Origin of the sequence: Campylobacter concisus (assembly GCF_001891085.1) — a bacterium.
Taxonomy (GTDB): Bacteria; Campylobacterota; Campylobacteria; order Campylobacterales; family Campylobacteraceae; genus Campylobacter_A; species Campylobacter_A concisus_O.
In genome coordinates, this window is the sequence record NZ_JXUP01000005.1 from 1 (window position 1) to 56,753 (window position 56,753).

Sequence of the window (56,753 nt, forward strand, 5' to 3'; positions counted from 1 at the left end):
ACTAGACGAAAGGGTCATAAACCCAAAAATGGTGTCCTGCGTTGGATTCGAACCAACGGCCCCCTCATTAAAAGTGAGATGCTCTACCGACTGAGCTAGCAAGACATTTATTTAAAAAAGAATTGAGATTATACAAAAAACATTATTACATGTCAAGAAAAGGATGTTTAAAATTTGTTTTTAGCTAACATGGTTGCATGGTTAGGTTGGTTTGGCATCAATAAGTTTTCAAAATAAAATATCTCATCAAGCCCACTTGCAAGATATGCGGACACCAAATGGATGAATATTGGATTTACTAAGATATGTTTTTATTATAAAGTTTTTCTATATTAAGTATCTTACTTTTTAGCCTCATGCGAACAGTTATTGCTATACGATAGATGATGCGTAATTCGTTGTAAAAATTGTGAATAATATGGATCAACGATATTGATTGTACATATGGCTAAATAAATTATTTTGAACTAATAAATTGATGCTATAGAGTTATTTAAAGACAGCATATATTTGAGATATTCACCTGAATAAATTCTAATTGTCTCGTGTAAGTTAAACCAAAATTATAGATAGTACTTGAAAAATATTTTAAACTGCAGTCAATAAATAAAAATCTATAAGAACATAAATCTAGGATATTTAAGATTAGGATTAAACCCCATTAATAGGGGTTTAATAAATTAAATAATTATAGTCCATCAAAAGGATTTGAAACTACATCTTTGCGATCTACTATGTAAGGTATAATAGCTGCATGACGAGCTCTTTTGATCGCTTTTTCTACCATTTCTTGATGTCTTTTTGATGTGCCAGTTAAACGCCTTGGCATTATTTTAAATCTCTCTGATAAGCAATACTTCAAAAGAGAAGTATCCTTATAATCTATAAAATCAATTTTAGCTTCTGTAAATTTACAATATTTGCGTGAATATTTTCTTTTTTCTGCCATTTTCTATCCTTTAAATTAAAACGGTATTTCGTTGTCGCCATCAAAATTATCGGCGTCAATGTTTATATCAGGGATTTTCTCCTCATAGTACTCTTCTTGTGCTTTTTTATTTTGTGGTTGCATTTGCTGTCTTTGTGGTGCTGAATTTTGATATCCACCATTGCCATAGCTATTAGTTGAACCATTATTTCGTTGTTGTGAGTACGAACTATTTTGATTAAATCCACCTTGACTTTGTCCATTAGCTCCGCTATTTCCGCCAAGCATCTCCATATTTTCAACTACGATTGAGTGTTTTGAACGGTTTTGTCCGTTGTTGTCGGTCCATTGATCAAATTTCAATCTTCCTTCAACCAGAAGTTTGGAGCCTTTGCTTAAATATTGATTTGCTATCTCAGCTGATTTGCCAAAGAACGATATGTCAATAAAGCATGTCTCTTCACGTTTTTCGCCGTTAGTATTAAATTTTCTAGTAACAGCAATACCGGAATTTCCTATAGCAGATCCACTAGTAGTGTATCTTAGCTCGATATCTCTTGTTAAATTCCCAACTAGTACTACTTTATTGAACATTTTTTATCCTTGATTATTCTTCTGTAAAAGTTTGCTCGTCTACTTTTTCAACTCTTGGCTCACGCGGTGCTCTTGGCTCGCGAGGCTCTTTTTTTATAGTTTGCTTGATACCTTTGCAAAGTCTTTCCCAAGCTGCGATTTCGCGTTTATTTTCATATTTAACGCTTAAAAATCTTATGATATCTTCAGTGATCCTTACATTTCTTGTAAGTTCTGCAAGAAGCGCTGGTGGTGCTTTGTAATAGATAACAAAGTATGTTCCACGCTCGTATTTTTTGATGGCATAGGCTAACTTTCTAGTACCCATCTCAACGACAGTAGCGATCTCGCCGCCGTTTTTTGTTATAACTTCTTTTACGAAGTCAACTTTAGCTTTAACTTCCTCTTCCGTTAGTGTCGGCTTAAGAATAAATAAAAGCTCGTAATGTTTCATTTCTTCTCCTTATGGATATTTAGCTCACTTTGTGAGCAAGGATTTTGCTTTAAGCAAGGGTGGATTTTAGCTTAAAGTTACTTAATATTTGCTGTTGATAAGAGATGTTGCAAATTTAAAATAGTTGATAATACAAAAATTTCTTTATCCATTTTTGTATTTGTTTTTAGCTCTAGCTCGGCTAAATTTAGCGTTTTAAATATCTCTAGATATGTATTTAAATTTAGTTTTAAGCTATTTGCTTTTAATAAATTTGCGACATTTACAGGCGGTTGATAACCAATTGCCTCATCTAAATTTAAGCGACCATTTACCTTTATATAAGAGTAAATTTTAAATAGCCTAAAAAATGCTTTGTAAAGCGAGTTTAGAAGAAAAATTTCATTAAAATTCGGATCTTCTAGATAGTTAAAAAAGTCGTTTTTTATATCTTTTAGAGCCATAAATTTGTTAAAAAAATCGTCAAAATTTATCCCACCAAGTCCAAAAACTAGCCTTTTTATATCATCTTGTTCGATGTGAGTATTTAGGCTCTTTAACTTTGTTAGCTCGCTTGCTGCAAGGTATAAATTTTCATTATGTGTAAAGTAAAGCTCATAAAGTGCGTTTTTGGTTATGTTTAGACCAATTTTAGCTGCGCTTTTAGCTAGCAAATTTATCGCTTCATCTGGAGTTGATGGCTTAAAAAATCTCGCAAAATTTGTCCCAAAAGCCTTTTGCGTATCAAAAACTAGTTTCATATCGGACTCATAAAGTTCAAATAAAAAGTAATTATCTTGGCTTTTTGAGCAAAGCGAGATGAGCTCTTTTAGCTCTTTTGCTGGGATCTTTTTGTCGCTTTTTACATAAAGGATATTTTTGCCGCCAAAAAGCGACTGCTCGCTTAGGTGAGAGCTTGCTTGCGCGTAGTTGTACTCGTCAAAATAAAGGCTTAATAGATTTGCATCTTCGCTTGCGTAAAAGCTCAAAATTTCCTTGCCAAAAAGCTCGATCTGAAACTCATCTGCCCCAAAAAGCAAGAAGTAGTTGCTTAAATTTGCATTTGCTAAATTTAGCTCCAAATCTTTTCTATACATCGATCTTTCTTGCCACTTTTGCAAAAATTTTAGCACTTGCGATGTCGGCCTCTGTGATCTTGACGACAAGTTTTTGGAGTAAATTTGCACTGTATCCAGTTATAAAAATTCTAGCTCCAACAAAATGATCATCAAGCTTTGCGATCAAAACATTTTGGTTTTCGCTCACGTAGCAACGTACCTCTTTGCCGATGTTTGCGGCTGCCCAGCGTGCAAATTTCCTATCCATAAAGTCGTAGGCTACCTTGTCGGCTTCTCTTTCAAGCTCACTTAAATTTGCGCAGGTATTTTGGATGTTTAAAAGCAAGAAGTTGTAAAGCTTCTCATCTTTTGAAATTTTAGCCTTTAAAAGCCTGTGTAAAATGAGATCAGAATACCTTCTAATGGGGCTTGTAAAGTGTGTATATCTGTCAAATCCAAGCCCAAAGTGACCCAAATTTTCGCTTGAATATTCAGCTTTTTTTTGAGACTTGATGATGAGCTTATCTATCTCTTCTCGGTTGCCAAGTCCATCGGCTTTTAGCTGTATCTTTCTTATCAAATTTGCAAGATCGTTTTCGTAGGTAAAGTCAAGCCCCAGAAGTTGCAGGTCCTCAAGCAAGGTATCTATCTTTTTAAAATCAGGCGAAGCATGGTTTCTAAAAACGCCCTTTGTGATGAGCTTTGCGGCAGCTTTGTTCGCTAAAAGCATGCAGTCCTCGACAAGTCTATGTGAGTCAGAGTCGCTTTCAAATCTAGTTTGTAAAATTTGACCCTCTTCATCAAGACTCATTCTCAGCTCTTTTGTCCTAAAGTCAAATGCATGCAAAAGCCTTTTTTTGCGAAGCTTTGTGGTAAGTTTAAAAAGTAGCTTGACCCATGAAATTTCACACTCTCTTTTGCCTTCTAAAATTTCATCGATCTCGTCGTAATTAAAGCGCCTTTTTGAAAGGATGATCGCTTCAAAAAGCTCCTCTTTTTTTACCTCATTATTCGCATCAAGTGAAATTTTAAAGCAAAATGCAAGGCGCGGCACATCTGGCTTTAGCGAGCAGATATTTTCACTTAGCGCGCGTGGCAACATCGGCACTGAAATGTGCGGAAAGTAGATAGAAAAGCCTCTTTTTTTAGCCTCGCTGTCAATAGCGCTATATGCGGTCACATACTCGCTTACATCAGCGATTGCGACATAAATTTCTCGCTTTTTCTCATCAAAATATATGGCATCGTCAAAGTCTTTGGCATCGACTGGATCGATCGTACAAAACTCTAAATTTCTTAGATCAACTCTATTTGGATACATGCTAGCATCGACTTCGTCGCCAAAAGCCTTTGCCTCAAGCTCGCAGGCCTCGCTAAATTTATCGTTTTTATTATAAATAGCAAGCGAAATTTTCTCATCGCTTAATGGGTCTTCTAAATTTCCTAAAACCTCAACTATCTCGTTGTTTAGGTTATTTATCTTTAGTAGCGTCCCAAGTGGGAGCATCTTTAGGCTTTTTTGCGTCGCTTTTAAGGTCGTGCTTAGTCCAGTTTTTAAATTTACTCCTAAAATGGCCGCTCCAAAGCGTTTTGTATAGACCACACTTGTCTCATTTGCAAGCTTTAGACTCATCACTATCTTAGCGCTTTGGCGTTTTTTCTTAAGCGGTAAAAGCTTTGCTAACACGATATCGCCAAGGTGAGAGTTGTTTAAATTTTTATTTTCTACGATGATATCTTGCTTGAAGCGTTTATCAAACGGCATGATAAAGCCAGTTGCGTTTTGACTGATGTCTAGCTTGCCGCAGACGTAGCCATTGTTTAGGTAAAATTTATCTTTATGTGAGCTTACGGCACCAAGATTTAAGAGATTGCGTAAGACTTCTTTGTCTTCGTTTGATATCTCTTTTTCTTTGATGCCGACAAGTAATGAAGTTAAAAATTCTTTCACAAATTATCTTTGACTTTAGCGACAGCCATTAAGAACGTATCATGTCTAAAGCCATATTCGTCAAGAAGCGGTAGTGTGTTTTGTATGCTTATATCATCAAGTTGATTAAAGATATTCACAGCTGTTTTTATGACTTTTAGGGCTTTTGCATAATCTTTTATATGATCTGGTGCCTCTTCTGGATTAGTTGAATATAATATTGAGCTACTAAGCTCTGTCTCAAGATTCCATTGTTCAAAAATTTTAGCTGTAACTTCTTCGTTTGACATATCTAAAATTTCTGTTTCAAATAATGAGAGATCAGTTGGGCTAGAAATATTTTTGATCTTTTCTCTAAAATCAACATCTTGTTTGCTTTCGACTAGCTCATGAGCAAGAACTATCTTGCCAATTTCAAGCATAAATGAAGCTGGAGAGAGAATTTCTAGACTCTTAGGATTAATCTTAGAGTGCCAGTTGTACATCAATGCATTCTGAATGATCGAGATATTTAAAAAATCTTGTGTAGTAATACCATAAGGCTCTAAATTTATAGAAAAACTCTTTTTGATAGTGCTTGAAAGCGCAAAACCACGAATGGTAGCCATACCAAAAAGAGAAATAGCTCTTGCGATGGTTGTGATCTCTTGAGAAAATCCATAAAGTGGAGAGTTTGCGGAACGTAGGATATTTGCTGTTAGCATCGGATCCTTTTCAACTACTTTTGTAAGATCGCTTATTGAGCTGTTTTCATCCGCGTGTAGGCGTTGAATTTGTATAACTGTATCATCTAGCGGTGGAAGTGCTTTGATCTTTTTAAAAACTGATTCATTCATTGAGTTATCTCTTTTTATTGAATTTTCAGCGTATTTTAGCAAAATAAATTATCATAAAACTTAAAATTAGTTTCCGTGTGTTTCAGCCGATTTTTTGCTGGCTAAAGTTATAATTTTGCCAAATTTTAATAATAGGAGTAACAATGGCTATAAATGTTTATTACGATAAAGACTGTGATTTAAGTCTTATTCAAAGTAAAAAAGTAGCAATCATCGGCTTTGGCTCACAAGGTCACGCACACGCTGAAAATTTAAGAGACAATGGCGTAAGTGTCGTAATCGGTCTTGCAAAAGGTGGCAAAAGTTGGGCAAAAGCTGAAGCAAAGGGCTTTGAAGTAAAAACTGTAAGCGAAGCTACAAAAGGCGCTGATGTAGTTATGATCCTAACACCAGATGAGCTTCAAGCTGAAATTTATAAAAATGAGATCGAGCCAAATTTAAAAGATCACGCTGCTATCGCATTTGGACATGGTTTTAATGTTCATTTTGGACAGATCAAAGCTCCAGCAAACATAGACGTCATCATGATCGCTCCAAAAGCCCCAGGACACACAGTTAGAAGCGAATTTTTAAGAGGTGGCGGCATACCTGATCTTATCGCTGTTGAGCAAAATGCAAGTGGAAAGGCTAAAGAGATCGCTCTAAGCTATGCTTGCGGCATAGGTGGCGGTAGAACTGGCATCATTGAGACAACATTTAAAGATGAAACTGAAACAGATTTATTTGGTGAGCAAGCTGTGCTTTGCGGTGGTCTTTGCGCACTTGTAAATGCTGGCTTTGATACGCTTGTAGAGGCTGGCTATGAGCCTGAGATGGCATATTTTGAGTGCTTGCATGAGTTAAAATTAATCGTTGATTTGATGTATCAAGGCGGCATGGCTGATATGCGCTACTCTATCTCAAATACCGCTGAATACGGTGATTACGTAAGTGGTGTAAGAGTAGTTGGCGAAGAGAGCAGAAAGGCTATGAAAGAAGTTTTAAAAGAGATTCAAAATGGCAAATTTGCAAAAGACTTTATCCTTGAGAGAAAAGCGGGTTACGTTAGAATGAACGCTGAGCGTGGTATAGCCGAGAGAAGCTTGCTAAATCAAACTGGCAAAAAACTTCGTTCAATGATGCCTTGGATCACAAGCGGCAAACTTATAGATCAAAACAAAAACTAAACTTTGAGCGAAAAAAAAACTACAAAGAAGCGACCTGTAAAGAAAAAAACAGGTCGTTCTCATAATAAAACTTTCATCGGTATAGGTGTCATAGCGGCTATTTTGATAATCGCGCTTGTTGCAGCTCTTAGCATTAAAAATAATGGGACACAGATAGCAAATAAAGTAGATGAAACAAAGATAGAAAAGCAAATTTCTAAAAAAACTGAGCCAAAGGTTGCCAATAAAGAGAAAAAACAAGAATTTGAGAAGAGAAAATACCCTTTAAAATTTGATGAAGATGAAAATTTAAGTAAAATTTTTACCGATCCTAAACATAAAAGCGAACTTACTTTAAAGCCGAAAATAGAGTCAAAAGAGCAAAAAAAGATAGTTGAAGTAAAAACTGAAATCAAAAAAGAAGAACCAAAAAAAGAGCAAAACGATACTAAAAATTTACTTGCAAGTTATAAAAACACAGAGCCTAGCGTAATAGAAAATGAACAAAAGATAGAGCCATTTTATAGCTCAAAAATCGAACAAAAAACCGAGTTAAAATCTCAAAATTTTGAAGTAAAAATCGATCAAAATAAAAGCGCTGAAATAGAAAAAAAAGAAAAATTCAAAAGCGAGAACACAAAAGTCGAGCCAGCTAAAAAAGCTGAAAATTTAACCACTAAAAAGATAGAAAAAACAAAATATGAAGAAAAGAATATAAAAAAAGATAGCTTTGAAGCGGTACCTTTTATGCCAAACGCCAGCATAAAAGGGCGCGCAAAGCTCGTCATTATAATAGACGATGTGGCGACATTTGAACATGCAAGTATGATAAAATCGCTTGGCTTAAAAATTACGCCGTCTATTTTTCCAGCGACAAAGACTCATCCAGATACGCCAAATATCGCAAGAACATTTGAGTTTTACATGATACATCTTCCGATGCAAGCAAAACACTTTGATAGCCCAGAGATAGGAACTCTTACGATCAACGAGAGTTTTGAGAGCATGCACGAAAAGATAAAAAAGATACGCAAAGACTTCCCGCGTGCAAAATATACAAACAACCACACAGGATCACGCTTTACAAGCGATTTTGATGCTATGGATAAGGCTTATAGGGCGCTGATAGAGCAGGGCTTTGTCTTTATTGATAGCAAAACTATCGCTCAAACCGCAGTAGCAAGAGCTGCAAAAAAACATAATCAACCATACATCTCAAGAGATATATTTTTAGATGACGATCCATCGGCTAGCGCTGTTAGGCGTGAACTTGCGGCTGCTGTAAATTTGGCTAAAAAAAGAGGCTACGCGATTACCATTGGGCATCCAAAGAAAAATACGATTGCAGTGATAAAAGAGAGCAAAAATAATCTTTTAAAAGATGTTGATGTTGTTTATTTAAAAGATATTTTATGAGACTTGACTTTATCCCAGAGCCGTTAAATAGACTAAAAAATCCACCAAAACAGCTAAATTTTATCGGAGATACTTCGCTTTTATCTTTGCCAAAGATCGCAGTTGTTGGCTCAAGAAAGGCAAGTGTTTATACAAAAGAGTGCGTCACAGCACTTTGTACAGCACTAAAAAGTGCAAACGTCTGTGTGGTAAGTGGCGGAGCTATCGGCGTTGATATCGCGGCTCATAAAGCTGCTATTCCAAGAACGATTGGTATTTTTGCGAGCGGACTTGACACCATCTATCCAAGCCAAAATAAAGTGGCGATAAATGAAATTTACACCAAAGCCTTGGCTCTTAGTGAGTATGATGAAGGTGAGCCGCCACTTGCTTATAGATTTTTGGAGCGAAACCGCATAGTTGTGGGGCTTTGTGAAGCTCTAGTTGTCGCGCAAGCTGATCTTAAAAGTGGCTCAATGCAAAGTGCAAGGCTTGCAAACGAGCTTAAAATCCCAGTTTATGTACTGCCACAGCGCATGGGCGAAAGCGATGGGACAAATTTTTTGCTTGCAAATAAAAAAGCCGAGCTTATCGATAACTATCATAAATTTGCTTCACTTTTTGGCGAGATTAAAGAGCAAGAAAAGACTAGTGACGAGATTTTAGAATTTTGTAAAAATGGCGTAAGTCTTGATGAAGTTTTAGCAAGATTTGGCGATATCATCTATGAGTACGAGCTTGAAGGGTTAGTTGAAATTTCAAATCTAAGAGTAAAGAGCGTGCTATGAGAGAGAAATTTATGGCTATTGATGTTGGGTTAAAGCGAATAGGGCTTGCTTTTGGTTTTGGCGAGATCGTGACTCCGCTTGAGCCAGTGCTTAGAAAAAATAGAAATCAAGCCGCAAGAGATGTGAGCCAAAAGGTAAATGAATATACCCCAGATACGCTGGTGGTGGGCGTGCCAATCGGTGGTAGTAGCGAAGATGAGATGAGAAGACGCATCGAGCATTTTGTCTCACTTCTTGATGTAAAGGCAAATATTGTCTATCAAGATGAGGCCTTTAGCAGTAGTGAAGCTAGTGAAATTTACACAAATACAAAGCGAGATGGTAGGCTAGATAGCATTTCAGCCACTATTATTTTAAAAAGATATCTTGGGATAAATTAAAAAGTAAAAATCGGTCTATTTTTCGAGCGAATTTTTAAAAGCTAGCTGAAAGCTATCTGTGCTAAAAGGCTGCTTTAATACCGTGACATGATTTGGCAGATCGTTAGCCGACTCATCGTTTTTGCAAATGGCTACAATACGAAAATTCTTAATATTTTTAAACTCAAGTATATCTTCTAGCATTGCTTCATTTTTTAAAATTTTACTATCAATAAAAATAACAAATGGGGTAAAAATAGAATCTTTTATATGTCTCATTAGATTGCTAAGGTCGTTTTTGCCGATAACCTTTAGACCTAAAAAATTTATCTGAGCACTAATGGTGTCAAATAAAGCATCGTCATCGCAAGCGACTAAGATATTTGTATTTGTTTGATTTTTGATATTTATTTGTCTTTGGATGGCTCTATCGCCCGTTAGTGCCGCGCTAAAAGATATTAAAAATTCTCCATCATTATGAGAGATCATAGATTCATTTGCTTTTTTTAGATAGTCATTTATCTTGCTAAGATAGTAATGACTTGGTCTCATTACGCTATGGCTAGATTTTATTTTAATGTCAAAATGTACAGATTTGGGACTATAGTTTTTGAGTTGAAAGAGAATGTAAATGTCTGCATATTCGGTAGAGTAAAGGAAAAATTTGCAAATATTTTCAAGTATTTTTATGAGATTTGTAGCATCAAATTTCAAAAACCTTGGATAACTTGGATCGTAGCTAAAAATGATAGAATTTTTAGTATCTTGTGCGTCTTGGTATATGGCACTAAGAAAAATTTCCATTCTGTTTATGATATCGATAGGTTTATCTTTCATATTATCAACATCCCATCGCCGTATGAGTAAAATCTATACTTTTCATCAACTGCCGTTTTATAAATTCTTATCGTCTCTTCAAGCCCTATGAAGCTAGTAACTAGCATTATTAGAGTTGATTTTGGTAGATGAAAATTTGTAAGAAGGTAGTTTTGCCTGATAGGCTTATTATTTAGGTTTAAAAATAACTTGCAAAAGCCGCTTACTTGCTTACTTCTTGCAAATTCTTCAACACATCTAGTAACCGTCGTACCAACGCCAAGGATTGGTTTACTAGAATTTATAATCTCTTGAGCTTGCTCGCTTAGCTCGTAAAATTCTGAGTGCATTTTGTGGTCATTTATATTTTGGCACTCCACGCCTTTAAATGTCCCAGCGCCAACGTGAAGCGTAATGTAGGCGACTTCATGCTTTGCTTTTATCTGCTCTAGCATTTGTTCGCTTATGTGAAGGCTAGCTGTCGGAGCTGCCACTGCACCACTATTTTTGGCAAATATGCTTTGATACCAGCTCTCATCATCCTTTGTATCAGCCCTTTTAATGTATGGCGGAAGCGGTACGTGACCGATCTTTTCAAGCTCACTAAAAAGGTGAACATTATCAAGCAAAACGCCATTTCGCGTAAAATTTACCACCCTTGTGCCATCGTCATTTAGCTCAAGCACATTTACTTTTAGATTATCAGGAAAATTTAAAACGCTACCAGAGCTTACTTTGCCTCTTATATAGACGCTAAATTTATTCTCGCCTATGGGCTGATTTAGCATCACTTCGCAAGCCCCGCCGCTTTCTTTTTGTCCTAAAATGCGAGCTTTGATAACTTTTGTGTTATTAAAAATAACTGCAGCATCATCTGGAATAAGGCTGGAGAGATCTTTAAATTTGTAGTGTTTTATCTCTTTTGTATTTTTAAAATAGACAAGCAATCTTGCCTCTTCTTTTGGCAAAATTGGCTCTTTCGCGATGAGCTCTTCTGGTAAAAAATAATCATAACTTGAGACGTCGTTTATATTACTCATCGCTTGCTACGTCGCTGTCTTGTTCTTCTTTTTCGTCTTCATTGTCGCTCTTGTTAGCTCTTTTAGCGACGATTATTGAAATTCCATAAAGTCCGATGAGTGGTAGTGCCATTAAGACTTGACTTATTACATCAGGTGGTGTAACGATGGCTGCAAAGATAAAGATGATAACAACAGCGTATCTGAAGTAATCTTTTAGCATCTTGTCATCGACAAGTCCGATCTTTGCTAAGAAAAATGTAATGACTGGTAGCTCAAATGAAATTCCAAAGCCAATCAGTAGTTTTGCAAAAAAGCCAACATACTCGCCAATGCTTGGTAAAGCCGTAAAGAGCTGGCCACCAAAATTTACCAAAAATGCAAAGCCAAGTGGGATGACCACGTAGTAACAAAACGCCGCCCCGCACGCAAACATAAATGAAGCTGAGATGACAAATGGGATCACATATTTTTTTTCATTGTCATAAAGTCCAGGGGCGACAAATAGCCAAAACTGCCAAAAAATGATAGGTAGCGCGATCACGACACCAGCAAAAAATGCAACCTTCATCGCTGTAAAAAATGGCTCTTGAATTTGAGTAAATATGATATTTGAGCCAGCTGGCAATACCTGTTTTAGCGGTTCGCTCATCCATGCAAGCAATGGATTCCAAAACGTAAAGCAGATGCCAAAACAGACAAAAACGCTTACTATACTTATAAAAAGTCTCTTTCTAAGTTCGATTAAATGGGGTCTTAGCTCTTCAAACATTACGCCTCTTTTTTATCGTTTAAGATCGCATCTTTAACTAAATTTGTTGGATTTTGTATATTTTCTACCGTTTTTTTCGTATCGCTTACGACGTTTTGTATGCTTTCAGTGATGTCACTTGCGCTTTTCTTGATCTCGTCAAGCTCTTCAAAAGTAAGCTTTTTGCGCACACTTTGCGTACTTTTAGTTATGCTTTCTTTATATTTTTGGGCATCTTCTTTTAGCTCAGCTATCTTCATTTCTTGATCAAATGTTGATTTTGCGTCGTTTATGCCTTTTTTAAACATTTTTAGAAATTTTGCAATCTGAACCATCGCACTTGGCAGCTTGTCAGGACCTAAAACTAACACTGCAATAATGGCGATAACTAAGATTTCAGAAAAACTCATTCCAAACATTTTTGCCTCTATTAAATTTTATTTAAGCTTTGTATTTTATCTTGACTTTGCTCAAAATTTTATAAATTTAGCCTTCGATAAAGAGTGCGATCTCGTCGCTTAGTAAGAAATTTGGATTGTAAAATTTGCCATTTTTAAAGAGCAGTTTTTCATTTTCTACAAGCAGATTTGCTCTTTTTTTATGAGCCTCACTTAATCGTCCAGCCTCCACGCCAACTATGCTTCTAAGCCCTAAAAATATATGCTCTCTTACTAGCTCACTCTCGTTTAAAATTTCTTTTTCTCTGTAAGTTGGCTGCAAGATGTAGGCATTGATGCTATTTTTGGCGTAGTATCTCGTGCCATCCACGAAGCCCACGCTAAAAGCGCCCACGCCAAGGTAGTTTTTGCCCTGCCAGTAGCCAAGATTGTGCTTGCAAATTTGCCCAAAATTTGAAATTTCATACTGCACAAAGCCAGCTCTCCCAACCTGCTCTATCATAAATTTAGCCAAAGTGTCGCTATCTTTTTTATAACTTTTTTTACCAGCAAATGGGGTGTTTTCTTCAAGAGTGAGCGAGTAGGCGCTTAGATGCGTGATAGCAAGACTTTTTAAATTTTCAACCTCAGCCAAAAGGCGCTTTTTGGTATCAAATTTAGTGTCATAGATGAGATCTAAATTTATGCTCTTAAAGCCAGCTTTTCCAGCATTTTCTACAGCTTTAAAAATTTGCTCCTTGCTGTGAATGCGACCAAGAAATTTAAGCTTATCTTCAAAAAAACTTTGAGCGCCAAAGCTTATACGATTTGCACCTAAATTTTTTACATGCTTTAGCCAAGCAAAGCTTGCTGAGTTTGGATTTGCCTCGAGAGTGATCTCAGTTGTTGGAGTGCAAAGAGGAGCTAAAATGCTAAAAATTTCATCATAAAGCTTAGCATTTACCGCACTTGGTGTGCCGCCACCAAAAAAGATAGTAGAAATTTCTTTTACATTTTGGCTTTTTAGCTGAAAATTTAGATCAAGAACTAGTGCTTGAAAATAAGCGCTGGCCTTGTTAAATTCGTCATCACTTGAGCCAAAAGCACAATAAGGACACTTGCTTTCGCAAAATGGCATATGGATATAAACTTGCAAATTTCTCTCTTTTAAATTTTGAGGATTATAAGAAATTTGGCATTTATAGTAGTTTAAAAGTAGCTTTTGGTCTTTAAGAGTTTGCTTGGCAAAAAGCCAAAATTTATCTTAAAAATTTTTGCAAAATGTGCAGTATTTGCGTAACCTATGATATTTGCAGCTTCTTTTATGCTGATATCATTTTGCTCCAAAAGAGTAAAAGCGAGCTTTAGACGCTCTTTTGCTAAGAGCTGGTAGATCGTATCTTTGAAAAATAGCTTAAAATTTTTCTTTAGCCAAAAGTCATTTGTGCCACAAAGATGAGCTAGCTCTTTGATGCTTGGAGGATTTTGCATACGACTTAACAAGATCATTTTAGCTTTTAAAAGAGTCTTTTCTTCATCTCTGCTAAGTGAAAATTCGCTCTCTTTTTGTATTTTACTTTTATAAATAAGCTCTAAAATTTTCGACTCGGTAAAAATTTCCCTCATCGCGCCTTCATATAAATTTGTCGTATCAAGTTCATTCAAAACGCAAATTTGAGCTAAATCTTTTTTGTATTTTAAAAGCTCAAATTTATCATCAAATCTAAGCCCAGCAAATATCTCAAGCTTATTTGCATAGCTTTCGTCAAAAAGTAGTGTTTTAGTCTTATAAAATTTATTTTGATACTCAAAGACACCTTTAAAATCGTCATTAACAAGCCCAATGCCAAATTCATCTTTGTTTAAGATATACTCTTTTTTATCAAGCTTAAAGCAAAGATCGTTTTTATCCTCATTAAACATTAAAAATAGATATTTTTTAGACTTGTGACGATCTATTTTTATCCTGCCGTTACATAAAATTTCACTTTTTAGATAGCTAATACCACTGCTTTGCTTGAAAAACTCTACGCTTATTTGTTTTTCCTTTTGAGATATCTTTCTCGTTCCATATTTTTTGTCTAAATTTATCATTTTATCCCTCAAGCGTTAAATTTAATCCCTTTAGCGTTACGTATGATATTGATAACGATTATTTAATTTTAGTAAAATGTGCATTAAATTTTTATAAGGAGTTTTTGTGAAAAGTGCATTAAAAATTTCTATTTGTGCGGCAATTTTTATAAATTTACCGCTTTTTGCAAATGAAGATAAGGTTCTACCAGAAGTTAAAGTAGTGAGTGCAACAGGGTTTGAGCAAAATATCAAAGACGCACCAGCAACGCTTAGCGTTATAACCAAAGAGGCATTAGAAAAGAAAAATCACAAAGATATCGAGAGCATGACCAAAGATATCCCAAGTCTTTTTGGAGCAACTCTTGGGGCAGCAAATAGACGAGGAATTTCTATTCGAGGTCTTTCTCAAAGACATACAAAAATTTTAGTAAATGGTATGCCAGTACCAGGCGATAACGCCTATAAAGGGCTTAGAAGCGTTGGAGGCTCATATAGTTTTATTCCGCCAGCAAGTGCGATAAGCCGTATCGAAGTGATACGTGGACCTATGAGCTCACTTTATGGAAGTGACGCGTTAGGCGGAGTTATAAATATCATTACAGATGAGTTTAGCAATGAATTTGGTGCAAATCTTGGCTCAAGCTATAAATTTGCTAGAAATAAAAATATAAGCGGTGAGTTTTACAATAGCCTTTATTTGCACTCTGGACTAATTGACGATGTTTTAAGTGTTTCTGTTTATGGTAAAAATTTAAATAAATCAGAAGATAAAATTTCTTATGCAAATAGAGAGCAAAAGGATAGAAATTTTGGTGCGAAGCTATTTTTAAAGCCAAATGAAAATAATGATCTTACGCTTGAGCTTGCAAGAAGCGATGTGAAATATAAAAGAACTAAAGGCAAAACACTATCAACTGGTACCAACTCAGTTGCTAGTGAGAGGATAAAGGGCGATGTGATAAATTTAAGCCACGAAGCAAGGCTTGATAATATCTTGCTTCAAAGCTATTTATCTTATGGCAAGATAAAAGAGATAGCACAACAAAATTTGACACTAAAGACTCTAAATTTTGATACAAAAGGCTCATATTTTACTGATAATAACGCCTTTACTTTAGGCCTAAATGCTAAAAAAGAAAAGCTAGATGAAAAGGCGACCACGGCGGACGCTGCGAATGTAAAGAGGTATGATTATTCGGTCTATACTGAAGATGATTATCGCCTTATAAAAGACTTCATTTTAAGCACAGGTATTCGCTATAACTACGATGAGAACTATGGCTCGCACGTTTCACCAAGAATTTATGGTATCTATAACTTAAATGATTTTTTTGCCCTAAAAGGCGGAGTTAGCACAGGTTATGCGACACCTGATATCAAGCAGCGCACGCAAGATCTTGCTTTGCCATTTGCTGGAGGACGTGGAGCACAGCTTGGAAGAAGTGCTCTTAAGCCAGAGACAAGCGTAAGTTATGAATTTGGTGGCGTTTATAATAACAATGAAGGTTTTGAAACATCTTTAACTGGCTTTTACACAAGTTTTAAAGATATGCTAAGTTATAGGCCTATCTGCTCAAGAGGTAGTGTTTGCAGACATAAAGGCAAAATTTATCCAAATGGTATTTGGGAGAGTATAAATATCGGTAAAGCTGAAATTTATGGAGTTGAGCTAACAAATGAGTGGCAGGTGACAAATGCTCTTAGACTAAATCAAAGCTATGTTTATACAAAATCAAAACAAAAAGATGGCTCAGAAGTTGGCAAAAGCTTAAACAACTATCCGCTTCATACATTTAAATTTGGAGCGAACTACGAGCTAAATAGATGGCTAAATTTCTGGTCACAGATAAATTATTATGGTAGAACTAAAAACTCATTTAGCTATGCTGATGATATGAGAGCTTACGTTATCGCAGATCTTGGCATAAACTACAATGTAACTAAAAATTTCAGCCTAAACTTAAGCGTTTATAATCTATTTAACGAGTTTTTTACGACAAGATCAGGCAGATATGATGTTTTGATAGTTGATGGACAAAAGATCGAACTTGGCTTTAATTTGAAGTTTTAAAATGTTTAAAATTTGGCGGAAATTTCACTTAATTTTAGCTCTTATCTTTGCTTTGCCGCTTTTGATAATTTCAATTAGTGGAGCGATTATTTCGTATCACGATGAGATAATTGAAGCTTTTAGCAAAGATGAGATAGACATAGCAACCAATAAAAGTGCTTTAAAAATAGATGAAATTTTAAAGGTCTTTAGTAAGACTTGGCCAAATTTTAACCTTAGTTATATAAAGATAAAAGGCGAGACAAATAGAGCTTATGTGGTAAGTGGCACAAGCGAGAGTGGCGAGTTTAAGTCATTCTTTGTAGATCCTTATACGGGCGAGGTAGTCTCTGAAAATAGCGTGGAAAAATTTATAGGGCTAGCTTTAAATTTACATAAAAATCTAGGACTAGCTCTATTTAAAAATGAAAATTTATCTAAATTCGCAAGCGAGATAGTGGCGATTTCAACGCTTGCACTACTTGCGATTTTATTAACTGGAGCGTTTATACAATTTTGGAGATTTAGAAGCAAATTTATTAGCGCCTTTAAGCTAAATCTAAAGGCAAAGAAATTTGCATTTTTATATTCGTTGCACGGATTTTTGGGGCTTTATTTGGGAGCCATTTTGCTTATTATCTGTGTTAGCGGTCTATACTTTTCTTATGAGAGTTTTGCTAAGGTTATAAATCAAATTTATGGCGAAGAGAAGGTCTTTAAAAAGCCAAATTTTACTAGCAAAAATGGTTTTAGCCTAAATGATGAGCAAAAGGTAGAAAATCTTAAAAAAGCTTATGAAATTTTTACTTTAAAATTTGGAAATGAGTTTGATGCTTTAAATTTTATCCTCAATAAAGACGGCGTAAAATTTATGATCTTTTACTTGCCAAAAGGTGCTAGTGAGAGTGATGGCGTTAGACTTGTAATCGATACGGCAAGTAGAGAAATTTTAAAAAACACCATGCCAAAATCTTTTGAAATTTATAAATTTATGCTTGATCTGCACGCTGGATATACATTTGGGGAGGCTGGAAAATTTATCTTTTTTATGGCTTCTTGTGGAGTTGGCGTGCTACTTTTTAGTGGCTATGTGATTTACTACAAACGTCGTAAAAAGTAGTCTTATTTATCTATCTCTTAACTCTTTTTAGTTATTATCCCAAATAAAATTTTTGGAAAAATCATGCAAAAAAAATACAGACCAAATGTGGCAGCTGTTATTTTGTCTAGCTTGTATCCATTTAAATGTGAAATTTTGGTCGCAAAAAGGGTGGATATGGATGATATTTGGCAGTTTCCTCAAGGCGGAATAGACGAAGGTGAGAGTCCAAAGCAGGCCTTAAAAAGGGAGCTTAAAGAAGAGATCGGAACTGATAAAATCGATATCTTAGATGAGTATCCGCAGTGGCTAAGCTACGACTTTCCAGCAAACGCGGCAAAGAAATTTTATCCATTTGATGGACAGACGCAAAAATATTTTTTGGTTAGACTTAAAAATGGTGCCAGCATAAATTTAAAGACAGAGCATCCAGAGTTTAGCGAGTATAAATTTGTAGATTTTGGTAGAAGTTTAGAGGGAATAAATCACTTTAAAAAGCCTATTTATGAAAAGGTTTTGAGTTATTTTAAAGAGAAAGGATATTTTTGATGTTGATCGTTCAAAAATTTGGTGGAACTAGCGTAGGAACACTTGAACGCATCGAAGCTGTGGCAAATAGAGTCATTGAGACAAAAAATAGCGGTGCAGACGTAGTTGTGGTAGTTTCTGCGATGAGCGGAGTTACAAATCAATTGGTTGAATATAGTGAGTATTTTTCAAAACATCCAGATGGCGTCGCCACTGATATGCTTTTAAGCTCTGGAGAGCAAGTAACGACCGCGCTTTTAACTATCGCACTTAATGCAAAAGGCTATGCGTGCGTGGGTATGACAGGTGCGATGGCAGGCATTATTACTGATGATATTCATACGAAAGCAAGGATCGAAAGGATAGAGACTGCTAGGCTAAAAGCCGAGCTAAAAGCTGGCAAAATCGTAGTTGTAGCTGGCTTTCAAGGTATAGATGAAAAAGGTAATATCACAACCCTTGGTAGAGGCGGTAGTGACCTTAGTGCAGTTGCATTAGCAGGGGCGCTTGATGCTGATCTATGCGAAATTTTTACCGATGTTGATGGCGTTTATACGACTGATCCAAGGATAGAAAAAAAGGCAAAAAAACTTGAGAAAATAAGCTATGATGAGATGCTTGAGCTCGCCTCTGCTGGTGCAAAGGTACTACAAAATCGCTCAGTCGAGCTAGCAAAAAAACTAAATGTAAAACTCATTACAAGAAGTAGCTTTAATCACAACGAAGGCACATTAATAGCAAAGGAAGATGACAATATGGAAGCAGTTTTAGTAAGCGGAATAGCACTAGATAAAAATCAAGCAAGAGTAACACTAAGAGGCGTAGTTGATAAGCCTGGCATTGCAGCAGAAATTTTTACAGCTTTAGCTCATGAAAACATAAACGTAGATATGATAATCCAAAACGTAGGACATGACGGCACTACAAATTTAGGCTTTACAGTGCCACAAAATGAGCTTGAACTAGCAAAAGAGACTATGCAAAAGCTCTCAGCTGCAAAACATATAGAATTTGATGATGCGATCGTGAAAGTTTCAGTTATTGGCGTCGGCATGAAAAGCCATAGCGGCGTAGCATGTTTGGCATTTGAAACGCTTGCAAAAGAGGGCATAAATATCCAAATGATCTCAACAAGTGAGATAAAAATTTCAATGATCGTTGATCAAAAATATGGTGAGCTAGCGGTTCGCGTACTTCATGATGCCTATAAGCTAGATAAATAATGCAAGATTTTATTCAGTGGACGTTAAAAGCTATTAGGGACGAAGGTCCTTTGATGAGCTGGATGGAGGAAAGGCGTGTTGAATGGACACCTTTGCTCGCATCTAGGCTTAAATTTTTACTTGAAGGAAGGGCTTTTATAACTATAAGCGATGAAGAGCGAAGATGGTTTGAAATTTATCTTTTAAAAAAGATGAACCATTCAAAAAGCATTAGGCCATTTTTGCCATTTTTTAGCCTAAGATCGCTTTATCCATCGCTTGATGAGATAGAGACAAATGAGCAAAAGCAGCTTCTAAAAGATATGCTAAGTCTTGCTTTTCCAAACGGATACTTGTTTTTTTATATCGGAAAGAGCCTTGATAGATATGCGAATTTAGCCAAAAGTGATGAGGATAGTTATATGTGGCTATTTGACGAGCAGGCGCAAAATAGCTTTACTCTTAGCTCGAGTGATGAAAATTTAGACGTTAAGCTAATAAGCCTTTGCAAAATTTTTGATAAAAGCATCGATGCGGCGCTTTTTGCCAAGGTGATACTCTAAATGCTTAATAAAATCGTCGTTACAAGCGATTTTGAAAATTTAAAAGCCAAGCTTGAAGCCGAGTTTGGCGTAAATAATCTAAGATTTTTTATAAGCGATGATTTTTTGCTAGAAAATGCAAAGGAGGTCATCGCAGAAGCATACATTGCTGAAAAAGATGAAAAAATTTTAGTAATACATGCTAATTCTTTTAGGACAGAGGCTCAAAATGCACTTTTAAAGATCATCGAAGAGCCTCCAAGAAATATCAAATTTATAATAGCAACGCAGAGTAAAAATTTACTTCTACCAACGATTAGATCAAGAATGCTCATAGAAAATAATCTCACCAAAAAGCCAAAAATAACTCTTGATCTAAACTTAAAGTCGCTTAGCCTAAAAGAGCTAACAAACTTTATCGATCAAAAGATCGCAGACGAGCAAGCTCAGAAATTTGGCAAAAACGAGCTAAAAGAGCTTGTTGGCGTTATCGTGACAAAGGCGGTTGATAGTGGGTATAAATTTAGCGGCGATGAGATGGATTATTTTTTCTCGCTTATCAAGCTTGCTGATCTAAATGCCAAGTCTCACGCCGTGCTAACGCCACTGCTGCTTACTATATTTCAAAAAGGACGACGTTGAAATTTTACAAGATAAATAATAAAAGTGACTTTGATGAAATTTGTAAAGCCATCTCGCCAAGCCCTGCTGGTGCGAAGCTCATGTATGAAAAGAGCGAGATAAATTTTATATTTATAGATGAGATAAAAACCCCAGCGGCAAATATCCTAAAGCAAGATGCTCTAAGCGTTGGAGCTGAGCTTGTGACGCATAAAGATACGATTTTGGGCAAGCAGAGTCTAAATAAAGCCTTACTAATGGCGACAGATGTGCAGCTTAGACAGCTAGCTAAAAAAGAGAAGTTGCAAGACTTTGGACTTAAAAATTTAGCAACCTTTTTAGAGACAAAATTTATAAAGCCGACAAAGCCTCTTATAATGGGCGTTGCAAATATAAACACAGATAGCTTTAACGAACAAAGCCGCATAAATACGCAAAATGGTATCTCAAAAATAGAAGCCATGATCGAAGCAGGTGCAGACTACATCGACCTTGGTGGCGTTAGCTCAAGGCCAGGGAGCGAGTATTGCGGCCGCGAGGAGGAGTTTAGGCGCATAAAAGATATCGTGGAGGAAATTTACAAGATAAATCTACACGAAAAGGCGAAATTTAGCCTTGATAGCTTTGATCCTTATTGCCTTGAATTTGCCCTAAGTCATGGCTTTAAAATGATAAATGATATCACGGCAAACGTCTCACTTGCCACGCTTGCTGCAAGATATGACGCCGAGTTTTGCATGATGCACATGCAAGGAGATCCTGCCACGATGCAGATTGCGCCAAAGTATAACGACTTAATTGGCGAAATTTCAGACTTTTTTGAGCAAAAGATCGTCCTTGCAAGGGAACTTGGCGCTAAAAAGATAGTGCTTGATGTTGGCATCGGCTTTGGCAAGACGGCTGAGCAAAATTTGCTGCTTATTAAGCATTTGGAGCATTTTTTGAAATTTGACTGCCCGCTGCTAGTTGGTGCTAGCCGCAAATCAGTCATAAACCACTACTATAAAAGCGAGGTCAAGGAGCGCTTGCCAGGCTCACTTTATCTGCATTTAAAAGCCTTTGAAAATGGCGCGCAGATCATAAGAACGCACGATGTGGCCGAGCATAGACAGCTTTTTAATATGCACGAGGCGATGAGCCAAGCCACGCTTTGGTAGGACGCTTGGCTAAAAAGAGGCTAGATGAGAAATTTATTGCCGCCACCTTGGATCAAATTTCCAGATATTAGCCCCTTTTCTATAGGCTGGAGGATGGGTTGCGGCGAGGATTATAAGTTTAAATTTAATGGCTGGCTAAAAACGCTAAGCCAAGATGAAAAACGTCAATACGAGCAGCTCTTTGCCGAGCCTGCGACGTGGCGTGGATACTGGGATGAAAGGCTAGGCGAGGATGAGAGCACGCTTTTTATAAATGGTGACTTTGTCATAGACCTTTGGGAGCGCGAGCCTAGATATGATCTAAAGTGGCTTAAAAAGCGCTACAACGCTGGCAAGGCGGATAAATTTTTACTATTTTGGGGTCATCAAAAGAGTGCGAATTTAAGCGCAAGCTGTCTAAGTCAGTGGTACGCATCAAGCTTTTGGCAAGATGAAACTAAATACATTTGCGCTGAGCAATATATGATGGCGAAAAAGGCTGAGTGTTTTGGTGACAAAGAGGCTTTGAAACAAATTTTATCCGCCAAAGATCCAGCGCAGATGAAGGCGCTTGGCAGGCAGGTGCGAGGCTTTGATGCTAAGGTCTGGGACGAGGTCAAATTTTGCGTCGTGCTAAATGCAAGCTATCTAAAATTTAGTCAAAATGCCCCTTTGCGTGACTTTTTGCTACAAACTGGGAGCAAAATTTTAGTCGAGGCAAGCCCAGTTGATAAAATTTGGGGCATAGGTTTGGGCGCAAGCGATGAAAATGCACAAAATCCTATGAAGTGGCACGGGCAAAATTTGCTTGGCTTTGCGCTGATGAGGGCGAGGGACGAGATAGCAAAGGTCTATAAAAATGTCCATTTATGTGACGCGAGAGAGCTAAATTTGGATCATCTATAAAGTATGTTTAAGATAAAATGCGGTGTAAATTTGGAGCAAAAATGACAAAACAAGAGTATGAAAAAGCGGTAGATACGCTAAATGCGTGGGCAAAGGCCTACTACGACGAGGACGAGCCACTTGCAAGTGACGAGGAGTATGACGCACTATATCACGCGGTGCTTGAATATGAGAGGGCAAATCCTAGTGAAATTTCGCTATTTTCGCCGACTAAGCGAGTGGGCGGAGGCGTAAAAGAGGGCTTTAGCAAGGCAAGCCACATAAAGCGTATGTGGAGCATGGAGGATATCTTTAGCCTTGGTGAACTTGAAGCGTGGCTAAAGCGTGGCGATAAAGAGAATTTGACCTTTGTTGCTGAGCCAAAATTTGACGGAGCGAGCCTAAATTTACTCTATGAAAATGGCGTTTTAGTTAGGGCGATCACAAGAGGCGACGGCGTTACAGGCGAGGACGTGACGCAAAATGCAAGGACGATAAATTCTGTTTTAAAGAGCATTGATTACAAAGGATTAATCGAAATCAGAGGCGAAGTCGTCATAAGAAAAGATGACTTTGATCTTCTAAACGCAGAGCGCGCAAAAGAGGGCGAGGCGCCACTTTCAAACCCTAGAAATGCAGCTGCAGGCAGTCTAAGACAGCTTGATAGCGCGGTTACTGCAAAAAGAAAGCTACTTTTCATACCTTGGGGCGTGGGCGAGCAGAGCCTTGGGCTAAAAGATCACAGCGAGGTGATGGAATTTGTGCGAGATCTTGGCTTTGAGAGGGATGATTTTTTCAAAATTTTAAAAAAAGATGAGCTTGAGACTGCGTATAACGAGCTACTAGCCAGCCGCGAGGCAAAGAGCGTGATGATGGATGGCATGGTGATACGCGTAAATGACCTTGCGCGCTGTGAAGAGCTAGGCTACACAGTCAAATTTCCAAAATTTATGGTGGCGTTTAAATTTCCAGCCATTGAAAAGGTGACTAGGCTAAGAGACGTAGCGCTTCAAGTTGGCAGAAGCGGCGTAGTAACGCCTGTTGGCGTGCTTGATGAGGTAAATATAGACGGAGCTAATGTAAAATCCGCCACTCTTCATAACTTTGACGAGATAGAGCGCCTTGGCGTCATGAAAAACGACTACATCGGCATCATCCGCTCAGGAGATGTCATACCAAAGATCACAAAGGTTTTTAAAGATAGGCGAGATGGCAGCGAGCAAGCGATTGATAGGCCTAAATTTTGCCCAGTTTGTGGCTCGCACTTGCTTGATGAGGGAGCGTTTTTGAAGTGTCAAAATTTAAGCTGCAGGGCAAGAGTGGTGGGCTCTATCATCCACTATGCGTCGAAAAAATGCCTAAACATCGACGGTCTTGGCGACGCGATAGTAAATTTGCTATTTGACAAGGGACTGATCTCTTGCATAAAAGACATTTACGCCCTTAAATTTGATGATCTCGTAGCGCTTGAGGGATTTAAAGAAAAAAAAGTAAGCAACCTTTTAAATGCGATCGAAGCCAGTAAAGGTACGGAGCTAGCGCGCTTTATCACGGGGCTTGGCTGCGAGCATATCGGCGAAGTGGCGGCTAAAAAGCTTGCAAGTAGTTTTGGGCTGGGCTGGCTTGATGCTAGTTTTGAAGAGCTAACCTCGCTTGAGGGCTTTGGTGTGGAGATGGCAAATAGTCTAATTGATTTTGCTGAGGTAAATAGAGCAGAAATTTTAGCTCTTAGCCAGATCGTGCAGCCAAGCGTGACGCAGGTGCAGAGCATCTCAAATGCGCTAAGTGGCAAAACGGTCGTCATAACTGGCACGCTAAGTCGCCCAAGAGATGAGATAAAGGCGGAGCTTGAGAGTTTTGGCGCAAAGGTTTCAAGCTCAGTTTCTAAAAAAACGGACTTTGTCTTGGCTGGCGATGAGGCTGGTAGTAAGCTTGATAAAGCAAATGAGCTAGGCGTGCGAGTGATCGATGAGAGCGAATATGAGAGGCTAAAACTTGAGGTTTGATAACTATGTCGCAAGCGTTTTAAATATCAGTAGAAACAAGGCGAGCGAGCTAATTAAATCTGGCAAGGTGCTAACAAATGGCGAGATTTGTACCAAGGTTTCAAGCGAGGTTAGTGAGGCTAAAATTTCGCTGCTTGATGAAATTTACGTTGGACGAGGGGCGCTTAAGCTAAAAAGCTTTTTGGAGGCGATAAAATTTGATCTAACTGGCAAAAATGCGCTTGATATAGGTAGCTCGACTGGTGGCTTTATGCAAATTTTGCTTGAGCGTAGCGTAAAAAGCGTGACTGGTGTGGATGTGGGCACTGATCAGCTAGATGCCAGTCTAAGAAGCGATGAGCGAGTAAAAATTTATGAAAAGACCGATATCAGAGAGTTTGCTAAGCAAGAGCAAGATAAATTTGATCTAATAACTTGCGATGTTAGCTTTATCTCGTTGGCTGAAATTTTGCCAGCTATTTGTGAGCTATCAAGTGAGAATTCGTTCATCATCACGCTTTTTAAACCGCAGTTTGAAGTGGGCGTCGGTGTAAAACGAAATAAAAAAGGTGTCGTCACTGATATGAAAGCTATAAATTTAGCGATGAAGAGATTTGAAGTGATGGCTAATAGCTTAGGATTTAAAATGATAGTTTGCAAAGAGTGTGAAGTAAGAGGGAAAGAGGGAAATGCCGAATTTTTCTACGCTTTTAACAAAAGATAATATCACTGCCGTTGCGATTGGGCACTTTGACGGCGTGCATAGAGGGCATAAACAGCTTTTAAAGCAGCTAGGCGAGTTTGGCGGACTTGTCGTGATCGATAAGAATAAAGCCAACATCACGCCAAAGCTAAAGCGAGCGGAGTACTCAAACTACCCTTGCTTTTTGTATGATTTTGATACCATTAAAGGGCTTAGCGGTGAGGAATTTATCGCGCTGCTAAAACATGATTTTAAAAATTTAAAAAAGATCGTTGTTGGATTTGATTTTAGATTTGGCAGAAATAGAGCATGGGATAAACACGATTTGAAAAGAATTTTTGATGGAGAGGTGGTTGTCGTTGATGAGGTTTGTTATGACGGCATGGGCGTGCATAGCTCATCCATCAGAGAGCTGATACGCCAAGGCAACATCGATGAGGCAAACAGGCTAATAGGCAGGGAGTACTCGATCGAGGGTAACGTGATAAAAGGGCAGGGTATCGGCGCAAAAGAGCTGGTTGCCACGCTAAATTTGGATGTAAAAAATTATCTTTTGCCTAAAGACGGTGTGTACGCCACAAGAACTAGGATAGGCTCATATACCTACGGCTCGGTCACATTTATAGGCAATAGGCTTAGCACAGATGGAAATTTTAGTGTCGAGACACACATATTAGACGAGGTCGCGCCAAAAGTAGCGAAGCATGTCGCGGTTTGTTTTATAAAGCGCCTAAGAGATAATAAAAAATTTGACACACTTGAAGAGCTAAAAGAACAGATCAAATGCGATATAAACGGAGCTAGAGCTTGTGTTGGAGTGTGCGATCTTTTTGGCAACGAGATAATGAGATACTTTGATGGATACGGAGCTGGTATATGAGAGATGAAATTTTTAAAGAGCCTATAAGCAAGCAGTTTGAGTTTGACGACTTTGTGGCGAGCGTTTTTGATGATATGATCTCGCGCTCGGTGCCGTTTTACGATGTGAGCTCAAATCTAAACGCAAAGCTGCTAGCTAAAATTTTGCCAAAAGATGCAAGTGTATGCGACCTTGGCTGCTCGACGGCAAATAGCTTACTTTTACTAAATAATCTTAGAAACGATCTCGTGCTAAGCGGCGTGGATAACTCTGAGGCGATGCTAGCAAATGCCAAAAATAAGGCAAAAGCTTATGGGGCAAAGATAAAATTTTTGCTTGATGATATTTTAAAGTGTGAGCTAGTGGGCTTTGATGCAGTTTTGGCAAACTATACTTTGCAGTTTATAAGACCACCAAAAAGAGCTGATCTAGTGCAAAAAATTTATAACGGACTAAATGAAAATGGAGTCTTTTTATTTAGTGAAAAGATTATCTTTGAAGATAAAAAACTCACCAAAAGCGTCATAGAAATTTATGAAGACTATAAACAGGCACAAGGCTACTCACGCTATGAGATCGCCCAAAAAAGAGAGGCACTTGAAAACGTGTTGGTGCCATACACTGAAGAAGAAAATAGAAGCTTAGCCATAAATGCTGGCTTTAAGCGTGTCGAGAGCACATTTAAGTGGGGAAATTTCATGAGCTTTTTGGCATTTAAATAAATTTAAAAATATCTGCTTTTGTATTTAATATAAAATTTAACCACAAATAGTGAAGTTAAAATTTAGATTTTTTGGCTTCGCAATGTCAAAATTTTTGGATTATGAAATTTGGTAGTAAAGAAATTTAGCGGGAGTTACCCGCTAAATTTACTCATTTATCGCCGCATTTCCATGATGGTGGAAGTCGTCATAGATGATCTTTGAAGTTTGGAATTTTATGCGTTTTAGTTCGCGAACTCGTAAAAATTCTTCTTCATCGATCTTTTTGATCTGAATAGCTGCTTTAAATGTCGGAGTCTTACTGATGTAGTCCCAACCGCTGCTTGTTAACTCATTGCAAGAGCTCTCCCAGTAGTGGAAAGTCATCTGGATGATGCCATCAGGCACGATGTCTGTTACTTCAGCTTTTACGACGATGTAGCCGTATCTACTCCATGCTTTGATGAAGTCGCCTTGTTTTAAGCCATATCTTGCTGCAAGTGCTGGATTCATTTCGGCGATAGGCCCGATGCTATCTCCGCCTTCTTCAATCGCTCGTGAGCGTCTTGTCATAGTGCCAACGGTGTATTGATAGACTTTTCTAGTGGTTAGAAGCTGTATCGGATACTCATCGTCAGTCTTTTCATCGACTGAGCCAGCCATGATAGGATACTCAGGCGACATATTCATCTTCTTAGCAAACTCAAGTTTTGCGCTCTCGATCTTATCGGCCTTATCCACAAAGAGGCATGGCACAAAACGACCCTTGCCATCAGGTGTGAAAAATTTCTTATCAAGATACAAGCTCTGACCGCCCATATCATCTTCGTTTGGACATGGCCAGTGAAGTCCGTGATACTTTTTGATACGGTAATAACTCATGCCACCATATCGTCTTGGGTCGCATTTTCTAACTTCTTCCCAAATTTCTTCTGGTGAGTTGAAGTTAAAGCCCTCAGTTGCTCCTAAACGGCGTGCGATCTCACAAACGATCCACCAGTCTTGTCTAGCATCTCCTGGAGGTGTGATGACTGCTTCGTTGTGCTGTACGCGGCGCTCTGCGTTTGTATAAAGTCCTTCTTTCTCGCTACTTGCAACACCTGGAAGTATGACGTCAGCTTTTAGTGAAGTCTCGGTTAAAAATAGATCTTGTACGACGTAGAAATCAACATTAGCGATACCTTTTAAAAAGTGGTTGGTATTTGGCTCAGAGATGACTGGATTTTCGCCGATAGTCCAAAAGAAATGAACTTTGCCATCAAGTATCGCATCAGGTACTTCGGTTTTGTGAACGCCTATTTTTGAGCTCAAAAATCCAGGTTCTAGATGCCACATTTTTTCAAACCAAGCTCTTTGCTCTGGATCAGTGACTGAGCCAAGATTTGGGAAGATATTTGGCAAAACGCCCATATCACAGCAGCCTTGAACATTCTCTTGGCCTCTTAGTGGTAAGTCGCCTGTGCCAAGCTCGCAGATATTGCCAGTGATCAAGAATAAATTTGATACATCGCAAACTCCGCCAACGCCGTGGTTAAAGTGGGTTACGCCCATACCGTGAGTGATGACAGCTGGTTTTGTGGTAGCGTACATTCTAGCAGCTGCTCTGATGTCCTCTGGATTTAGCCTTGTGTATTTAGCTACAACCTCTGGGGCATAGTCTTTTACAGCTTCTTTGACATACTCAATACCTATTGTGTGATCTCTTACAAATTCTTCATTTACAAGGCCTTCTTCGATGATAGTGTAAAGAAGTGCGTTTATAACTGGGATATTGTGCTCTGGCTCTAGCTGTAAGTGAATGTCAGCTCTGCTTGCAAACTCAGTCTTAATAGGATCAATAACGATTAGTTTCGCACCGCGGTTTAGCGCTCTTTGGATGTGCATAGCTGCGATTGGGTGACCATTTTCTGGGTTTGAGCCTATCATTAATATACAGTTACTATAAGTGCCAATCTCTGTAAAGCTATTTGTGGCAGCTCCGTTTCCGATTGTTTTAGCAAGTCCTGCTACTGTCGGAGCGTGTCAAATTCTAGCACAGTGATCGACGTTATTTGTGCCAATAACAGCACGCATTAGCTTTTGAGCGACGTAGTTGTCCTCAAGTGTGCAGCGTGCTGAGAAATTTCCAGCTAATGCGTCTGGGCCATATTTTGCCTTGGTTTCTTTCATTTTTTCTACGACAAGATCAAGCGCCTCGTCCCAGCTGGCTTCCTCAAAATCACCATCCTTTGAAAATACACCATTTTTCTTTCTAATTAATGGTTTTGTGAGTCTATCTGGACTTGCAACGTAATCCCAGCCATAAAAGCCCTTTAAACATAAATTTCCTTGATTGACTGGATTGTCTTCAACGCCAGTGGCGGCACGAACGACATTGTTTTCCACATGCAAGGTTACTTGACAGCCTGTCCCGCAATAAGGACAGATGACTTTGCCTTCTTTCATCATTTTCTCCTTTACTATGCAATGTTTGCATATTTCTATATGAGTAATATTACTAGCCAAATTCTTAATCTTTAATAAAAATTCTTTACCTATAAAAATAAATTTTTAATTTAAGTTAAAATTAATTTAATTCTATTAAAGTCAATTATTTAGGGGTTTTAAAATTTATTTAAAATTGATAAATTTATTAGAAAAGAAATAAAGATATGGAGATTTAGCTTTTTATATAAAATGAAGAAATTAATTCTAATTTTACTTTATTTAAAAAGGTTAGTCACATTGTGAGTAGATAAATTAATACTAAAGATGGAAAATTTTAAAATAGACTATAAATATTTTAAAATAGACTATAAATTTTGAACAAAAGAAATGTATAAATGAAATTTAGTAAGGAGAGCAGATCGCTCTCCGATGGATTATTTATCTCTTAAGCCAAGCTCAGAGATTAGTTTTGAATATGTAGTGTAGTCTTTGTTTTTAAGATACTTTAAAAGTCTTTTTCTTTGACCAACTAGTTTTAAAAGACCTAAACGTGATGAAAAGTCTTTTTTGAAAATTTTAAGGTGTTCTGTAAGTTCAGTTATTCTAGCTGTTAAAAGAGCTATTTGAACCTCTGGAGAGCCTGTATCTCCCTCTTTTCTAGCGAATTTCGCAACTATTTGAGCTTTTTTAGCCGAATCCAAAGCCATAATGACCTCCTGATTGGTGAATTTTGGAAGAGCGATTATAGCATTTAAAACATAAAGTTAGATAAAACTACGCTTTTTAAAAATTAATGAAAAATGCAGTAAAAATTTAATAAAATTAGGGCTATTTAAAGACTTAAGGAAGATAAATGCTTTTTACAAAGGCAAGCGAATACGCTCTACTTTCACTTATTTTAATATCTCAAAAATCATCTCCAGTTGATGTTGATACGATCTCAAATGAACTTAAAATTTCAAAAAGCTTTTTAGCCAAAATTTTACAAAATCTTGCAAAAGATGGAATTTTAAAGTCGTTTAAAGGGGCAAATGGCGGTTTCGCGCTAAATAACGAACCTGAAAATTTAAGCATAAAAAAGATAATAGAGTGCGCTGAAAAACGTGAACTTAACGTCTTTGAGTGCTCATCTTCTGCGGATGGCTGCCCGTCAAACAAAGCCTCGAGCTGTCAAATTTGGTCGATGTTTAGCGGTCTTCAAGGCAAGATCGACGAGATGCTTGATGCGATAAAACTAAGTGATATCGTTAAGAAGTAAAGTTGGCAAAGCAAAAAAATAACATCTTAACTCTTGTTGCGCCGTTTCTTGCGCCAATTGTTAAGTTTAAAAGTCTTAGCATCGTTGGTATCATTGTTGCCATCCTTGCTATCATCATCGTACCGCTTCCAAGCGCGGTGCTTGACTTTTTCCTGGCACTTTCGATCTCGATTTCTGTGCTTATAATTTTAATTTCGATTTATGTGCCAAAACCAACCGATCTTAGTACATTTCCGACGCTAATTCTTATCGTTACGCTTTTTCGCCTCTCGCTAAATATCGCAACCACGCGTATGATCTTAAGCGAAGGTCACAACGGCCCAGAAGCGGTCAGTGAGATCATCTCAAGTTTTGGAAATTTCGTAGTTGGTGGCAACTTTGTCATCGGCACCATCGTCTTTTGCATCTTGGTTCTCATAAATTTTATGGTCGTAACAAAGGGCTCAACCCGTGTAAGTGAAGTGCAAGCACGTTTTACACTTGATGCGATGCCAGGTAAGCAAATGGCGATAGATGCGGACTTAAACGCAGGTTTGATTGATGAAAAAACAGCGCGTGAAAGACGCCAAGCCATCATCGGTGAGGCAAATTTTTACGGCGCGATGGATGGTTCGTCTAAATTTATAAAAGGTGACGCCGTCGCTGGCATCATCATCACTATCATTAATATCATCGGTGGCTTTGCTATCGGCTCGTTTCAGCACGGCCTTGATATGGCGACATCGGCTCAGTACTATACGATACTAACTATCGGTGATGGCCTTGTGAGCCAGATCCCAGGACTTATCACTTCAACAGCGACTGCTATTATCATCACAAGGGCTAGCAAGGACGATGAGGACTTTGCAGAAGGCACGTTAAATCAGCTCTTAGGGGATTATAAAACCTTGCTAATAGTAGGCTTCATATTATTTATGTTTGCCCTTGTCCCTGGACTTCCGACTCTCTCTCTTGGCTTTATCGCAGTGCTATTTTTGGGGCTTGGCTACATCATCAAGCAGACCAAAGATGGTGGACTAAATTTAAGCCTTGCTTCAAAAGACAAAACAGCTTCTAAAAAAGCTGGAGCCGCTACACAAAGTGGGGCAGGGGCAGCTGCTAGTGGTGCCACTACTAAGGTGCCAAAGAAGAGCGACGAAGAGATCGCAAGAGAAGAAGAGACAAAGATAAACGACATCTTAAAGCTTGAAATTTTAGAGCTTGACCTAGGATATGGCTTGTTAAAGCTAGCTGATGTGGATCTCATTGAGAGGATTCGCGCTATGAGGCGAAACATCGCTTCAAGTCTTGGCTTTTTGATGCCAAAGATAAGAATTCGTGACAACCTTCAATTACCGCCAAACGAATACCGCTTTAAGCTAAAAGGCATCGTAATCGGTCAGGGTGAAATTTATGCTGATAAATTTCTAGCGATGGATAGTGGCCTAGTTAGCGAAGATATCGAGGGGATTCCGACAAAAGAGCCAGCTTTTGGGCTGGACGCACTCTGGATCGATGCTAGCGTTAAAGAGGACGCCATACTTAGCGGCTACACGATAGTTGATCCTGCAAGCGTCATCTCAACGCACATGAGTGAGCTTATCAAGCAAAATGCAGCTGAGCTTCTAACTCGCCAAGAGACGCAAAATTTATTAGACAAACTAAAGATCGACTACCCAGTCGTGGTCGAGGATACGCTAAGGATCGCGCCTATAAATTTGATCCAAAAGGTTTTAAAAGCGCTGCTTAAAGATAATATCCCGATCAAAGATTTGCTTAGCATACTTGAATCAATTAGCGACATCGCCGAGGTTAGTAAAAACCTAGATATGATCATCGAACACGTACGTGCAGCACTCTCACGTGTCATCACTTCGCTTTATGTTGATGAAAAAGGTCAGCTAAATTTTTACATTTTAGATAGTGCTGCGCAGCAAAAACTTATGGACGCGGTGCAGTATAAAGACGGCGCGTATCACCTGATGATAAATGTGGCTCAAACTTCATCGATCGTTCAGGCTCTAAGGCATGAAAAAGAGAAACGTCCGATGAGTCAGCATGGCGAAATGGTGCTTTGCGTGGAGCCAAGCCTAAGAAAATTTATAGCAAATATCTGCGCAAATTTTGCCATCGACATCGTGGTGCTAAGCTTTGCTGAGATCTCGGCAAATACGCCATTTGAAACAGTTGGCGTCATAGAAATAGAAAATTTATAAAGGAAAACGATGAAAATTTATCACCTCTCGCACACCGATCTTGACGGATACGGCGCGCAATACATAACAAATTTTTACTTCAAAGATGTGAAATTTCTAAACTCAAACTACGGCAGAGAGATAGATGATAAATTTGCTCAAATTTTATCTGAGATAGATGCCTTAAATGATGATAAAAACATTATCTTGATCACTGATCTAAATTTAACTCTAGCTCAGTGCGAGAGCTTTGAGGAGATGATAGAGGGTAAAAATATAAAGCTATTTTTGCTAGATCATCACCAAAGCGGTGCCGAGTGCGCGAGCGCTTACTCATGGTACTTTTTGGATAGCTCAAGGTGCGCTACAAAGATCACTTACGACTTTTTTGCTGGCATTTTTGGCAAAAACAAAGAACTTGAAATTTTTAGTGACGTCGTAAATGCCGTGGATATCTGGCTAAAAGATGATAAAAATTTCGAGATGGGCAAGGTCTGCTTGGGGCTTGTGGCAAACGCTAAAGAGATAAATAAGGTGATGTTTGAAGCTGAAAACAACCTTTATATGGATCATCTCTTAAAAGAAGCGAGTAAATTTTTTAACGAGAAAAACGACTATATCGGCCTTGACATGCAGGTGCATGCCATTAAAAAGTCATTTTTCAAAGAGGACAAAGACGATACGCTAAGCAATCTAATCTCAAACTACGTCGTAAAAAAACTTAGTGAAAATAAAGAGAAATTTAGCATAAGCTATAAAGATCATAAAGGAATTTTAACCTACAATGTCGGCAATGTTTCGGTTATCGGCAACGACTTTTTGGTGGCAAATCCTGAATTTGACTTCTTTATCGACGTGACGAATAAAAAAACGCTAAGCTTTCGTGCAAATGGCAAGCTAGACGTTAGCGCCATGGCAAAACACCTAGTTGGAGGTGGCGGACACGTCAATGCAAGCGGCGGGCTATTTGCAAATTTTAAAGATGGCTTTAGCTATGAGCCGATCAAGGCGCAGATAGTTGATCTGATAACTAAAAAAACACAGGAGGAGATATGAAAGAAGAAGAGGTAAGCGTAGAGGAGCTTAGCTACGAGCTTAGCATGGTGCTTGAGGCGATGTTTTACTATGCTGGAGTGAAAAAAGAGAAGCTTGAAGAGGCAGCAAATCTCTATGTAGAGTGCATCGACGATGCGCTAGAAAACTCTGATGCTAGCGGTAGCGACGAGGTCATAGAGATAGTTGAATATATGAAAAAACACCATCCAAAGTTATTTAAATAAGGAGAAAATATGAAGAAAATTTTAGTTTTAGCGGCAGCACTTTTTGCGTTAAATGCTATGGCAAATGAAAATTTAGACAAGGCAAATGAGCTTTATGCAAAGAAAAATTTTAACGAGGCCTATCTTGCTTTTAATAAAGCATGCGGCGAGGGTGAGAAAAAAGCTTGCACGATGAATGCGATCATGCTATTTAACGGCGATGGCGTGGCGAAAGATAAAGCTCAGGCTGAGAAAATTTTTACAAAAATGTGCGACGAAAATGAGGGTATGGCGTGCGAAAAGCTAGGCGAAATGACAGCTTATGGCCTTATAAAAGACAAAGATGATAATGAAGCAAAAAGCGAAGAGAAGGCAAAAGCTTTGTTTAAAAAAGCTTGCGACAACGGTTACAAACCAGCTTGTGACTTTGTAACAAAATAGATCAAAAAGGGCTTAAAATGGGCTACAAACATAAAGATTTGATAGGAACTAGAGAGCTTAGCAAGGAAGAAATTTTATATTTTTTAGAGGCGGCGAAAGAGTTTAAGGAGCTAAATTTAAGCCAAGTGAAAAAAAATGACTACCTTCGTGGAAAGACCACGATCAACGCATTTTATGAAAACTCGACAAGAACTAGAACATCCTTTGAGATCGCAGCAAAGAGGCTTGGAGCTGATACGATAAATTTCAGCTCATCAAGCTCTAGCGTGACAAAAGGCGAGAGCCTAAATGACACGATGAATAACATGGCTGCTATGAGAACTGATATCATCGTGCTTCGTCACCCAAGCTCTGGTACGGCAAAATTTGCAGCTGATAGAACAGAGGCTAGCGTCGTAAATGCAGGGGACGGCACAAATGAGCACCCAAGCCAAGCTCTGCTTGATCTTTTCACACTAAGAGAGCATGGCAAAATTTTGGATAAAAACCTAAACGTGGCGATCATCGGTGACATCGCTAGAAGCCGCGTGGCAAGGTCTGACATCTGGGCGATGAAGAAATTTGGCATAAATTTAAAGCTCTTTGCGCCAAGGATGATGATGCCAAAAGACGCTGAGGTCTTTGAGTCTCAAATTTGCAAAAATATGGAAGAAGCCTGCGAGGGCAGCGACGTTATCATCATGCTTCGCATCCAGCTAGAGCGTGGTGGTGCGGATGTGGCGTTTCCAAGCTCGAGGGAGTACTCGAAATTCTTTGGACTAAATAAAAATAGGATAAAGCTAGCTAAACCTGACGCGATCGTACTGCATCCAGGACCGATAAATAGGGGTGTAGAGCTAAACTCAGACGTGGCTGATGGCACACACTCAGTCATACTAAATCAAGTTGAAAACGGCGTTGCTATAAGAATGGCGATACTAAATACGCTTGCAAAAAATAGGGACTAACGATGAAAATAGCAATAATTAACGGCACTATCGTAAATAGCGACGAGAAATTTAAGGCAAATATCCTAATAGAAAACGGCAAAATAGCCAAAATCGGAGGTGAGAAATTTGAGGCTGATAAGGTCATAGACGCTACAAATAAGCTCGTCATGCCAGGACTTATCGACATGCACGTGCATTTTCGCGATCCTGGTCAAGAGTATAAAGACGACATCATCTCAGGCTCGCAGGCGGCCGTGGCTGGAGGAGTGACCACATGCCTTTGCATGGCAAATACAAACCCAGTAAATGACAATGCCTCGATCACAAGAGCGATGATAGAAAAGGCTAAAAACTGCGGACTGATCGATCTTTTACCAATCGCAGCCATTAGCAAAGGGCTTGGTGGCAATGAGATCGTTGAAATGGGCGATCTTATAGAAGCTGGAGCAGTTGCATTTAGTGATGACGGCCTACCAGTGACTAGCTCAAGCGTGATGAGAGCGGCACTTGAGTACTCAAGCATGTTTGGTAGCTTTTGTATAAGCCACTCAGAGGACTGCTCTCTTTGCAGGCAGGGCGTCATGCACGAGGGCAAGGTCTCAGCCATACTTGGACTTCGCGGCATGGCGAGAGAGAAAGAGGAGATCGCAGTGAGCCGTGACATGCTGCTTGCAAAGCTTACCAAAGCGCACATCCACATCGCTCACGTAAGCTCGGAGTACTCGCTAAAGATCATCGAAATGGGCAAAAAAGAGGGCATAAACATCACTTGCGAAGCCACACCTCACCATTTTAGCTTTAGCGATGATGAAATTTTGAAAAATGCCTACGATACAAATTTCAAAATGTCGCCGCCACTTCGCGAGATAAGCGACGTAAAAGCGGTGAGAGAGGCGCTAAAAAGAGGTCTTATAGACGTTATTGCGACCGATCATGCACCACACCACACAGATGAAAAGATAGTGGAATTTGACAAGGCGCCATTTGGTATCATCGGACTTCAAACCCTTGTGCCACTCACTCTTAAGCTCGTAAATGAGGGCGTTATAAGCTTAGAGCGCATGGTAGAGCTAACATCTACAAATGCGGCTAAGATGCTAAATTTAAAAGATAAGGGCAGACTTGCTGAGGGCATGCTAGCTGACATCGCGGTGATAGACCCTGAGATCGAGTATGTTTACGACGAGAAGATAAACCGCTCAAAATCGGTAAATTCTCCACTCTTTGGCAAAAAGCTAAAAGGCGCAGCGACCACCACGATAAAAAGTGGCAAGATCGTTTATGAGTTTGGAAAATAGTCTAAATTTGCTCGCACTTGCGGGCAAATTTGCTTTAGATGCTTTGAGATATAAAATTTGCTAGAAATTTCTAGCAAATTTTACTTTTTTATGAGTTATATTTTTTAACGATACCGCGAACGACTTTTTCTATAAAAAGCGCAGAAGCTACTTCGCAGTGCTCTCTTGTAGAGTGAGGTGAGTAGATGTTTGGTCCAATAGAACATGCACTAAGACCTGCTTTTTTCTCCAAAAGCACTCCACACTCAAGTCCAGCATGCACAGCTGTTATCCTTGCATTTGGCTTATAAATTTTAAGCTCTTCTAAAATATCGTTTGCAAATTTATCATTTATAGGTTTCCAAGCTGGATTTCTATCTTTTGAAATGACATGAAAACCAACCGCCTTTGCAAGCTCAGAAATTTCAAATTCCATCCTATTTAGCCCATCTTTGCTCATAGATCTTGCAAAAAACTCCACTTCAAGCGTGCCATCATCTTTAATCTTTGCGAGTGAGAGGTTTACGCTATCTTGTGGTATGCCTAGCTCGCAGTTATAGGCTCTTACACCTTGTGAAAATGAGTTGATAAGAGCTAAAATTTTCTCGCCATTTTCTAAAATTTCATCTCCCATGCCAAGCTTTTTCACGCTTAAATTTTCACACTCACTTTTTAGCTCTTTATCGCTTAGAACCAGTGCGGTTGCGCCACTTGGGATAGAGTTGCTTCGCTCGCCACCTTCAAATTTCACTAGTTTGCAGCCATTTTTAGTCACAAATGCCGCTAAAACCTTGATTGCATTTGGGATATTTTTATGTATCTCATTACCAGAGTGTCCGCCAGGAAGCCCACTTACTTTTACTTCATAAAGCGTGCTCTCTTTTGTTTTTTTGCTATTAAGCGAGATAGTGGCAAATAAATTTATACCGCCAGCACAGCCGATAGTGACTCTATCGTCCTCTTCGCTATCTAAATTTAAAAGCTTATCGGCTTTTAGATCGCCACTAAAGCCAGTGGCTCCTACCATGCCGACCTCTTCGTTGTTTGTAAAAAGGCACTCTATGTCGTCAAATTCGCTTATCATCTGCATCATGATAGCTACGCCTATGCCGTTATCGGCACCTAAAGATGATTTTTTAGCCCTCATGTAGCCATCATCGCCATAAACTATCTCGATCTTTGGAGCATCGCCCATGCAGACCATATCGTAGTGGCTTTGCAAGCAAATTTTTGGCTTGCCTTTAAACGCATGAATGTTGCCAAAGCTATCGACCACAACTTCACAGCCCTTATCTTTTGCATAGCTAGCCAGAAAATCACGCATCTTATCGGTCTCATAACTGCAGTGCGGTATCGTAGTAAGTGTCTCAAATTTCTTTAAAATTTCACTATTTGACATATCTGCCTCCGTAGATTTATTTTATTTCGCCCTTATAGCCAGTCGCATCGACTGCTTTTAAAAGCTCTTTTTCATCGACCTTATCATCTGCTATAACGACAGCTTTTCGCTCTTTTAGCGATACATCCGCCTTTTTTACGCCCTCAACGCTAAGAGCAGCCTTTCTAACAATCGCCGTGCAAAGCGGACAGTGCATGCTAGGCACTGAAATTTCTATCTTTTTATCAGCGTAGCTTGCAGCCACTAAAAGGGCTAAAACTAAAATTTTACGCATAAATTTCTCCTAAAAGCTCCGGGTATGTAAGGAGTAAAAGCAAAATCACTCCAAAAAGTATATATATAAGTATCCATTTTTTCTTTTTATAGCTTAAGTTGCAGCTTTTTGGCTTGTAAAATAGACTAATTCCTGAAATCACAAAGCAAATGACGGCTATAACGCTTAAAGGGACGCGGTACTCGTATAAATTTTGTGTCCAAGATAGAAATGAAAAAGAAGTGCCAAAAAGCAGGAAAAGAAGTGCCGGTAAGCAGCACAAGGTAGCGCCAATAGCACTACCTATGGATGTTAGTATCAGCCAAAAGGCTCTCATTTTAGCTCGGTTGAGACGTAGTCGTAGCTAAATTCTTTTGGCGAATAATAATTTTGTGTGTTGTCATCAACTTCAGCGTATGGATAGCCGAAGTTGTTTAGTGGAGTTTGCTCTGGAGTTGGCTTTAAGATAAAGTCGCGACCGTAGTTAAAGCCTATCCAGCACATCTCCCAGTTACCAAAGCAGTACTCTCTCACAGCTACGATCTTAGCGTCGTCGTTTGTTAATTTCTCGCCCAGTCTTACCTTTGTGACATCTGCTGGATCAACCGGTATCCAACCATAGCCTTTTAGGTAAAATTCAGCCCTGCAGTGCTGTCCGCCTGAAATTTTAGCCACGCCATCTTTTGCGCTACCCATTTGATCTGAAAATCTAGACTGACCAACCCTGATACCAAAAATTTCTCTTGCTGGGATGCCAACTGATCTGCAAAGTCCCACAAAAACTGAGTTTATATCGGTGCATTTGCCAACTAGTTTGCCACTTTCTAGGATGGCTTTAACGTCGCCTGTGCCGCATCCTAGGATGCTGTTATCGCGCTGCATAGTATTTGCAACCCACGTATAGATCGCTTTTGCACGCTCCAAGTCGCCTTTAGTATTGCCGATAATCTCTAGCGCTTTTGCTCTTACGACGCCGTCAGTTGGGATGTGTGAAGTTGGTTTTAAAAACTCCAAAACAGCTGGATCGACCTTCTCATTTGGATCGTAATTTACCTTGCTAAAGTCGGTATTGCGCTCTGTTGTTTGAATTTTAAACTGGATATTTAAAATAGGTCTTTGCTCGTTTTCTTCAAATTCGCCATACATTGTTGGTATTAGCGTGTCTGAGATATAGACGTTTTTAGCGGTTGTGTTTATGACGTAGTCTTGGGTTAGTTGCTGATAAGTGGTGCTTAGTGGAAGGGGCAACCAAATTCTTGAGCTTTTGCCCTTTTCAAGAAGCTGGTGTTTGAAATTTACGTCGAAATTTCTAACCACTGGGTTTGCTGGCTCGTCACTAGCTAGAGTGACACTTGGAAGCAGACTTGCTGCACCTAAAAAACTACTGAATTTAAAAAAATCTCTTCTTTGCATAAAATGCCTTTTTGCTTAATCTTAGCCAAACTTGGCTCTAAAACTGCCTGCTATTCTAGCATAAAATTTTTATTTATGATAAAATCCGCCACATGAAAAAGATTATATTTTTAGGCTTTATAGCGCTATTTTGCAATGGTTGTCTTTATATGAACGAGCGCGGAGTTTCGACGCAATATTATAATGATTGTAAAGAGTATTATGACGCGACTGGTACCTACCAAAAAGAGTGTCCGCATAACATCGTCGACTGGAAATAGCGTGGATCTTATCAAATTTAACGATCAACAAAAGCAAATTTTAAATAGGATAGAAAATTTAGCAAATTTTGATTGCGAATTTAGCCTTAGTGAGAGCGTAAATGTCAAATTTAAAGAGCTGAGCGCTGCGAGCAAAGATGAAATTTACAATCTCGCCCTTAGCCTAAAGCCTTGGCGAAAAGGGCCGTTTTTACTTGATGATATATATATAGATAGCGAGTGGCAAAGTTTTATTAAATTTAATATCCTAGCCCCACACCTAAATTTAGCTGGCAAGTGCGTAGCTGACGTGGGGTGTAATAATGGATATTATATGTTTAAGATGCTTGAGTACGACCCAAAAAGCATAACTGGCTTTGATCCTAGCGTGCATACATATTTGCAGTTTGCTTTTTTAAATAAATTTATCCGCTCAAATATCACCTATGAGCTTCTTGGGGTAGAGAGCTTGCCAGAGTTTGGAGCGAAATTTGACACCATTTTTTGCCTTGGAGTGATATACCACAGAAGCGATCCTATAAAGATGCTAAAAGAGCTAAAAACCGCGCTAAATCCTGGCGGCGAGCTATTTTTAGACACGATGTATATAGATATGGATGGCGACTTTGCCCTAAGCCCAAAAGATAGATACTCAAAAATCCCAAATATCTACTTTGTGCCAACGCTTAGCGCACTTGAAAACTGGTGCGAGAGGGCTAAATTTAAAGATTTTACCCTGCTTGATACAAAGGCGACTGATCTGAATGAGCAGCGAAAAACGCAGTGGATAGATGGCGAGAGTCTTGGAAATTTCTTAGACCCAAACGATAATACAAAGACCATCGAGGGCTACCCAGCGCCAAAAAGAGCATATGTTAGAGTTAAAATTTAAGGATAAAAATGGCAGAAGAAAATATCTATGATACAAAAGACGAATCGCAAATAATCTTACCAGAAGATGAAAATCCATTAAGAAACGAGATAAAAACAGCGCCTTTAACAAAGCTAAATTTTAGCGGAACGGCATTTTTACTTGAAAAAAATCACGCAAAGACTAGATTTTTTACTACGGATGATATGGTGTGCGATACTGAGGGGCTTATTCATAGTGGGTTTATTTTTATGGGCGCAAATCATGCCGCGCTTTTAGCTATTAATGAAGAATTTTGCGTTAGTATTGGGGCTAGGATAAATTTCTTTGGACCGCTAAAGCTTGGTGACGTGGTGGAATTTGACGCGCAAGCAAGATTTGAAGAGAGCAGAAAAAGAGAAGTGAAAGTACTTGGATATGTTAAAGATATAAAAATTTTTGAAGGAATATTTCAACTTGTCACACTTGAAGAGCATATCTTCTTGGCTCAACAAAAAAATATCCAAAAAGAAGCTGCTATAAGGCAGAAAAAAGAACGAGAGGAAGCTAAAGATAATAGCTAAAAGTAAGTAAAAATTTTTGATTTTCTTGCAATTACTCCCAAATAAAGCGAAATTTTAAAAAGACAATCTTTATCTCATTATCCTATTTTGGTAAATAATTGGTAACATTTTTTAAAATTTTAAGGAAAATTAAGCAATAAAATTAATTTTCTATGATAATATCCTTTCAAAACTTTTTATCAAAAGGAGATTTAGATGAAAATTACAAAAGTTAGCTTAGCTGCTTTGGTTGCTTTAGGTGCATTTTCAAGCGTTGCAAGTGCAACTCCACTTGAAGAAGCTATAAAAAATGTAGATCTTTCAGGATTTGCAAGATATCGTTATACAAATGATAGTACTAAAAGTTCAAAAGTTAATGATACTGTAAAAGGTAATGGTGCTGGCCATGCTTTTAGAATGGAAACAGCATTTAAAGCTGCAATAGATGATAACTTCTTTGGTGTTTTGAGACTAAGATATTCTGCTACAGATGGTTCTGGTGATAATGCAGGAGCTGGCACAGATAAAACAAACACAACCGGATCATTTGGTGTATATGAAATGTATCTAGGCTACAAAGTAGCTAATACTACTATCACAGCTGGTAAACAACTTGTCAAAGGTTTCTTCATTGATAGTGATATAGCTGGCACTGGTCTAAAAGTAGTAAGTACTGACGTGCCTGGTCTTACTTTAACAGCTGCTGCTTATGATGCTATTGATAACGATGCTGAAATAGATAGAAAGGATCCAGTTCCTCCTGCAACAGTTGGAGATCCAAAAAAAGATGCTTTTGGACACATTAAATATAAAGCTAAAAGCCCAGATATAGATGGCCCATTATTGTCAAGACTTGGCAGTGATGAATTTAGTGATGCTGCTGGCAATATCTATAATTTAGGTGCTATGGGTAGCTATGATCCAGTATCATTCAAAGTAGCAATTACAAATATCCAAGAGGTTGCTACACTTTATGGCACTGAAGCTGGTGTAAGCTTTAATGTAACTGATGATGTGAATCTAAACTTAAAAGGTCAATATGCTTATAGCGACTCAGATCATAAAAAAGTAGTTGACGCAACTTTTTGGGCAGTACAAGCTGGCACAAAACTATTTGGTGCTAAACTTAACGCTGGTTATTTAGACTTTGACGCTAAAAACAAAGAAAATGACGCTAAAAACAAAGACAAAATCGCATTTACATCAATTGATGGAAATGGACAGTTAATCAACCCAACTAAGATCTTAAATGGTGTAATGAGTGGTGGCCAACAATACTACAATAACATCAAGGGCAATAACGACTACTGGTTTGTTAATGCTGGGTATGATATAGATAAATTTGGCTTTGGTGCTGGATATACTCAAGGTAAGGGCACAAGTTATGCGCTTGGCAAAGAGAGAGCAAAAAGAAACGAATGGTCACTTGACGCTAGCTACAAATACAGCAAAAAACTTACATTCCTTTCTTGGTATGCAGCTGCTAAAGACAAAAAAGATAGCGAAAGCTTTAAACAAAATCGTATAAGATTTGAAGCAAAATATAGCTTCTAAAAACCTTTATCCGAGCGAGCTTTCGCTCGGACTTCTTTAAAATTTAATAGACTCCATATAAAATTTATCTACCCTTTTTGATTGACTCTTAGTTTTATAAAAATATAAATTTTAAATAGCGATTAAGTGTATTTTAAAAGTTTGAAACTTGAAATTAATACCACTGAAATTTTTAGCTATTTTTTACTATATCTATCCAATAATCAATATTATTTTGCTCGGCCTCTAGTGTACTGCCTTCTCCGTGTCCTGGATAAAGCGTGAAGTTACCTTTTAAATTTTTACATTTTCCTAGACTTTTTAACATTTCATTTTTATCTGAAAAAGGAAAATCCCAGCGTCCTATACTTCCTTTAAATAAAAAATCTCCACTAAACATCATGTCATCTATCTCTATCATCGAGCAACCTGGCGTATGTCCTGGGAAATGATGAAATTTGATGCAAAAATCATCAATGTTAAAATTTTCATCATTTTCAACCAAAACATCTGGAGTAAAAGTATCTTTCATATAGCCAAAAATATCACTCTCGCACATGAAAGCATCAAATTTATTGATATAAACTGGAATTTTTAGCTCATTTTTTAGCTCGCTCACGTCGTAAATATGATCAAAATGCCCGTGAGTGCAAAGGATGGCTTTTAAATTTTTAGCATTTTGTAAAACCCATTCTTTTGCCCCATCACCTGGATCTATCACTAAAGATGAATTATTTTTTGTAACGATGTAACAATTAGTGCCAAAATCTCCAAAACTTTTGTGCATTACTCTCATTTTTTACCTTAAATTTATTATTTCTTAAAATTTTACATCTTTTTACTTAAACTTAAAGAAAAATTTTAAATTTACTTAGTATAATTTTTGCAAAAGGAAGCAAATCTAGGCAAAGGAAGAATGAAGGAGTATCAAAAGATCGAAGAAACTTTAGTTTTAAGCTTAAAAGATAAAACTAAAGATAAAAATTTGTTGCTGGGTGTTAGTGGAGGTATTGATTCTGCTGTAGTAGCGACTTTGTGTGCAAGAGCAAAACCAAATGAAACTCATGCGCTCATCATGCCAACAGCATCATCAAACAGACAAAATATGGACGATGCCTTAAATTTATGCGAAAAACTAAACATAAAATATAAGGTTTTATCCATAGAGGGTATTTTAAATGCCTTTTACGAAACGATAGATGTAAATTTAAGCAATTTAAGAAAAGGGAATTTAGCAGCTAGAGTTAGAATGAGCTTGCTTTATGATTATTCATCTAGTATAAACGCTCTAGTTATCGGAACAAGCAACAAAAGTGAGCTTATGCTTGGATACGGTACGATATTTGGGGATTTAGCATGTGCAATAAATCCTATCGGAGAGCTTTATAAAAGTGAAATTTTTGAATTTGCAAAACATCTTGGGGTTGATAAAAATTTTATCAACAAAGCACCTTCGGCTGATTTGTGGGATGGTCAAAGTGACGAAGGTGACATAGGTTACAGTTATGCTGTTATTGATGAGATTTTAGAAAATTTAGAAAATAACAAGGAGCAAGTCATCAAAAAGTTCGGATTAAAAGCAGTATCGGATATAGAAAATAGAGTTGTTTCAAACAGGTTTAAACGACAAATGCCGTTGATAGTGAAAATTTAAAGGATTAAAGATGAGAGAGATTCCGTTTTATAGACCAACTATCACTGAGCGTGAAAGTGAGCTTATTGAGGAGGCTTTGCACTCTGAAAATACTACTAATATCGTTGCTAGATTTGAAGAGAAGTTAAAAGAGTATTTTGGTGCAAAATTTGTAGTTACCACAAATAATATCGCAGCCGCACATCACTTGGCACTAAGCGCGCTTGACACTAAACGCGGAGATAAGGTCATTTGCTCCATAAATGCTTTTCCTAGCATTGCACAAGCTGTTAGACATTTTGATGCTGAACCTATTTTTGTGGATGTTGATGAAGAAGATTTTAACATCTGCCCAGACGCCCTTGAGAAAGTGCTAAAAGAGCAAAATCATAAAAAATTAAAATGTGCTTTTATCTCTCATATCGCAGGTCAAAGTGCCAGGATGGACGAGATAACGGCTATTTGTGAGAAATACGGTGTAAAAATTTTAGATGATGCAAACCGCGGTATGGGACTAACATACAATGGTAAAAAGGTTGGTTCAGACTCCTTTTTGTCATGCTTTCAAACACATTCTCGTGTACAAAATCCTATATCAACGGTTGGATTTTTTACGACAAACGATGAGGAAATTTATAAAAGAGCAAAACTACTTCGCAACTATGCCCTTGTAAATGGCATTGATAAATTCGGTAGTTTGAGTTATATTTATGATGTCGTAGATATTGGCTTAAAGTATGATATAAACTCGATAAATGCAGCATTTTCTATTGCGCAACTAGAAAGAACAGATAAGCTCATACAAAGAAGACAAGAGATCGCAAAAATTTATGATAAAGAGCTTGGTGAGTGCCACAATATAACGATCCCTGTCAAAAAACGCGAGCACATTTATACTCAGTATATTATTAAGATAAATAAAAATCGTGATGGCTTTGCTAGAGAGCTTTTGGAACACGGCATTCACACATCATTGCACTACATACCGATACATTTACTAAGCTATTACAAAAACAAATACTCGCTTAAAGTAAATGATTTTCCAAATGCTTTAAAAAATTATCAGCAAGTGTTGTCACTGCCTATTTATCATAGTTTGAGTGACGAAGAGGTGCAATACATCTGCAGCAAAGTAAAAGAAATTTCTAAAACTCGTGTTTAAGAAATTAAATATTTTCTTGCATGCTTGGGCGAACGATTACTTCTTTCGCCCAAATTTCTTTCAAATTTTACTAGCATTTTTACTTTTGCCACTAAGTTTTATCTATTTTCTTATTGTTATTTTTAAGAAATTTACTGCTAGAAAAATAGACTTTGGCATAAAGATAATAAGTGTGGGAAATTTGACACTTGGAGGAAGTGGTAAGACCCCGCTTTGCGTGGCAATTGCTAAAAATTTCGAGGGAGCTTTTATCATTCTTAGAGGCTATAAAAGAAAGAGCAAAGGCATGCAGGTTGTCGCTCGTAATGGCGAAATTTTACTTGACGTAGTAGCAAGTGGCGATGAGGCGATGATATACGCTACAAGCCTTAAAAGCGCAAATGTGATAGTAAGCGAAGATAGGAAATTAGCTATAAAATATGCCAAAGAGCATGGTGCGAAGTATATCTTACTTGATGACGGATTTTCTAAATTTGACATAACCAAATTTGACATATTAGTGCGTCCAAATCCTGAGCCAAGGCTAAAATTTTGCCTACCAAGCGGAGCTTATAGGTATCCGTTTAACTTTTATAAATTTGCTGATTTTATAGCGATTGAAGGGCAAACTCACTTTAGAAAGAGTGAAATTTTAAATAAAAGTGAAAAAATGGTTCTAGTAACGGCCATAGCAAACCCAGAGCGCCTCAAGCCATTTTTTAATGAGTGTGTAGCTCGCGTCTTTTTTCCTGATCATTATAATTTTTCAAAAGATGAACTAAGTGAAATTTTGCAAAGCTACGGTGCCACCTCGCTTTTGATGACGCAAAAGGACTATGTAAAGGCAAAGGACTTTGGGCTGAGAGTATCGCTTGTAACGCTTGAAGTTACGCTAAGCGAAGAGTTTAAAAAGGTTTTGGCGCAGCAAATTTAAGCCCATTTTGTTATAATGAGCCACTTTTTAAAAGGAAAATTTAGATCAAAATGAGAATTTTAGTCACCTCAGTCGCAAAGAAAAAAGAGGCAAAAAAACTAAGTAAAAAGCTTGTGAAAAAGGGTCTTGCAGCTTGCGTGAGTAGCTTTAGTGCAAAGAGCCTTTATCTTTGGCAAGAAGAGTTTTGCGATGAAAAAGAGCAAATTTTACTCATAAAAACGGACGTGAAATTTAAAAAGGTGGCTAAATTTATAAGAAAGCACCACAGCTACGAAACCCCAGAAATTTTGGCACTTAAGCCAAAAGAGGTATTTAAAAAATATGAAAAATGGATAAAAAAATCAACCAAAAAAGGTAAAAAATGAGACTAACACCGACAAGAAGCGTGAAAGATGAAAAGGTAAAAAATGTAAATTTAAGCACAGCCATGCTTAGCCCAAGCTCCGCTCATGGTGGACTTTACGCGCCAAAAAAGCTTCCAAAAATAACAAAACCAAAGTGGCAAGAGCTCTCACAATTAAGCTACGAGAAACTCGCACTTTATATCATATCACTATTTAAATTTGATGTGCCAGAGGCGTTTTTCAAAAAGGCAGTCAAGAGATACGCAAGCTTTGATGACCCAAAGCACCCAGTCATTTTTAAAAAAATAGATAAAAATTTATACGTAAACGAGCTATATCACGGCCCAACTAGGGCATTTAAGGATATGGCGCTTCAGCCTTTTGGCTCACTTCTTAGCCAGCTAGCAAAGGAAAGAGGCGAAAAATACCTTATCATGTGTGCAACTAGCGGTGATACAGGTCCTGCGACACTTCAAACCTTTGCAAACGACGAAAATATCAAGGTCGTTTGCCTCTATCCAGATGGTGGCACGAGCGAGGTGCAAAAGCTTCAGATGCAGACTATGCAGGGTGAAAATTTAAAGGTTTTTGGCATAAAAGGCGACTTTGACGACGCTCAAAGAGCGTTAAAAACATTGCTTGCAAATGATAAATTTAAGGCTGAGCTTAAGAAAAAGCGCCTTAAACTAAGCGCGGCAAACTCGGTAAATTTTGGCAGAATTCTCTTTCAGATCATCTACCACGCCTACGCCTACGCAAATTTACTAAAGCAAAAGGCGCTTAAGGCAAACGAGAGCTTTGACATTATCGTGCCAAGTGGAAATTTTGGTAACGCACTTGGGGCGTATTACGCTAAAAAAATGGGCGCAAAGATCGGTAAGATCAAGATCGCTTCAAACGCAAACAATATCTTGACGCAGTTTTTTACCACCGGCGTTTACGACCTCAGGGACAAAAAGCTGGTTAAGACGATAAGCCCAGCGATGGACATTTTGATCAGCTCAAACGTCGAGCGCTTACTATTTGATAAATTTGGAAGCGTTAGAACTAATGAGCTCATGCAAAGCCTAGCTAAAAATAAATTTTATAAGCTTAGCAAGCAAGAGCTTGAAGCGCTACAAGAGGACTTTGAGGCCAGCTGGTGCGACGACAAAGAGTGCGAGGCATACATCGCAAAGCTCGCAAAAGGCGGCTACGCGATCGATCCGCATACGGCTACTTGCTTTAAAATGGTAGATGCTGGCCGCATAAACGTCATCACATCGACCGCGCACTGGGTGAAATTTACGCCAAGCATGATCAAGGCGTGCCAGATTACAAATACAAAAGATGAAAAAGATGCGCTCGCAAAGACTGCTAAAATCTTAAATGACAGCGTGCCAAGCTCGATAAACTCGCTATTTAGCGCGAAAATTTTACACAAAAATATCATAAAAGAGGACGAGATCGAGAAGTGCGTCCTAGAATGGATCGAGCGATGATAATCATCCCAGCCCGCCTTGCCTCAACAAGGTTTAGTAATAAAATTTTAAAAGAGATAAATGGCGTGCCAATGTTTGTGGCGACGGCTCTTAGAGTAAGTGGCGTGGATGATGTAGCGGTTGCTGTGGATGAGCCAAGTGTGCTAGATATCGCCAAGGCCCACGGCATAAAAGCGGTACTAACTAGCAAAGATCATCAAAGTGGGACTGATAGGATAAACGAAGCAGCGCAAATTTTGGGGCTAAGCGAGAGCGAGATCATCATAAATGTTCAGGCTGATGAGCCATTTATCGAGCCTGAAAATATCGCTAAATTTAGGGCATTTTGTGAGCAAAACAAAGGGAAAGCCTTTATGTTTTCTTGCTATAAAAAGATGGACGATGAGTTTGCAGATGATAAAAATTTAGTTAAAGTGGTGACTGATTTTGAGGGATATGCACTTTATTTTTCAAGATCTAGGATACCATTTAACAGAAGCGAGTGTAAAAGTTATAAGGCTCATCTTGGCATTTACGGATACAGCGTAAAGAGCCTAAAAGAGTTTTGTGCTCTTATGCCTTCAAGCCTTGAAAATACCGAAAAGCTCGAGCAGCTCCGTGCCCTAGAAAATGGCAAAAAGATAGCGATGCTAGAGGTTGAGAGCCAAAGTATCGGTATCGATAGTGAAGAGGACTACCAAAGAGCGCTAGCTAAATTTGGCAAGAAATAAGTCGGCAAATTCTCTTTAAATAAAGTCAATATTTAAGGAGAATTTATCTAAATTATTAATCTTTAAATGCAGCAAAAAATATTTTTCTGCTCAAATAATATAAAACTAATTTTTCTTGATTTTTATTTTTTTAATTCTGTCTTTAACAACGTAAAATTTTAAAATTGCACTCGAGTAAAAGTCTTTATAGAAACCTAAAAATTTAGGCTCTTTTTTAGTGCAGATAGCTGCAAACACACTCTCAAGGTCTATTCTCTCTTTTTGTGTCAAATTTTCCATCTATTTTCCTAATAACTTTCTCATCTTATTGATAACAAATAATATTTCATCGTCGTCAAGCTCACAAAGAAGTTTGCAAACTGCAGCAGCAGCTTGTGGCTTTGAGTTGCCAAGCCTCCAATCTTGATATGTTCTCATTGGTACACCAAGCTCTTCTGCCATTTTTGCTTGTGAAATTTTCTTACCGATATTTTTTGCCTCAACTGCATTGTGAAGCAAATTAAATATATCACTTGTTTCAATCATTAAATTATTATACGGATTATTTTATTAAATATACATAAAATAATATATAAATAATAGTAATACGTATAAATAAATTAAAAAATATTATATATTATACTATAAAACATTATATTAATACGTAATAACGTATAGAAATATTAAAAAGTAGAAGCAATATAAAAGACTTTTAAGTTTATTTACTTGTTTATTATAATTTTATTTTCGGAAAGGCTTATGCAATTAATATTAAAAAAGCTTAGTTATATAGACTAAATATATATAAATAAATTATTTTAACTTAAATACTTGACATTGATAAACTAAAGTTGTATAATCCGCTTAGCAATTAAAAAGAAAGAGTGCTAAAAGTGAGTAAAACAAATAAACGTGATTTGATACTAAATTCTATCATCGAGGCTTATTTGCAGGACAATATGCCTATTGGTTCAAATGAGCTTGGTTCTCGTATGAGCGCAGCTATTCCGGCTTCTACGATACGCGTTTATTTCAAAAAGCTTTCAGATGAGGGCGAGATTACAAAGCTTCACATTAGTGGCGGTCGGATCCCAACAATTGCAGCGATGAGAAGATATTGGAGTGAAATTTTTGCTATAAGCGATATAAATTTAGAGATAAATGATGCCGAAGGGCTGAAAAAGCTATGTGATGAATTTGAACTTTATTGTATGATTTTTGGCACAATCGATAATGAATTGCTAGAAATTTTAAATTTAAATGATAGATATACGATCTTAAATTTTGGCGAAGATGAGATCGTTATTAAATTTGATGCTAGGATGTATAAATTTTTAAGTAATCTTGTTGGAGTTAGTTTAAACAAGCTTGAGCTTATCTGCTCTCAAGTTGGCTTAAGCGAACTAAAAAGTAAAATAAGAGAGCTTAAAAGGACTAAAATTTACTTCCAAGAAAACGAAATTTTAGCCTTTGATATGTTTAAGGATAGACGTTTTAAGATGGTTTTTGACCCAAGTTTTAGCTTACAAATGGATGAGAAACTTACATTTTCTCCTATGTTTGATGAAAATTTTATGGGCCTCAAATTTAGTGCGAACTATCTTGGCAACGAAGCACAGATGATCTGTGCTGGCAGTATTTATACTGATTATGTGAAATTTATAAATCTAATAAAGGAGGCTGCGTGAGCGAAGAGGTAAAAGAGCAAAACCTACCTGAGGTTGAGCCTGTGCAAGAACTAGCTAATGATAGTGTAAATTTGGACGCACTTGGCGATATTTCAAAGGTTGAAAAACTTGAAAAAGAGCTCGGGGAGATAACTGATAAATATTATAGAGCAAATGCTGAGTTTGAAAATATCAAAAAGCGTTATGAAAAAGAAAAGACAGACGTTGCAAGCTATGCAAATGAGAAATTTGCTAGGGACTTGCTACCAGTCATCGATGCTCTTGAGATCGCTGCAAATTTTGATCCAGAGGATGATGAATTTGCTAAAAAGATCAAAGAGGGTATTTTGATAACTATAAATCAGTTTAAAAAATGCTTTGAAAAGCATGGCGTGAGCGAGATCGCAACTGATACCGAGTTTGATCCAAATGTACATAATGCTGTTTTAAGGGTCGATAGCGAGGAGAAGCAAAGCGGTCAGATCGTGCAAGCTTTACAAAAAGGCTATATGATAAATGGTAGGGTTTTGCGCCCAGCTATGGTCAGTGTGGCAAACTAAATTTAAAAAATAAATCTAATAAAGGAAAAATATGTCAAAAGTTATAGGTATAGACTTAGGTACAACAAACTCTTGTGTGAGCGTTTTTGAGCGCGGCGAGAGCAAGGTTATCCCAAATAAAGAGGGTAAAAACACAACTCCATCTGTTGTTGCTTTTACAGACAAAGGTGAAATTCTAGTAGGTGACGTTGCAAAACGTCAAGCAGTTACAAACCCTGAAAAAACGATATATTCTATCAAACGTATCATGGGTTTGATGAGCAATGAAAAAAATGCTGAAGAGGCAAAGGCTCGCTTGCCATATCATGTCGTAGATAGAAACGGCGCTTGCGCGGTTGAGATCGCTGGTAAGGTCTATACTCCGCAAGAAATTTCAGCAAAAATTCTCATCAAACTAAAAGAAGACGCTGAAGCATATCTTGGTGAAAAGGTAACAGACGCGGTTATCACCGTACCTGCATACTTTAACGATAGCCAAAGAAAAGCTACAAAAGAGGCTGGAACGATCGCAGGACTAAACGTGCTTCGTATCATCAACGAGCCAACAGCTGCGGCACTTGCTTATGGTCTTGATAAAAAAGAGGCTGAGAAAATTTTAGTTTATGACCTAGGTGGCGGTACATTCGACGTTACAGTGCTTGAAACTGGCGATAATATCGTTGAAGTTTTGGCAACCGGTGGTAACGCATTCTTAGGTGGTGATGACTTTGATAACAAGATCATCGACTGGCTAGTAAGTGAGTTTAAAAACGAAACTGGTATCGATCTAAAAGGCGATATCATGGCACTTCAACGCTTGAAAGAAGCAGCTGAAAATGCTAAAAAAGAGCTAAGCTCAGCTCAAGAGACTGAGATAAATTTACCATTTATCACAGCTGATGCGACTGGTCCAAAACACCTTGTTAAAAAGCTAACTCGTGCTAAATTTGAGGGCATGATCGACTCACTTGTGGGCGAGACTATCACTAAGATAAATGAGGTAACAAAAGACGCTGGTTTAAATAAAAGCGACATCAAAGAGGTCGTAATGGTCGGTGGCTCAACTCGTGTACCACTCGTTCAAGAAGAGGTTAAAAAGGCATTTGGTAAAGAGCTAAATAAGAGCGTTAATCCAGATGAGGTCGTAGCTATCGGTGCTGCTATCCAAGGCGCTGTTATAAAAGGCGACGTAAAAGATGTGCTACTTCTTGACGTAACTCCACTTAGCCTTGGTATCGAAACACTTGGCGGCGTGATGACAAAGATCATCGAAAAAGGTACAACCATACCAACTAAGAAAAGCCAAGTCTTCTCAACTGCTGAAGATAATCAAAGTGCGGTTACTATTATGGTTTTACAAGGTGAGCGTGAGTTTGCAAGAGATAATAAATCACTTGGAAATTTCAACCTCGAAGGCATCCCAGCAGCTCCAAGAGGCGTACCTCAAATAGAAGTTGAGTTTGACATCGACGCAAACGGAATTTTAACCGTTTCAGCAAAAGATAAAGCAACTGGCAAAGCTCAAAACATCACTATCTCTGGATCAAGCGGCTTAAGCGAAGAAGAGATAAACAATATGGTAAAAGATGCTGAGCTTCATAAAGAAGAGGACAAAAAACGCAAAGACGCAGTTGAGGCTAGAAATCAAGCTGACGCACTAGTTCATCAAACTGAAAAGAGCATGAGCGAGCTTGGCGAGAAGGTCCCAGCTGAGGATAGAAGCAACATCGAAGCTGCGCTAAACGATCTAAAAGAGGTCTTAAAAGATGAAAATTCTTCAAAAGAGCAAATCGATGCTAAAGTAGAAGCTCTAAGCAAAGCTAGCCATAAACTAGCAGAAGCTATGTATAAAAAAGATGAAAACGCTGGAGCAAACGGCGGAAATAATAAAAAAGACGACGATGTTATAGACGCTGAAGTCGAGTAAAACTCCTAGAGCAGGGCACTTGCCTTGCTCTTTTATAAATTTATCTTCATAAATTCTTAAAATTGATTCAAAATAAGTATTTTAAATAGTTAAAATTTATATAATGCCAAACAAAAAGGCAAAAAATGTACTTATTTTTTCTGATTACTCATTTAATTTGTGCCATTGTATTTATAGGATACGTATTTTTCGATGTTTGTATATATCCATTTGCTAAAAAAACGGTTGATACTAAAACCCTTGAAATAGTTAAAAAAGCCTACACAAAAGGTAGTGCAAAGGTTTTTGGCACGGCATTTTTATTGCTTTTAATAAGTGGCGCTTATATGGCAAAAGACTATTTTGGAGGCGAGCTTGGCTGGTGGCAAAGCAACTTTCAAAAGCTATTGCTTGTAAAAATTTTTGTTTTACTCATAATGTGCCTTGTAACTTTTATCTCTGTTTTTAATGTCATTATTTTAAAAAAGCCTGATCCATTTGGTAAATTTTCACATTTAATAGCTCTAGTGCTTTGCCTAATAATGGTCATTTTAGCAAAAGTAATGTGGTGGGCTTAAAAATTTAGCTAGCAAATCTAAGCAAATCGCCAGCTAGAAGTTAAAAATTCTTTAATCGATACTCTTTAACTTATCTTTATTTAGCCCTTCTTCTATGCGTTTTATCTCTTCACTTCCATCTCTTACGACGTTTTTGTCAAATTCTAAGTAATCATTTATCTTTTTTGGATATTCAACGTGACTTAGGATAAATTTAAAGACATTTAGCCTAGCTTCTTTTTTGTTATCGCTTGAGACGATGACCCATGGTGAAATGCTATTGTGAGAGGCAAGAAGCATAGAATATTTAGCGATAGAGTACTGATCCCAAAGTTCTTGTGCTTTTTGATCAACGGGTGAAATTTTAAACTGTTTTAACGGATCATTTTGCCTCTCTTTGAAGCGTTTTTTTTGCTCATCTTTTGTGATTGATAGATAAATTTTAAAGAAAATTATGCCGGAGTTTATGACCATCTCTTCAAATTTTGGCACTTCACGTAAAAATTCCTTATGCTCTTCTTGCGTGCAAAAGCCCATTACTGGCTCAACACCAGCTCTATTGTACCAGCTTCTATCAAAGATTACGATCTCTCCGGCACTTGGTAGATGAGTCACATATCTTTGAAAATACCACTGCGTTTTTTCGACATCACTTGGCTTAGCAAGCGCTACTATACGGCAACCTCTTGGATTTAGATGCTCAGTTAGGCGTTTTATCGTTCCTCCTTTGCCGGCTGCGTCGCGCCCTTCCATTAACATAAGTACTCTAAGGCCTTTTTCTTTTACGTAATTTTGAAATTTTAAAAGTTCAATTTGAAGCAGTCTAAGCTCTTCCTCATAGCCAAGTTTCTCACTTTTTTGGTGTTTTTTGTCTTTTGACATCTTTGCTCCTTTAAAATTTCACATATTTTCACGATTTTACAATAAAATAGAATAAATTTAAGAATTTAGACTAAAATCATCTTTTTTAATTTAGCAAGGATTAGTATGTTTTTAAAATTTCTTTTTTCGCTCATTTTGTTTGCAGGCTCGCTTTTTGCCGAGGTTTTAGATGTTAGCAAAGCCTTTGTTTTAACTCCAAGCGTTGATAGTCAAAATGTTGAAGTGAAGTTTAACTTTGGTGAAAATATCTATCTTTATAAAGAGAGTTTTGAGATTAAGCTAGCTGGCAAAAAGATAAATGAGCTATTAAATTTGCCAAGTAGTGAAAATACGGGAGAATATGAAATTTATCCAAAAGATTTTTCGATTTTTATCCCATTAAATTTGGTAAAAGAAAATCTTTTAAATGGCAAAGCAATACTTGACATTAACTATCAAGGCTGTGCTAAAAACGGCATTTGTTACCGTCCACAAAGTAAAATTTATGAGATAACTGACCAAGCTGGAAAATTTAGCATCGCTACTTTTAAAAAAGAGCAAAAAAGCGATACCGACAGCTTTGCTGAAGAATTCTCTAGCGAGCAAGATATCGCAAATGGGCTTGGAGATAAAAATTTCTTTATCTCGCTTCTTACTTTTTTTGGTTATGGTCTCTTGCTTTCACTAACTCCTTGCGTCTTTCCGATGATACCGATACTTTCAAGTATAATCGTCTCAAAAGGTGCTAATTTAAATGCAAAAAAAGGCTTTTTACTATCATTTATCTATGTTGTCGCGATGAGCCTAGCTTACGCATTAGCTGGAGTAGCGGCTAGTCTGCTTGGCTTTGGTATCGCAGGAGCTTTGCAAAACATCTATGTGCTCGGCACTTTTGCGGCCATTTTTGTCATTTTAAGCTTTAGTATGTTTGGATTTTATGATATAAAATTGCCAGCGAAATTTGAAAATTTGATAAGTAAAAAATCGCAAAATAGTTCAGGCTATGTTGGAATTTTTATTATGGGTTTTGCCTCAGCTCTCATCGTATCGCCTTGTGTAGCAGCACCATTAGCTGGCGCACTTCTTTATATCGCTCAAAGTGGAAATATCTTTTATGGTGGCATTATGCTTTTTGTCATGGGGCTTGGCATGGGAGTGCCACTGCTTATTATTGGGCTAAGCTCTGGAAAGCTCTTGCCAAAACCTGGTAGTTGGATGGATGAGGTGAAAAAAATCTTTGGTTTTTTGATGCTCATCATGGCAGTTTGGATCCTTGCACGTGTGCTTGGAGAATTTTTTGAGCTATTAGGATATGGCATTATAGGCGTTTTTATGGCGGTTTATTTTGGGGCATTTGAAGTAGCAGAGCAAAGCTGGGCTAAGTTTAAAAAAGCGTTTTTTATCTTGGTTTTTATATATTCAGTTATGCTAATAGTCGGTTCATTTTTAGGCTCAAAGGAGGCTTTTTCTCCGCTTTCTGGACTAAATTTGGCAAAAAGTGATAGTGCATTAAAATTTAATTCTGTTAAAAATTTATATGAACTAAATGAGGTAATAAAAAACTCAACCAAACCCGTTCTAGTAGATTTTTATGCTGATTGGTGTGCAAGCTGCAAAGAGATAGAAAAGATCACTTTTAAAGATAGTGACGTTATAGATGCTTTGGCAAATTTTGCACTTATTCGTATCGATGTAACAAATGGCGGATCACAAAATGATGAGATGCTAAGAAATTTTGGGCTTATTGATCCGCCTGCACTCTTGCTATTTAGTGGTGGCGATGAGCTAAAATTTCTTAGAACTATCGGCTTTATAGATGCTAAAAATTTTCTAGCAAAGCTTGAGAAGATTAAATAACCTTGTCCTTGCTATTACAAAGATCATTTAAAATACACTCATGGCAAAGCGGTTTTTTGGCTTTACAGGTGTAACGTCCAAAGAACACCATGGCTTGATGAAGCTTGCCAAGATCTGTTTTAAAGGCGTGGCTAAGATCAGCTTCAGTGGCTTCTGGCGTCTTTGCATGGCTAAGATCAAGTCTGTGCGCCACTCTAAAAACGTGCGTATCAACAGCCATAACATTTGCATTTGTAGCTTCTAAAAGCACGACATGAGCGGTCTTTTGCCCAACTCCAGCAAGCGCTTTTAGCTTCTCTTCATCAAGTGGAATTTCTCCATTATAAAGCTCAAC

Annotated in this window: 60 protein-coding genes and 1 tRNA gene (1 of these 61 running past the window's edge); 38 read left to right on the plus strand and 23 right to left on the minus strand. The window is 37.9% G+C overall.

Annotation, left to right across the window (positions count from 1 at the left end; translation table 11 throughout):
* Nucleotides 1-29 precede the first annotated feature (29 nt).
* The 7 genes from TH67_RS04610 to TH67_RS04640 form a co-directional block, all read right to left on the minus strand.
* Nucleotides 30-105 (minus strand) — tRNA-Lys (locus TH67_RS04610).
* A 583-nt stretch (nt 106-688) separates the two neighbouring features.
* Nucleotides 689-949, minus strand: coding sequence for a 30S ribosomal protein S18 (rpsR, locus tag TH67_RS04615; protein ID WP_021091467.1), 261 nt, complete (start codon nt 947-949; stop codon nt 689-691).
* Nucleotides 950-964: 15 nt separating this feature from the next.
* The gene (locus TH67_RS04620) at nt 965-1,522 is read right to left on the minus strand and encodes a single-stranded DNA-binding protein (protein WP_072594568.1); all 558 of its coding nucleotides are present in this window, start codon (nt 1,520-1,522) and stop codon (nt 965-967) included.
* Between the two features lie 13 nt (nt 1,523-1,535).
* Nucleotides 1,536-1,955 (minus strand): 30S ribosomal protein S6, encoded by a 420-nt coding sequence (rpsF, locus tag TH67_RS04625; RefSeq protein WP_072594569.1) that lies wholly within the window; start codon nt 1,953-1,955, stop codon nt 1,536-1,538.
* A gap of 77 nt (nt 1,956-2,032) precedes the next feature.
* Nucleotides 2,033-3,031: a DNA polymerase III subunit delta gene (gene holA / locus TH67_RS04630; protein WP_072594570.1), complete on the minus strand. Its 999-nt coding sequence runs from the start codon at nt 3,029-3,031 to the stop codon at nt 2,033-2,035.
* Complete coding sequence (locus tag TH67_RS04635) at nt 3,024-4,943, minus strand: RNB domain-containing ribonuclease (RefSeq protein WP_072594571.1); 1,920 nt, start codon at nt 4,941-4,943, stop codon at nt 3,024-3,026. The genes holA and TH67_RS04635 overlap by 8 nt, the downstream gene beginning before the upstream one ends.
* On the minus strand, nt 4,940-5,758 hold the full coding sequence (locus TH67_RS04640; RefSeq protein ID WP_072594572.1) for an HDOD domain-containing protein: 819 nt from the start codon (nt 5,756-5,758) through the stop codon (nt 4,940-4,942). The genes TH67_RS04635 and TH67_RS04640 overlap by 4 nt, the downstream gene beginning before the upstream one ends.
* 143 nt (nt 5,759-5,901) lie before the next feature.
* Here TH67_RS04640 and ilvC point away from each other — a divergent pair, with 143 nt between their 5' ends.
* Genes ilvC through ruvX form a run of 4 tightly spaced genes read left to right on the plus strand, consistent with a single transcriptional unit; the run spans nt 5,902 to nt 9,466 of the window.
* Nucleotides 5,902-6,924 (plus strand): ketol-acid reductoisomerase, encoded by a 1,023-nt coding sequence (gene ilvC / locus TH67_RS04645; RefSeq protein WP_072594573.1) that lies wholly within the window; start codon nt 5,902-5,904, stop codon nt 6,922-6,924.
* A gap of 3 nt (nt 6,925-6,927) precedes the next feature.
* Complete coding sequence (locus TH67_RS04650) at nt 6,928-8,319, plus strand: divergent polysaccharide deacetylase family protein (RefSeq protein WP_072594574.1); 1,392 nt, start codon at nt 6,928-6,930, stop codon at nt 8,317-8,319.
* Nucleotides 8,316-9,086: a DNA-processing protein DprA gene (locus tag TH67_RS04655; protein WP_072594575.1), complete on the plus strand. Its 771-nt coding sequence runs from the start codon at nt 8,316-8,318 to the stop codon at nt 9,084-9,086. The genes TH67_RS04650 and TH67_RS04655 overlap by 4 nt, the downstream gene beginning before the upstream one ends.
* Nucleotides 9,083-9,466: a Holliday junction resolvase RuvX gene (gene ruvX, locus TH67_RS04660; RefSeq protein WP_072594576.1), complete on the plus strand. Its 384-nt coding sequence runs from the start codon at nt 9,083-9,085 to the stop codon at nt 9,464-9,466. Before TH67_RS04655 ends, ruvX begins: the two co-directional genes overlap by 4 nt.
* 15 nt (nt 9,467-9,481) lie before the next feature.
* Here ruvX and TH67_RS04665 read toward each other — a convergent pair whose 3' ends face one another.
* The 6 genes from TH67_RS04665 to TH67_RS04695 form a co-directional block, all read right to left on the minus strand.
* Nucleotides 9,482-10,282, minus strand: coding sequence for a hypothetical protein (locus TH67_RS04665; RefSeq protein WP_072594577.1), 801 nt, complete (start codon nt 10,280-10,282; stop codon nt 9,482-9,484).
* Nucleotides 10,279-11,301, minus strand: coding sequence for a tRNA preQ1(34) S-adenosylmethionine ribosyltransferase-isomerase QueA (gene queA / locus TH67_RS04670; RefSeq protein WP_072594578.1), 1,023 nt, complete (start codon nt 11,299-11,301; stop codon nt 10,279-10,281). The genes TH67_RS04665 and queA overlap by 4 nt, the downstream gene beginning before the upstream one ends.
* Nucleotides 11,294-12,052 (minus strand): twin-arginine translocase subunit TatC, encoded by a 759-nt coding sequence (gene tatC, locus TH67_RS04675; protein WP_072594579.1) that lies wholly within the window; start codon nt 12,050-12,052, stop codon nt 11,294-11,296. The genes queA and tatC overlap by 8 nt, the downstream gene beginning before the upstream one ends.
* Complete coding sequence (gene tatB / locus TH67_RS04680) at nt 12,052-12,450, minus strand: Sec-independent protein translocase protein TatB (protein ID WP_072594580.1); 399 nt, start codon at nt 12,448-12,450, stop codon at nt 12,052-12,054. Before tatB ends, tatC begins: the two co-directional genes overlap by 1 nt.
* A 67-nt stretch (nt 12,451-12,517) precedes the next feature.
* A complete protein-coding gene (gene hemW / locus TH67_RS04690; RefSeq protein WP_072594581.1) occupies nt 12,518-13,564 on the minus strand; it encodes a radical SAM family heme chaperone HemW in 1,047 nt (348 codons plus the stop codon).
* A 53-nt stretch (nt 13,565-13,617) separates the two neighbouring features.
* On the minus strand, nt 13,618-14,502 hold the full coding sequence (locus tag TH67_RS04695; RefSeq protein WP_072594582.1) for a helix-turn-helix domain-containing protein: 885 nt from the start codon (nt 14,500-14,502) through the stop codon (nt 13,618-13,620).
* 106 nt (nt 14,503-14,608) lie between these two features.
* On the opposite strand from TH67_RS04695, the gene TH67_RS04700 reads away from it, so the two are divergent.
* The 12 genes from TH67_RS04700 to cmoA all read left to right on the plus strand — a co-directional run bounded on the left by TH67_RS04700 (nt 14,609) and on the right by cmoA (nt 26,816).
* Nucleotides 14,609-16,555 (plus strand): TonB-dependent receptor domain-containing protein, encoded by a 1,947-nt coding sequence (locus tag TH67_RS04700; protein ID WP_072594583.1) that lies wholly within the window; start codon nt 14,609-14,611, stop codon nt 16,553-16,555.
* Between the two features lies 1 nt (nt 16,556).
* Nucleotides 16,557-17,654, plus strand: coding sequence for a PepSY-associated TM helix domain-containing protein (locus TH67_RS04705; RefSeq protein WP_072594584.1), 1,098 nt, complete (start codon nt 16,557-16,559; stop codon nt 17,652-17,654).
* Between the two features lie 63 nt (nt 17,655-17,717).
* Nucleotides 17,718-18,182 carry an RNA pyrophosphohydrolase gene (locus TH67_RS04710; RefSeq protein ID WP_021091471.1) on the plus strand — a complete coding sequence of 155 codons (465 nt, stop codon included), beginning with the start codon at nt 17,718-17,720 and terminating at the stop codon, nt 18,180-18,182.
* Nucleotides 18,182-19,384, plus strand: coding sequence for an aspartate kinase (locus TH67_RS04715; RefSeq protein WP_021091541.1), 1,203 nt, complete (start codon nt 18,182-18,184; stop codon nt 19,382-19,384). Before TH67_RS04710 ends, TH67_RS04715 begins: the two co-directional genes overlap by 1 nt.
* Complete coding sequence (locus tag TH67_RS04720; RefSeq protein ID WP_072594585.1) at nt 19,384-19,926, plus strand: HobA family DNA replication regulator; 543 nt, start codon at nt 19,384-19,386, stop codon at nt 19,924-19,926. The genes TH67_RS04715 and TH67_RS04720 overlap by 1 nt, the downstream gene beginning before the upstream one ends.
* Nucleotides 19,927-20,547, plus strand: coding sequence for a DNA polymerase III subunit delta' (locus TH67_RS04725; protein WP_072594586.1), 621 nt, complete (start codon nt 19,927-19,929; stop codon nt 20,545-20,547). It begins immediately after the preceding gene.
* Nucleotides 20,544-21,683: a dihydropteroate synthase gene (gene folP / locus TH67_RS04730; RefSeq protein ID WP_072594587.1), complete on the plus strand. Its 1,140-nt coding sequence runs from the start codon at nt 20,544-20,546 to the stop codon at nt 21,681-21,683. Before TH67_RS04725 ends, folP begins: the two co-directional genes overlap by 4 nt.
* Nucleotides 21,684-21,707: 24 nt before the next feature.
* Nucleotides 21,708-22,568, plus strand: a complete 861-nt coding sequence (locus tag TH67_RS04735) for an NADAR family protein (RefSeq protein WP_072594588.1) — start codon at nt 21,708-21,710, stop codon at nt 22,566-22,568.
* Between the two features lie 41 nt (nt 22,569-22,609).
* Complete coding sequence (ligA, locus tag TH67_RS04740) at nt 22,610-24,553, plus strand: NAD-dependent DNA ligase LigA (protein ID WP_072594589.1); 1,944 nt, start codon at nt 22,610-22,612, stop codon at nt 24,551-24,553.
* Nucleotides 24,543-25,256: a 23S rRNA (cytidine-2'-O)-methyltransferase TlyA gene (gene tlyA, locus TH67_RS04745; RefSeq protein ID WP_072594590.1), complete on the plus strand. Its 714-nt coding sequence runs from the start codon at nt 24,543-24,545 to the stop codon at nt 25,254-25,256. The genes ligA and tlyA overlap by 11 nt, the downstream gene beginning before the upstream one ends.
* Nucleotides 25,222-26,115: a bifunctional riboflavin kinase/FAD synthetase gene (locus TH67_RS04750; protein ID WP_072594591.1), complete on the plus strand. Its 894-nt coding sequence runs from the start codon at nt 25,222-25,224 to the stop codon at nt 26,113-26,115. Before tlyA ends, TH67_RS04750 begins: the two co-directional genes overlap by 35 nt.
* Nucleotides 26,112-26,816: a carboxy-S-adenosyl-L-methionine synthase CmoA gene (cmoA, locus tag TH67_RS04755; RefSeq protein ID WP_072594592.1), complete on the plus strand. Its 705-nt coding sequence runs from the start codon at nt 26,112-26,114 to the stop codon at nt 26,814-26,816. The genes TH67_RS04750 and cmoA overlap by 4 nt, the downstream gene beginning before the upstream one ends.
* Nucleotides 26,817-26,963: 147 nt before the next feature.
* On the opposite strand, the gene TH67_RS04760 is transcribed toward cmoA, so the two are convergent.
* Entirely contained in the window at nt 26,964-29,243 is a 2,280-nt protein-coding gene (locus tag TH67_RS04760; RefSeq protein ID WP_307781428.1) for a molybdopterin oxidoreductase family protein, read from the minus strand.
* Nucleotides 29,244-29,656: 413 nt separating this feature from the next.
* Nucleotides 29,657-29,929: a 30S ribosomal protein S15 gene (gene rpsO / locus TH67_RS04765; RefSeq protein WP_004317763.1), complete on the minus strand. Its 273-nt coding sequence runs from the start codon at nt 29,927-29,929 to the stop codon at nt 29,657-29,659.
* Between the two features lie 146 nt (nt 29,930-30,075).
* On the opposite strand from rpsO, the gene TH67_RS04770 reads away from it, so the two are divergent.
* From TH67_RS04770 to TH67_RS04800, 7 genes are read left to right on the plus strand one after another with little or no spacing between them, the layout of a single operon-like run.
* Nucleotides 30,076-30,480: an RrF2 family transcriptional regulator gene (locus TH67_RS04770; RefSeq protein WP_072594593.1), complete on the plus strand. Its 405-nt coding sequence runs from the start codon at nt 30,076-30,078 to the stop codon at nt 30,478-30,480.
* A 2-nt stretch (nt 30,481-30,482) separates the two neighbouring features.
* Entirely contained in the window at nt 30,483-32,675 is a 2,193-nt protein-coding gene (flhA, locus tag TH67_RS04775; RefSeq protein ID WP_072594594.1) for a flagellar biosynthesis protein FlhA, read from the plus strand.
* A gap of 9 nt (nt 32,676-32,684) precedes the next feature.
* Nucleotides 32,685-33,710 (plus strand): DHH family phosphoesterase, encoded by a 1,026-nt coding sequence (locus tag TH67_RS04780; RefSeq protein WP_072594595.1) that lies wholly within the window; start codon nt 32,685-32,687, stop codon nt 33,708-33,710.
* Nucleotides 33,707-33,934: a hypothetical protein gene (locus TH67_RS04785; protein ID WP_012140046.1), complete on the plus strand. Its 228-nt coding sequence runs from the start codon at nt 33,707-33,709 to the stop codon at nt 33,932-33,934. The genes TH67_RS04780 and TH67_RS04785 overlap by 4 nt, the downstream gene beginning before the upstream one ends.
* A gap of 9 nt (nt 33,935-33,943) precedes the next feature.
* Nucleotides 33,944-34,354 (plus strand): tetratricopeptide repeat protein, encoded by a 411-nt coding sequence (locus tag TH67_RS04790; RefSeq protein WP_002942627.1) that lies wholly within the window; start codon nt 33,944-33,946, stop codon nt 34,352-34,354.
* A gap of 17 nt (nt 34,355-34,371) precedes the next feature.
* The gene (locus tag TH67_RS04795) at nt 34,372-35,301 is read left to right on the plus strand and encodes an aspartate carbamoyltransferase catalytic subunit (protein WP_072594596.1); all 930 of its coding nucleotides are present in this window, start codon (nt 34,372-34,374) and stop codon (nt 35,299-35,301) included.
* A gap of 2 nt (nt 35,302-35,303) precedes the next feature.
* On the plus strand, nt 35,304-36,581 hold the full coding sequence (locus TH67_RS04800) for a dihydroorotase (RefSeq protein WP_072594597.1): 1,278 nt from the start codon (nt 35,304-35,306) through the stop codon (nt 36,579-36,581).
* Between the two features lie 88 nt (nt 36,582-36,669).
* Here TH67_RS04800 and TH67_RS04805 read toward each other — a convergent pair whose 3' ends face one another.
* The 3 genes from TH67_RS04805 to TH67_RS04820 all read right to left on the minus strand — a co-directional run bounded on the left by TH67_RS04805 (nt 36,670) and on the right by TH67_RS04820 (nt 39,625).
* Nucleotides 36,670-37,959 carry a M28 family peptidase gene (locus tag TH67_RS04805; protein ID WP_072594598.1) on the minus strand — a complete coding sequence of 430 codons (1,290 nt, stop codon included), beginning with the start codon at nt 37,957-37,959 and terminating at the stop codon, nt 36,670-36,672.
* Between the two features lie 16 nt (nt 37,960-37,975).
* Nucleotides 37,976-38,233: a heavy-metal-associated domain-containing protein gene (locus TH67_RS04810; RefSeq protein WP_009294141.1), complete on the minus strand. Its 258-nt coding sequence runs from the start codon at nt 38,231-38,233 to the stop codon at nt 37,976-37,978.
* Between the two features lie 312 nt (nt 38,234-38,545).
* Nucleotides 38,546-39,625, minus strand: a complete 1,080-nt coding sequence (locus TH67_RS04820) for a transglutaminase-like domain-containing protein (protein ID WP_072594599.1) — start codon at nt 39,623-39,625, stop codon at nt 38,546-38,548.
* A 92-nt stretch (nt 39,626-39,717) separates the two neighbouring features.
* Between TH67_RS04820 and TH67_RS10645 the strand changes: the two genes are divergently transcribed.
* The 4 genes from TH67_RS10645 to TH67_RS04835 all read left to right on the plus strand — a co-directional run bounded on the left by TH67_RS10645 (nt 39,718) and on the right by TH67_RS04835 (nt 42,831).
* Nucleotides 39,718-39,885, plus strand: coding sequence for a hypothetical protein (locus TH67_RS10645; RefSeq protein ID WP_002942642.1), 168 nt, complete (start codon nt 39,718-39,720; stop codon nt 39,883-39,885).
* Nucleotide 39,886: 1 nt separating this feature from the next.
* Entirely contained in the window at nt 39,887-40,756 is an 870-nt protein-coding gene (cmoB, locus tag TH67_RS04825) for a tRNA 5-methoxyuridine(34)/uridine 5-oxyacetic acid(34) synthase CmoB (protein ID WP_072594600.1), read from the plus strand.
* An 8-nt stretch (nt 40,757-40,764) separates the two neighbouring features.
* Nucleotides 40,765-41,298: a thioesterase gene (locus tag TH67_RS04830; protein ID WP_072594601.1), complete on the plus strand. Its 534-nt coding sequence runs from the start codon at nt 40,765-40,767 to the stop codon at nt 41,296-41,298.
* A 195-nt stretch (nt 41,299-41,493) separates the two neighbouring features.
* A complete protein-coding gene (locus TH67_RS04835; RefSeq protein ID WP_072594602.1) occupies nt 41,494-42,831 on the plus strand; it encodes a major outer membrane protein in 1,338 nt (445 codons plus the stop codon).
* Nucleotides 42,832-43,003: 172 nt separating this feature from the next.
* Here TH67_RS04835 and TH67_RS04840 read toward each other — a convergent pair whose 3' ends face one another.
* Nucleotides 43,004-43,606 carry an MBL fold metallo-hydrolase gene (locus tag TH67_RS04840; RefSeq protein WP_072594603.1) on the minus strand — a complete coding sequence of 201 codons (603 nt, stop codon included), beginning with the start codon at nt 43,604-43,606 and terminating at the stop codon, nt 43,004-43,006.
* Nucleotides 43,607-43,726: 120 nt separating this feature from the next.
* Between TH67_RS04840 and TH67_RS04845 the strand changes: the two genes are divergently transcribed.
* From TH67_RS04845 to kdsB, 6 genes are read left to right on the plus strand one after another with little or no spacing between them, the layout of a single operon-like run.
* On the plus strand, nt 43,727-44,464 hold the full coding sequence (locus tag TH67_RS04845; protein WP_072594604.1) for an NAD+ synthase: 738 nt from the start codon (nt 43,727-43,729) through the stop codon (nt 44,462-44,464).
* A gap of 10 nt (nt 44,465-44,474) precedes the next feature.
* Nucleotides 44,475-45,605 carry a DegT/DnrJ/EryC1/StrS family aminotransferase gene (locus TH67_RS04850; RefSeq protein WP_021091466.1) on the plus strand — a complete coding sequence of 377 codons (1,131 nt, stop codon included), beginning with the start codon at nt 44,475-44,477 and terminating at the stop codon, nt 45,603-45,605.
* Nucleotides 45,598-46,518 carry a tetraacyldisaccharide 4'-kinase gene (locus TH67_RS04855; RefSeq protein ID WP_072594605.1) on the plus strand — a complete coding sequence of 307 codons (921 nt, stop codon included), beginning with the start codon at nt 45,598-45,600 and terminating at the stop codon, nt 46,516-46,518. Before TH67_RS04850 ends, TH67_RS04855 begins: the two co-directional genes overlap by 8 nt.
* A gap of 50 nt (nt 46,519-46,568) precedes the next feature.
* The gene (gene cutA / locus TH67_RS10795; protein WP_072594606.1) at nt 46,569-46,883 is read left to right on the plus strand and encodes a divalent-cation tolerance protein CutA; all 315 of its coding nucleotides are present in this window, start codon (nt 46,569-46,571) and stop codon (nt 46,881-46,883) included.
* Complete coding sequence (gene thrC / locus TH67_RS04865) at nt 46,880-48,343, plus strand: threonine synthase (protein WP_072594607.1); 1,464 nt, start codon at nt 46,880-46,882, stop codon at nt 48,341-48,343. The genes cutA and thrC overlap by 4 nt, the downstream gene beginning before the upstream one ends.
* Nucleotides 48,340-49,053, plus strand: coding sequence for a 3-deoxy-manno-octulosonate cytidylyltransferase (gene kdsB / locus TH67_RS04870; protein ID WP_072594608.1), 714 nt, complete (start codon nt 48,340-48,342; stop codon nt 49,051-49,053). The genes thrC and kdsB overlap by 4 nt, the downstream gene beginning before the upstream one ends.
* Before the next feature lie 105 nt (nt 49,054-49,158).
* On the opposite strand, the gene TH67_RS10340 is transcribed toward kdsB, so the two are convergent.
* Nucleotides 49,159-49,332 carry a hypothetical protein gene (locus tag TH67_RS10340; RefSeq protein WP_021091517.1) on the minus strand — a complete coding sequence of 58 codons (174 nt, stop codon included), beginning with the start codon at nt 49,330-49,332 and terminating at the stop codon, nt 49,159-49,161.
* Nucleotides 49,333-49,578, minus strand: a complete 246-nt coding sequence (locus tag TH67_RS04875) for a DNA-binding protein (protein ID WP_072594609.1) — start codon at nt 49,576-49,578, stop codon at nt 49,333-49,335.
* 347 nt (nt 49,579-49,925) lie between these two features.
* Between TH67_RS04875 and TH67_RS04880 the strand changes: the two genes are divergently transcribed.
* The 4 genes from TH67_RS04880 (at nt 49,926) to TH67_RS04895 (ending at nt 53,722) form a co-directional block, all read left to right on the plus strand.
* Nucleotides 49,926-50,720, plus strand: a complete 795-nt coding sequence (locus tag TH67_RS04880) for an HrcA family transcriptional regulator (protein ID WP_072594685.1) — start codon at nt 49,926-49,928, stop codon at nt 50,718-50,720.
* Nucleotides 50,717-51,259 carry a nucleotide exchange factor GrpE gene (gene grpE, locus TH67_RS04885; protein WP_072594610.1) on the plus strand — a complete coding sequence of 181 codons (543 nt, stop codon included), beginning with the start codon at nt 50,717-50,719 and terminating at the stop codon, nt 51,257-51,259. The genes TH67_RS04880 and grpE overlap by 4 nt, the downstream gene beginning before the upstream one ends.
* Nucleotides 51,260-51,290: 31 nt before the next feature.
* Entirely contained in the window at nt 51,291-53,165 is a 1,875-nt protein-coding gene (gene dnaK, locus TH67_RS04890; RefSeq protein WP_072594611.1) for a molecular chaperone DnaK, read from the plus strand.
* Between the two features lie 125 nt (nt 53,166-53,290).
* Nucleotides 53,291-53,722, plus strand: coding sequence for a trehalose-6-phosphate synthase (locus TH67_RS04895; protein WP_072594612.1), 432 nt, complete (start codon nt 53,291-53,293; stop codon nt 53,720-53,722).
* A 51-nt stretch (nt 53,723-53,773) separates the two neighbouring features.
* Here the strand turns inward: TH67_RS04895 and ppk2 are convergent, their stop codons facing one another.
* Entirely contained in the window at nt 53,774-54,583 is an 810-nt protein-coding gene (gene ppk2, locus TH67_RS04900; RefSeq protein WP_072594613.1) for a polyphosphate kinase 2, read from the minus strand.
* 105 nt (nt 54,584-54,688) lie between these two features.
* Here ppk2 and dsbD point away from each other — a divergent pair, with 105 nt between their 5' ends.
* Nucleotides 54,689-56,419 (plus strand): protein-disulfide reductase DsbD, encoded by a 1,731-nt coding sequence (gene dsbD / locus TH67_RS04905; protein WP_072594614.1) that lies wholly within the window; start codon nt 54,689-54,691, stop codon nt 56,417-56,419.
* Here dsbD and nth read toward each other — a convergent pair.
* Nucleotides 56,412-56,753 carry the 3' portion of an endonuclease III gene (nth, locus tag TH67_RS04910; RefSeq protein WP_072594615.1) on the minus strand. The gene runs 291 nt beyond the window's last position, so 342 of the gene's 633 nt are visible here — the last part of the coding sequence; its start codon lies beyond the right edge, outside the window; its stop codon occupies nt 56,412-56,414. The two genes, dsbD and nth, sit on opposite strands and share 8 nt — an antisense overlap.

Excerpts from the sequence above, each read along its gene's own strand:
- cmoA (WP_072594592.1), top strand. The coding sequence starts at position 26,112 with ATGAGAGATGAAATTTTTAAAGAGCCTATAAGCAAGCAGTTTGAGTTT.
- rpsO (WP_004317763.1), bottom strand. The coding sequence starts at position 29,929 with ATGGCTTTGGATTCGGCTAAAAAAGCTCAAATAGTTGCGAAATTCGCT.
- TH67_RS10645 (WP_002942642.1), top strand. The coding sequence starts at position 39,718 with ATGAAAAAGATTATATTTTTAGGCTTTATAGCGCTATTTTGCAATGGT.
- tatB (WP_072594580.1), bottom strand. The coding sequence starts at position 12,450 with ATGTTTGGAATGAGTTTTTCTGAAATCTTAGTTATCGCCATTATTGCA.
- rpsF (WP_072594569.1), bottom strand. The coding sequence starts at position 1,955 with ATGAAACATTACGAGCTTTTATTTATTCTTAAGCCGACACTAACGGAA.
- ligA (WP_072594589.1), top strand. The coding sequence starts at position 22,610 with ATGACAAAACAAGAGTATGAAAAAGCGGTAGATACGCTAAATGCGTGG.
- TH67_RS04895 (WP_072594612.1), top strand. The coding sequence starts at position 53,291 with ATGTACTTATTTTTTCTGATTACTCATTTAATTTGTGCCATTGTATTT.
- TH67_RS04795 (WP_072594596.1), top strand. The coding sequence starts at position 34,372 with ATGGGCTACAAACATAAAGATTTGATAGGAACTAGAGAGCTTAGCAAG.
- holA (WP_072594570.1), bottom strand. The coding sequence starts at position 3,031 with ATGTATAGAAAAGATTTGGAGCTAAATTTAGCAAATGCAAATTTAAGC.
- TH67_RS04640 (WP_072594572.1), bottom strand. The coding sequence starts at position 5,758 with ATGAATGAATCAGTTTTTAAAAAGATCAAAGCACTTCCACCGCTAGAT.
- TH67_RS04770 (WP_072594593.1), top strand. The coding sequence starts at position 30,076 with ATGCTTTTTACAAAGGCAAGCGAATACGCTCTACTTTCACTTATTTTA.
- ppk2 (WP_072594613.1), bottom strand. The coding sequence starts at position 54,583 with ATGTCAAAAGACAAAAAACACCAAAAAAGTGAGAAACTTGGCTATGAG.
- rpsR (WP_021091467.1), bottom strand. The coding sequence starts at position 949 with ATGGCAGAAAAAAGAAAATATTCACGCAAATATTGTAAATTTACAGAA.
- TH67_RS04715 (WP_021091541.1), top strand. The coding sequence starts at position 18,182 with ATGTTGATCGTTCAAAAATTTGGTGGAACTAGCGTAGGAACACTTGAA.
- TH67_RS04835 (WP_072594602.1), top strand. The coding sequence starts at position 41,494 with ATGAAAATTACAAAAGTTAGCTTAGCTGCTTTGGTTGCTTTAGGTGCA.
- TH67_RS04710 (WP_021091471.1), top strand. The coding sequence starts at position 17,718 with ATGCAAAAAAAATACAGACCAAATGTGGCAGCTGTTATTTTGTCTAGC.
- thrC (WP_072594607.1), top strand. The coding sequence starts at position 46,880 with ATGAGACTAACACCGACAAGAAGCGTGAAAGATGAAAAGGTAAAAAAT.
- cutA (WP_072594606.1), top strand. The coding sequence starts at position 46,569 with ATGAGAATTTTAGTCACCTCAGTCGCAAAGAAAAAAGAGGCAAAAAAA.
- TH67_RS04720 (WP_072594585.1), top strand. The coding sequence starts at position 19,384 with ATGCAAGATTTTATTCAGTGGACGTTAAAAGCTATTAGGGACGAAGGT.
- TH67_RS04780 (WP_072594595.1), top strand. The coding sequence starts at position 32,685 with ATGAAAATTTATCACCTCTCGCACACCGATCTTGACGGATACGGCGCG.
- TH67_RS04725 (WP_072594586.1), top strand. The coding sequence starts at position 19,927 with ATGCTTAATAAAATCGTCGTTACAAGCGATTTTGAAAATTTAAAAGCC.
- queA (WP_072594578.1), bottom strand. The coding sequence starts at position 11,301 with ATGAGTAATATAAACGACGTCTCAAGTTATGATTATTTTTTACCAGAA.
- ilvC (WP_072594573.1), top strand. The coding sequence starts at position 5,902 with ATGGCTATAAATGTTTATTACGATAAAGACTGTGATTTAAGTCTTATT.
- tatC (WP_072594579.1), bottom strand. The coding sequence starts at position 12,052 with ATGTTTGAAGAGCTAAGACCCCATTTAATCGAACTTAGAAAGAGACTT.
- TH67_RS04820 (WP_072594599.1), bottom strand. The coding sequence starts at position 39,625 with ATGCAAAGAAGAGATTTTTTTAAATTCAGTAGTTTTTTAGGTGCAGCA.
- TH67_RS04875 (WP_072594609.1), bottom strand. The coding sequence starts at position 49,578 with ATGATTGAAACAAGTGATATATTTAATTTGCTTCACAATGCAGTTGAG.
- ruvX (WP_072594576.1), top strand. The coding sequence starts at position 9,083 with ATGAGAGAGAAATTTATGGCTATTGATGTTGGGTTAAAGCGAATAGGG.
- TH67_RS04695 (WP_072594582.1), bottom strand. The coding sequence starts at position 14,502 with ATGATAAATTTAGACAAAAAATATGGAACGAGAAAGATATCTCAAAAG.
- TH67_RS04850 (WP_021091466.1), top strand. The coding sequence starts at position 44,475 with ATGAGAGAGATTCCGTTTTATAGACCAACTATCACTGAGCGTGAAAGT.
- dsbD (WP_072594614.1), top strand. The coding sequence starts at position 54,689 with ATGTTTTTAAAATTTCTTTTTTCGCTCATTTTGTTTGCAGGCTCGCTT.
- TH67_RS04845 (WP_072594604.1), top strand. The coding sequence starts at position 43,727 with ATGAAGGAGTATCAAAAGATCGAAGAAACTTTAGTTTTAAGCTTAAAA.
- TH67_RS04705 (WP_072594584.1), top strand. The coding sequence starts at position 16,557 with ATGTTTAAAATTTGGCGGAAATTTCACTTAATTTTAGCTCTTATCTTT.
- dnaK (WP_072594611.1), top strand. The coding sequence starts at position 51,291 with ATGTCAAAAGTTATAGGTATAGACTTAGGTACAACAAACTCTTGTGTG.
- TH67_RS04750 (WP_072594591.1), top strand. The coding sequence starts at position 25,222 with ATGCCGAATTTTTCTACGCTTTTAACAAAAGATAATATCACTGCCGTT.
- TH67_RS04805 (WP_072594598.1), bottom strand. The coding sequence starts at position 37,959 with ATGTCAAATAGTGAAATTTTAAAGAAATTTGAGACACTTACTACGATA.
- kdsB (WP_072594608.1), top strand. The coding sequence starts at position 48,340 with ATGATAATCATCCCAGCCCGCCTTGCCTCAACAAGGTTTAGTAATAAA.
- TH67_RS04655 (WP_072594575.1), top strand. The coding sequence starts at position 8,316 with ATGAGACTTGACTTTATCCCAGAGCCGTTAAATAGACTAAAAAATCCA.
- TH67_RS04735 (WP_072594588.1), top strand. The coding sequence starts at position 21,708 with ATGAGAAATTTATTGCCGCCACCTTGGATCAAATTTCCAGATATTAGC.
- TH67_RS04790 (WP_002942627.1), top strand. The coding sequence starts at position 33,944 with ATGAAGAAAATTTTAGTTTTAGCGGCAGCACTTTTTGCGTTAAATGCT.
- TH67_RS10340 (WP_021091517.1), bottom strand. The coding sequence starts at position 49,332 with ATGGAAAATTTGACACAAAAAGAGAGAATAGACCTTGAGAGTGTGTTT.
- TH67_RS04840 (WP_072594603.1), bottom strand. The coding sequence starts at position 43,606 with ATGAGAGTAATGCACAAAAGTTTTGGAGATTTTGGCACTAATTGTTAC.
- TH67_RS04620 (WP_072594568.1), bottom strand. The coding sequence starts at position 1,522 with ATGTTCAATAAAGTAGTACTAGTTGGGAATTTAACAAGAGATATCGAG.
- TH67_RS04810 (WP_009294141.1), bottom strand. The coding sequence starts at position 38,233 with ATGCGTAAAATTTTAGTTTTAGCCCTTTTAGTGGCTGCAAGCTACGCT.
- TH67_RS04665 (WP_072594577.1), bottom strand. The coding sequence starts at position 10,282 with ATGAAAGATAAACCTATCGATATCATAAACAGAATGGAAATTTTTCTT.
- TH67_RS04830 (WP_072594601.1), top strand. The coding sequence starts at position 40,765 with ATGGCAGAAGAAAATATCTATGATACAAAAGACGAATCGCAAATAATC.
- TH67_RS04800 (WP_072594597.1), top strand. The coding sequence starts at position 35,304 with ATGAAAATAGCAATAATTAACGGCACTATCGTAAATAGCGACGAGAAA.
- TH67_RS04785 (WP_012140046.1), top strand. The coding sequence starts at position 33,707 with ATGAAAGAAGAAGAGGTAAGCGTAGAGGAGCTTAGCTACGAGCTTAGC.